The organism is Pseudomonas sp. SB113 (genome assembly GCF_040754745.1).
GTDB lineage: Bacteria > Pseudomonadota > Gammaproteobacteria > Pseudomonadales > Pseudomonadaceae > Aquipseudomonas > Aquipseudomonas grimontii.
Genome location: NZ_JBFMHW010000022.1, coordinates 57672 through 114278 on the forward strand (window position 1 = coordinate 57672; position 56607 = coordinate 114278).

General features: G+C 58.2%; 56 protein-coding genes and 1 tRNA gene (2 of these 57 running past the window's edge). 30 read left to right on the top strand and 27 right to left on the bottom strand.

Translation table 11 applies throughout. The features are described from left to right. The 11 genes from AB1462_RS24270 to AB1462_RS24320 all read left to right on the top strand — a co-directional run. Positions 1–1354, top strand: partial view of a ShlB/FhaC/HecB family hemolysin secretion/activation protein gene (locus AB1462_RS24270; RefSeq protein WP_367248071.1) — the 3' portion only. Its footprint begins 368 nt before the window's first position; 1354 of the gene's 1722 nt are visible here — the last part of the coding sequence; the start codon falls outside the window, past its left edge; its stop codon occupies positions 1352–1354. A gap of 31 nt (positions 1355–1385) precedes the next feature. Further along, positions 1386–9743 carry a hemagglutinin repeat-containing protein gene (locus AB1462_RS24275; RefSeq protein ID WP_367248072.1) on the top strand — a complete coding sequence of 2786 codons (8358 nt, stop codon included), beginning with the start codon at positions 1386–1388 and terminating at the stop codon, positions 9741–9743. Beyond that, on the top strand, positions 9740–10102 hold the full coding sequence (locus tag AB1462_RS24280; RefSeq protein WP_259194385.1) for a hypothetical protein: 363 nt from the start codon (positions 9740–9742) through the stop codon (positions 10100–10102). Before AB1462_RS24275 ends, AB1462_RS24280 begins: the two co-directional genes overlap by 4 nt. Then, positions 10060–10635, top strand: coding sequence for a hypothetical protein (locus AB1462_RS24285; protein WP_159440115.1), 576 nt, complete (start codon positions 10060–10062; stop codon positions 10633–10635). Before AB1462_RS24280 ends, AB1462_RS24285 begins: the two co-directional genes overlap by 43 nt. An 11-nt stretch (positions 10636–10646) precedes the next feature. Further along, positions 10647–11051: a hypothetical protein gene (locus AB1462_RS24290; protein WP_074848310.1), complete on the top strand. Its 405-nt coding sequence runs from the start codon at positions 10647–10649 to the stop codon at positions 11049–11051. Positions 11052–11302: 251 nt separating this feature from the next. Further along, complete coding sequence (locus AB1462_RS24295; protein ID WP_090401192.1) at positions 11303–11782, top strand: hypothetical protein; 480 nt, start codon at positions 11303–11305, stop codon at positions 11780–11782. Positions 11783–11834: 52 nt separating this feature from the next. Next, the gene (locus AB1462_RS24300) at positions 11835–12296 is read left to right on the top strand and encodes an Imm6 family immunity protein (protein WP_259194382.1); all 462 of its coding nucleotides are present in this window, start codon (positions 11835–11837) and stop codon (positions 12294–12296) included. Positions 12297–12318: 22 nt separating this feature from the next. Next, on the top strand, positions 12319–12768 hold the full coding sequence (locus tag AB1462_RS24305; RefSeq protein WP_090401190.1) for an SMI1/KNR4 family protein: 450 nt from the start codon (positions 12319–12321) through the stop codon (positions 12766–12768). Between the two features lie 36 nt (positions 12769–12804). Beyond that, positions 12805–13590 (top strand): signal peptidase I, encoded by a 786-nt coding sequence (gene lepB, locus AB1462_RS24310; RefSeq protein ID WP_367248073.1) that lies wholly within the window; start codon positions 12805–12807, stop codon positions 13588–13590. Further along, positions 13587–14003 carry a hypothetical protein gene (locus tag AB1462_RS24315; RefSeq protein ID WP_367248074.1) on the top strand — a complete coding sequence of 139 codons (417 nt, stop codon included), beginning with the start codon at positions 13587–13589 and terminating at the stop codon, positions 14001–14003. Before lepB ends, AB1462_RS24315 begins: the two co-directional genes overlap by 4 nt. Positions 14004–14093: 90 nt before the next feature. After that, positions 14094–14528 carry an RDD family protein gene (locus AB1462_RS24320; protein WP_367248075.1) on the top strand — a complete coding sequence of 145 codons (435 nt, stop codon included), beginning with the start codon at positions 14094–14096 and terminating at the stop codon, positions 14526–14528. Between the two features lie 220 nt (positions 14529–14748). Here AB1462_RS24320 and AB1462_RS24325 read toward each other — a convergent pair whose 3' ends face one another. Beyond that, positions 14749–15336, bottom strand: a complete 588-nt coding sequence (locus AB1462_RS24325; protein WP_090401186.1) for a hypothetical protein — start codon at positions 15334–15336, stop codon at positions 14749–14751. Positions 15337–15352: 16 nt separating this feature from the next. Beyond that, entirely contained in the window at positions 15353–15964 is a 612-nt protein-coding gene (locus AB1462_RS24330; protein WP_090401185.1) for a hypothetical protein, read from the bottom strand. Positions 15965–16137: 173 nt separating this feature from the next. Here AB1462_RS24330 and AB1462_RS24335 point away from each other — a divergent pair, with 173 nt between their 5' ends. The 7 genes from AB1462_RS24335 (at position 16138) to AB1462_RS24365 (ending at position 21611) form a co-directional block, all read left to right on the top strand. Continuing rightward, positions 16138–16719 carry a hypothetical protein gene (locus AB1462_RS24335; RefSeq protein ID WP_090401184.1) on the top strand — a complete coding sequence of 194 codons (582 nt, stop codon included), beginning with the start codon at positions 16138–16140 and terminating at the stop codon, positions 16717–16719. Between the two features lie 43 nt (positions 16720–16762). Continuing rightward, complete coding sequence (locus AB1462_RS24340; protein WP_058426355.1) at positions 16763–17443, top strand: CsgG/HfaB family protein; 681 nt, start codon at positions 16763–16765, stop codon at positions 17441–17443. A gap of 29 nt (positions 17444–17472) precedes the next feature. Beyond that, positions 17473–17835, top strand: coding sequence for a DUF4810 domain-containing protein (locus tag AB1462_RS24345; protein ID WP_090401183.1), 363 nt, complete (start codon positions 17473–17475; stop codon positions 17833–17835). Continuing rightward, positions 17832–18482: a DUF799 domain-containing protein gene (locus AB1462_RS24350; RefSeq protein ID WP_027608085.1), complete on the top strand. Its 651-nt coding sequence runs from the start codon at positions 17832–17834 to the stop codon at positions 18480–18482. Before AB1462_RS24345 ends, AB1462_RS24350 begins: the two co-directional genes overlap by 4 nt. Before the next feature lie 200 nt (positions 18483–18682). Beyond that, positions 18683–20305 (top strand): VWA domain-containing protein, encoded by a 1623-nt coding sequence (locus AB1462_RS24355; RefSeq protein ID WP_315338607.1) that lies wholly within the window; start codon positions 18683–18685, stop codon positions 20303–20305. A gap of 131 nt (positions 20306–20436) precedes the next feature. Beyond that, on the top strand, positions 20437–21009 hold the full coding sequence (locus tag AB1462_RS24360; protein WP_090401181.1) for an RNA polymerase sigma factor: 573 nt from the start codon (positions 20437–20439) through the stop codon (positions 21007–21009). Continuing rightward, the gene (locus AB1462_RS24365; RefSeq protein ID WP_367248076.1) at positions 21006–21611 is read left to right on the top strand and encodes a hypothetical protein; all 606 of its coding nucleotides are present in this window, start codon (positions 21006–21008) and stop codon (positions 21609–21611) included. Before AB1462_RS24360 ends, AB1462_RS24365 begins: the two co-directional genes overlap by 4 nt. 175 nt (positions 21612–21786) lie before the next feature. Here AB1462_RS24365 and AB1462_RS24370 read toward each other — a convergent pair whose 3' ends face one another. Then, positions 21787–22422: a LysE family translocator gene (locus AB1462_RS24370; protein ID WP_367248077.1), complete on the bottom strand. Its 636-nt coding sequence runs from the start codon at positions 22420–22422 to the stop codon at positions 21787–21789. Positions 22423–22983: 561 nt separating this feature from the next. On the opposite strand from AB1462_RS24370, the gene AB1462_RS24375 reads away from it, so the two are divergent. Next, a complete protein-coding gene (locus AB1462_RS24375) occupies positions 22984–24048 on the top strand; it encodes a 2,3-butanediol dehydrogenase (protein ID WP_244176463.1) in 1065 nt (354 codons plus the stop codon). A 106-nt stretch (positions 24049–24154) separates the two neighbouring features. On the opposite strand, the gene AB1462_RS24380 is transcribed toward AB1462_RS24375, so the two are convergent. The 20 genes from AB1462_RS24380 to AB1462_RS24475 form a co-directional block, all read right to left on the bottom strand. Beyond that, the gene (locus AB1462_RS24380) at positions 24155–25060 is read right to left on the bottom strand and encodes a DMT family transporter (RefSeq protein ID WP_367248078.1); all 906 of its coding nucleotides are present in this window, start codon (positions 25058–25060) and stop codon (positions 24155–24157) included. 103 nt (positions 25061–25163) lie between these two features. Further along, positions 25164–25940 carry a helix-turn-helix domain-containing protein gene (locus AB1462_RS24385; protein WP_367248079.1) on the bottom strand — a complete coding sequence of 259 codons (777 nt, stop codon included), beginning with the start codon at positions 25938–25940 and terminating at the stop codon, positions 25164–25166. Positions 25941–26326: 386 nt separating this feature from the next. Continuing rightward, positions 26327–26635 carry a hypothetical protein gene (locus AB1462_RS24390; RefSeq protein WP_301279130.1) on the bottom strand — a complete coding sequence of 103 codons (309 nt, stop codon included), beginning with the start codon at positions 26633–26635 and terminating at the stop codon, positions 26327–26329. Further along, positions 26635–26895: a hypothetical protein gene (locus tag AB1462_RS24395; RefSeq protein ID WP_301279131.1), complete on the bottom strand. Its 261-nt coding sequence runs from the start codon at positions 26893–26895 to the stop codon at positions 26635–26637. Before AB1462_RS24395 ends, AB1462_RS24390 begins: the two co-directional genes overlap by 1 nt. Before the next feature lie 12 nt (positions 26896–26907). Next, positions 26908–29133 carry a S8 family peptidase gene (locus AB1462_RS24400; protein ID WP_367248080.1) on the bottom strand — a complete coding sequence of 742 codons (2226 nt, stop codon included), beginning with the start codon at positions 29131–29133 and terminating at the stop codon, positions 26908–26910. Continuing rightward, positions 29133–30263 (bottom strand): AAA family ATPase, encoded by a 1131-nt coding sequence (locus AB1462_RS24405; protein ID WP_301279133.1) that lies wholly within the window; start codon positions 30261–30263, stop codon positions 29133–29135. Before AB1462_RS24405 ends, AB1462_RS24400 begins: the two co-directional genes overlap by 1 nt. A 638-nt stretch (positions 30264–30901) precedes the next feature. Then, positions 30902–31678: a hypothetical protein gene (locus tag AB1462_RS24410; RefSeq protein ID WP_338502641.1), complete on the bottom strand. Its 777-nt coding sequence runs from the start codon at positions 31676–31678 to the stop codon at positions 30902–30904. A 432-nt stretch (positions 31679–32110) separates the two neighbouring features. Further along, complete coding sequence (locus tag AB1462_RS24415) at positions 32111–33901, bottom strand: DUF927 domain-containing protein (RefSeq protein ID WP_367248081.1); 1791 nt, start codon at positions 33899–33901, stop codon at positions 32111–32113. Then, positions 33898–34914, bottom strand: a complete 1017-nt coding sequence (locus AB1462_RS24420; RefSeq protein WP_367248082.1) for a toprim domain-containing protein — start codon at positions 34912–34914, stop codon at positions 33898–33900. Before AB1462_RS24420 ends, AB1462_RS24415 begins: the two co-directional genes overlap by 4 nt. Beyond that, positions 34907–35389, bottom strand: a complete 483-nt coding sequence (locus tag AB1462_RS24425; protein WP_219272924.1) for a LasR-specific antiactivator QslA — start codon at positions 35387–35389, stop codon at positions 34907–34909. The genes AB1462_RS24420 and AB1462_RS24425 overlap by 8 nt, the downstream gene beginning before the upstream one ends. Continuing rightward, a complete protein-coding gene (locus AB1462_RS24430) occupies positions 35382–35660 on the bottom strand; it encodes a hypothetical protein (protein ID WP_169863860.1) in 279 nt (92 codons plus the stop codon). Before AB1462_RS24430 ends, AB1462_RS24425 begins: the two co-directional genes overlap by 8 nt. Next, a complete protein-coding gene (locus tag AB1462_RS24435; protein WP_367248083.1) occupies positions 35653–35922 on the bottom strand; it encodes a DUF3077 domain-containing protein in 270 nt (89 codons plus the stop codon). The genes AB1462_RS24430 and AB1462_RS24435 overlap by 8 nt, the downstream gene beginning before the upstream one ends. Next, the gene (locus tag AB1462_RS24440; protein WP_065876657.1) at positions 35915–36097 is read right to left on the bottom strand and encodes a hypothetical protein; all 183 of its coding nucleotides are present in this window, start codon (positions 36095–36097) and stop codon (positions 35915–35917) included. The genes AB1462_RS24435 and AB1462_RS24440 overlap by 8 nt, the downstream gene beginning before the upstream one ends. 463 nt (positions 36098–36560) lie before the next feature. Next, positions 36561–36818, bottom strand: coding sequence for a hypothetical protein (locus AB1462_RS24445; RefSeq protein ID WP_169863858.1), 258 nt, complete (start codon positions 36816–36818; stop codon positions 36561–36563). Next, the gene (locus tag AB1462_RS24450; RefSeq protein WP_367248084.1) at positions 36815–37114 is read right to left on the bottom strand and encodes a helix-turn-helix transcriptional regulator; all 300 of its coding nucleotides are present in this window, start codon (positions 37112–37114) and stop codon (positions 36815–36817) included. The genes AB1462_RS24445 and AB1462_RS24450 overlap by 4 nt, the downstream gene beginning before the upstream one ends. Continuing rightward, positions 37111–37302: an AlpA family transcriptional regulator gene (locus AB1462_RS24455; protein WP_065933459.1), complete on the bottom strand. Its 192-nt coding sequence runs from the start codon at positions 37300–37302 to the stop codon at positions 37111–37113. The genes AB1462_RS24450 and AB1462_RS24455 overlap by 4 nt, the downstream gene beginning before the upstream one ends. A 47-nt stretch (positions 37303–37349) precedes the next feature. Beyond that, the gene (locus AB1462_RS24460; protein WP_367248085.1) at positions 37350–37826 is read right to left on the bottom strand and encodes an ogr/Delta-like zinc finger family protein; all 477 of its coding nucleotides are present in this window, start codon (positions 37824–37826) and stop codon (positions 37350–37352) included. Further along, positions 37826–38044 carry a helix-turn-helix domain-containing protein gene (locus AB1462_RS24465; RefSeq protein ID WP_367248086.1) on the bottom strand — a complete coding sequence of 73 codons (219 nt, stop codon included), beginning with the start codon at positions 38042–38044 and terminating at the stop codon, positions 37826–37828. Before AB1462_RS24465 ends, AB1462_RS24460 begins: the two co-directional genes overlap by 1 nt. Before the next feature lie 993 nt (positions 38045–39037). Beyond that, positions 39038–40273 (bottom strand): tyrosine-type recombinase/integrase, encoded by a 1236-nt coding sequence (locus tag AB1462_RS24470; RefSeq protein WP_169863850.1) that lies wholly within the window; start codon positions 40271–40273, stop codon positions 39038–39040. Positions 40274–40441: 168 nt separating this feature from the next. Continuing rightward, a tRNA-Arg gene (locus AB1462_RS24475) sits at positions 40442–40518 on the bottom strand. A 359-nt stretch (positions 40519–40877) separates the two neighbouring features. Between AB1462_RS24475 and gabD the strand changes: the two genes are divergently transcribed. Next, entirely contained in the window at positions 40878–42320 is a 1443-nt protein-coding gene (gene gabD / locus AB1462_RS24480) for an NADP-dependent succinate-semialdehyde dehydrogenase (RefSeq protein WP_065948543.1), read from the top strand. Positions 42321–42502: 182 nt separating this feature from the next. After that, complete coding sequence (gabT, locus tag AB1462_RS24485; RefSeq protein WP_090401153.1) at positions 42503–43780, top strand: 4-aminobutyrate--2-oxoglutarate transaminase; 1278 nt, start codon at positions 42503–42505, stop codon at positions 43778–43780. A gap of 119 nt (positions 43781–43899) precedes the next feature. On the opposite strand, the gene AB1462_RS24490 is transcribed toward gabT, so the two are convergent. Then, entirely contained in the window at positions 43900–44901 is a 1002-nt protein-coding gene (locus AB1462_RS24490; protein WP_090401152.1) for a sensor domain-containing diguanylate cyclase, read from the bottom strand. 188 nt (positions 44902–45089) lie between these two features. After that, positions 45090–46274 (bottom strand): delta-9 fatty acid desaturase DesA, encoded by a 1185-nt coding sequence (gene desA / locus AB1462_RS24495; RefSeq protein ID WP_090401151.1) that lies wholly within the window; start codon positions 46272–46274, stop codon positions 45090–45092. 167 nt (positions 46275–46441) lie between these two features. Here desA and dibA point away from each other — a divergent pair, with 167 nt between their 5' ends. From dibA to AB1462_RS24525, 6 genes are all read left to right on the top strand, one after another. Beyond that, positions 46442–48355: a phosphodiesterase DibA gene (gene dibA, locus AB1462_RS24500; protein WP_367248087.1), complete on the top strand. Its 1914-nt coding sequence runs from the start codon at positions 46442–46444 to the stop codon at positions 48353–48355. Positions 48356–48911: 556 nt separating this feature from the next. After that, positions 48912–49094: a sulfur starvation response protein OscA gene (oscA, locus tag AB1462_RS24505; RefSeq protein WP_003170956.1), complete on the top strand. Its 183-nt coding sequence runs from the start codon at positions 48912–48914 to the stop codon at positions 49092–49094. Between the two features lie 65 nt (positions 49095–49159). Next, positions 49160–50170, top strand: a complete 1011-nt coding sequence (locus AB1462_RS24510; RefSeq protein WP_090401149.1) for a sulfate ABC transporter substrate-binding protein — start codon at positions 49160–49162, stop codon at positions 50168–50170. Positions 50171–50246: 76 nt separating this feature from the next. Continuing rightward, positions 50247–51065 (top strand): sulfate ABC transporter permease subunit CysT, encoded by an 819-nt coding sequence (gene cysT, locus AB1462_RS24515; RefSeq protein ID WP_259194368.1) that lies wholly within the window; start codon positions 50247–50249, stop codon positions 51063–51065. Positions 51066–51078: 13 nt separating this feature from the next. Continuing rightward, on the top strand, positions 51079–51951 hold the full coding sequence (cysW, locus tag AB1462_RS24520) for a sulfate ABC transporter permease subunit CysW (protein WP_090401148.1): 873 nt from the start codon (positions 51079–51081) through the stop codon (positions 51949–51951). 3 nt (positions 51952–51954) lie between these two features. Then, positions 51955–52935 carry a sulfate/molybdate ABC transporter ATP-binding protein gene (locus tag AB1462_RS24525; protein WP_090401147.1) on the top strand — a complete coding sequence of 327 codons (981 nt, stop codon included), beginning with the start codon at positions 51955–51957 and terminating at the stop codon, positions 52933–52935. 126 nt (positions 52936–53061) lie between these two features. Here AB1462_RS24525 and AB1462_RS24530 read toward each other — a convergent pair whose 3' ends face one another. Beyond that, positions 53062–53589, bottom strand: a complete 528-nt coding sequence (locus AB1462_RS24530) for a DUF962 domain-containing protein (RefSeq protein WP_367248088.1) — start codon at positions 53587–53589, stop codon at positions 53062–53064. 83 nt (positions 53590–53672) lie between these two features. Here AB1462_RS24530 and AB1462_RS24535 point away from each other — a divergent pair, with 83 nt between their 5' ends. Then, on the top strand, positions 53673–54359 hold the full coding sequence (locus AB1462_RS24535; protein WP_090401145.1) for a Crp/Fnr family transcriptional regulator: 687 nt from the start codon (positions 53673–53675) through the stop codon (positions 54357–54359). Positions 54360–54397: 38 nt separating this feature from the next. Next, complete coding sequence (locus tag AB1462_RS24540) at positions 54398–54763, top strand: response regulator (protein WP_090401144.1); 366 nt, start codon at positions 54398–54400, stop codon at positions 54761–54763. Between the two features lie 127 nt (positions 54764–54890). Here AB1462_RS24540 and AB1462_RS24545 read toward each other — a convergent pair whose 3' ends face one another. Then, complete coding sequence (locus tag AB1462_RS24545) at positions 54891–55895, bottom strand: AraC family transcriptional regulator (RefSeq protein ID WP_367248089.1); 1005 nt, start codon at positions 55893–55895, stop codon at positions 54891–54893. A gap of 101 nt (positions 55896–55996) precedes the next feature. Here AB1462_RS24545 and AB1462_RS24550 point away from each other — a divergent pair, with 101 nt between their 5' ends. Then, a protein-coding gene (locus AB1462_RS24550) for a fatty acid desaturase (protein WP_367248090.1) crosses the window boundary here: on the top strand, positions 55997–56607 show its 5' portion. 466 nt of this gene lie beyond the right edge of the window; the window shows 611 of its 1077 coding nt (coding positions 1–611); the start codon lies at positions 55997–55999; the stop codon falls past the right edge of the window.

Sequence of the window (56607 nt, forward strand, 5' to 3'; positions counted from 1 at the left end):
CATCGCCAAGGGGCGCGTCACCAGCCGCGCCTACTTGCCACAACAGGACCTTTCCAGCGGTCATCTGCAAGTGCTGGTGGTCGAAGGCAAACTCGAAGGCATAAAGGGCGCCCAGGGCAGCACGGTCACCGACCGCGAGCTGGCCATGGCGTTTCCCGGCAAGGTTGGCGAGGCACTCAACCTGCGTGAGGTCGAACAACTGGTGGATCAACTGAGCCGCTTGCCGTCCAAGCAGGCGCAAATGGAACTGACCCCCGGCACGCAGATCGGCGGCAGCGAAGTGCTGGTCAAGAACCAGCCGCAAAAGCCCTGGCGCGCCAGCCTGTCGCGTAATAACGACGGCCAGAAAAGCACCGGCGAACAGCAGTGGGGCGCGGGCCTGGAATGGGACAGCCCGCTGGGCCTGGCCGATCAACTGATCCTGCGCGGCGGCCACGATGCGATCAGCGACCACCAGAAAACCTCGAAAAACAGCATGCTCTACTACAACGTGCCGTGGGGCTGGTGGAACTTCAGTTACACCTACAGTGAGAGCGAGTACCGCGCGCCGGGCGACCTTGACGGCTACAAGTACAAGCAAACAGGCGACAGCCAGAACCACCAGCTGCGTGCCGAGCGCGTGGTGCATCGCGATGACGTGAGCAAGACCTCGGTCAACGTCGGCCTGACCCATCTGCGCACCAACAACTACTTCAACGACGAGCGCCTGGACGTCAGCAGCAACCGCCTCAGCGAGTTCCAGGTGGGCATCAACCACGGGCGCCGCATCGGCAGCGCCTTCGTCAACCTGGATGTCGGCATGCAGAACGGCACCGGTGCCTTTGACGCCCAAAAGGACGACCAGGAACGCATCCGCGGCAACCTCACCCCAACCCCGCGCTACCGCAAATACACCGCCACCGTGAGCTACCTGCAACCCTTCACGCTGTGGGGCGAATCGTTGAGTTTCTCCAGCCTGGCCACCGGACAGCGCAGTGAAGACGTGCTGTACCCGGCGCAACGCATGAGCCTTGGCGGCTCATACTCGGTGCGCGGGTTCAAGGACCAGCAACTGACCGGCGACAGCGGCGGCTACTGGCGCAACGAAGTGCGCTGGGCGCGCCCGGTGACCCTCGACTGGATGCGCCCCGCCTTTGCCGAATACGGCGCCAGCGTCGGCTATGACCAGGGCGTGATTCGCAACGATCGCTACAACGATGACCAGCACGGCAGGGTGTCGAGTAACTCCCTCGAGCTGTTCGCCCGCGGCAAAAACGTCAGCACCAGCGTGACCTTTGCCCACTCCCTGGAGCGACCTGGCGTGATGACCGAGCGCGAAGCGCCGATCTATTTCCGCCTGGATTTCTACCTGTAATTCAACGCCCGCAGCCTTTGAGATTTTGAATATGGACGTTCGCCCCGTTACTGCCCTGAAAACCCTGAGCCAACGCGGCCTGGCCTTGATCCTGGCCAACGCGCTGTTCTGGCAGCCACTGCTGGCCCAGGCCGACGGGATCGTGGTCAGTGGCCCGGGCACTACCGTCGGGCAGGCGGGCAACGGCGTGCCGGTGGTGAACATCGCCACCCCTAATGGCAGCGGCCTGTCCCACAACCAGTTCAAGGACTACAACGTCGGCCCCAACGGTGTGATCCTCAACAACGCCAACAGCATTGTGCAAAGCACGCAACTGGGCGGGATCATCGTCGGCAACCCGAACCTCAAGGGCGGCGCGGCAAATGTCATCCTCAACGAAGTCAAAGGCGGTAGCCCCAGCCAATTGCGCGGCTACACCGAAGTGGCGGGCCAATCGGCCAAGGTCATCGTCGCCAACCCCTACGGCATCAGCTGCAACGGTTGCGGATTCATCAACACCCCCAACGTCACCCTGACCACCGGCAAGCCAATGATCGATCAGGCCGGGCAACTGAAAAGCTACCAGGTCGACGGCGGTGCCGTGACCATCGACGGCCAGGGCCTGAACGCCAGCAACGTCGACCGTTTCGAGATCATCACCCGCTCGGCCAAGATCAATGCGCAAATCAACGCGAAACAACTCACGGTGATCGCCGGGCGCAATGACGTCGATGCCCAAAGCCTGAAAGCCACCGCGCGCGCCGACGACGGTAGCGCCAAGCCGGAACTGGCCATCGACTCGTCGGCCTTGGGCGGCATGTATGCCGGTGCAATCAAACTGGTGGGCACCGAAGCCGGTGTGGGCGTGAAGCTCGACGGCACACTGGCCGCCAGTGGTGGCGATATTCAGCTCGACGCCAACGGCCACCTGAGCATGGCCCAGGCCGCCGCCAGCGGTGCGGTGGACATCAAGGCCGCGAGCCTGGAGACCAAGGGCGCTGTGTATGCGGGCACCACCCTCAAGGCACAGACCAAGGGCACCCTGAAAAACAGCAAGACCCTCGCCGCCCGCGACAGCATCACCCTGGCCAGCAACGGCCAACTGACCAACAGCGGCATCATCGAAGCCGGGGTCAACGCCGACAACACGCGCAACACCGTCGGCGACGTCAAGCTCGAGGCCCAGCACATCAGCAACACCGGCACGGTGATCGCCAATCGCGAGCTCACCGCCACCGCGCAAAGCCTGGATAACCAGGGCGCTACCTTGAGCGCCAAGCAGGCGCTGAACGTCACTGCCGCCAGCGTCGACAACCGCAACCAAGGTCGCCTGCTCAGCGACGGCGCACAAACCCTCAACGTCAGCGGCCTGCTGGACAACAGCCAGGGCGGCATCATCGACAGCACCGGTGCCTTCACCCTCAACGGCAATACCCTGGATAACAGCACCGGTAGCCTGACCGCTGGCGGGGCGATCACCCTGGATTTGATTGGCGACCTGATCAACCGTAACGGCAAGCTGGCCAGCGCCGGGCCGCTGCTGATCCAGCGCGCCGCGCACATCGATAACCAGGGCGGCAAGCTCGTCAGCCAGGGTTTGCTGACGGTATTCGCCAACAGCATCGACAACCGTAACACCGGCACCCTGGCCGCCAGCGATGGCCTGACCCTGACCACCAGCGGCCTGTTGCAAAACAGCGGCAACGGCCTGATCCACAGTGAAAACTCTGGCGTGACCATCACCGCCGGTACGCTCGACAACGACGGTGGCCGCATCGCCGCCAAAGCCGGTGATGCGCAGATCGACGCCACTGACTTCAACAACGGCAGCGGCGCGCTGTTTGCTCGAGATCGCGTGCACCTGACCGGTATGAATGTGGATAACGGCGGCGAGATCGCCGGCAACCAGATCGACGTCAGCCTGAAGGGCGCACTGACCAACCGTGGCCTGATCGAAAGCGCCACGGCCCTTGATGTCGAGACCGCCAGCCTGAACAACAGCGGGCAAATGCGTGCCTTGGGCGCCAGCGGCAAAACCCGCTACGCCATCGGTGGTTTGCTCACTAACAGCGGCCGTCTGGAGACGGCCAACGACCAATTGAGCCTCGCCGCCACCACCTTCCAGAATACCGGCGGCACGGTGTTGCACGTGGGCACCGGCCTGCTCGACCTCAGTGAAATCAGCCTTGATGACGTGGGCGGCAGCCTGACCACCAACGGCGACCTGACCCTCAACAAAGCCAGCTGGACCAACAGCACCGCGATCCAGGCCGGGCGCCTGACGGTCAATGTCGGCACCCTGAACCAGACCGCCACCGGCCAATTGCTTGGCACTCGCAGCCTGGTGGGCAACGGCCAGGATTGGACGATGGGTGGCACCGTCGCCAGCCAAGGCAGCCTCGACCTGGCGGTGGGCAACCTGCTCAACGACCACGGCCTGATCTTCAGCGGCGGCGACCTGAACCTCAAGGTCGACCGCCTGAAAAACCTCGGCGCCGCGATCTACGCCATGGGCAACCTGCGCGTCGACCGCGACGGCCAGGGCGGCCTGGCCACCAGCATCATCAACAGCTCGGGCACCATTGAAAGCGAGCGCAACCTGATCCTGGCTGCCAGCACTATCAACAACATCCGCACCGTGCTCACCACCGAGTCGGGCATCTACAGCGCGTCCATCACCCCTACAGCGTGTATCGACGGCGTGACCGGTGGCGACTGCGAAGGCGGCAAGCAGAACCGGCCGTTCCAGATCACCCAGCGCGATCACCTCATCGTCACCAACGCTACGGCCGGCTCCAGCATCACCTCCGGCGCCAACATGCTGCTCACCGGCGGCACCTTGCTCAACAGCAGCAGTAGCATCGCTGCCGGTGGCGCCATGACCGTACGCGTCGACCAACTGAGCAACGTCGGCCTGGTGACCCACGACACCCAATACGACCGCATCTTCACTTCCGAGCGCGAGCGCAAGCCGGGGGGCTGGAACCGCGAGGCGGCGGCCTTCACCCAGCGCTATTCGGCGGGCAACAACATGGACGGTGTTGAAGCCGCCATGGCCGCGTTCATTGGCAAAATGGAGAGCGAAAAGACCGACCTGCGCAAAACCACCCAACTGATGGTGCCCGACCAGAGCTACGCCGCCGTCATCCAGGCCGGTGGCAGCGTGGACGTGAAGGCCCAGGCCGGCATCGACAACCGTGTCGTGCGAGGTGGCTACACCTACGTCGGCAGCGGCGCCAACACCAAGGCGCCGGGCTACTCGACCCTGGTCAGCCTCAACTCGCAACTGCCGCCGGACGTGGCCCAGCAACAGGTCAACCCGCTGGGCCTGCCTGGCTTCGACCTGCCCACCGGCCAGAACGGCCTGTTCCACCTCAACGACAGCGATGGCGCCAAAGGCCTGCCCACCAGCCAGTTCGCGGCCAACCCGCATAAGTACCTGATCGAAACCAACCCGCTGTTCACGGATATGCGTCAGTTCCTGGGCTCGGACTACATGCTGACCAAGCTCGGCTATGACCCCGACACCGCGCAAAAGCGCCTGGGCGATGGTTTCTACGAACAGCGCCTGATCCAGCAAGCCGTACTCGCCCGTACCGGCCAGCGTTTCATCGACGGCCAGACCAGCGACGCCGACTTGTTCAAGCACCTGATGGACAACGCCATCGGCAGCAAAACCGCGCTTAACCTGTCGGTGGGCGTAAGCCTCACCGCCGAACAAGTCGCCGCCCTGACCCACGACATCGTGTGGCTGGAAAACGCCACCGTCGCCGGCCAACAAGTGCTGGTGCCGGTGCTGTACCTCGCCCAGGCCAGCAACCGCCTGGCACCCAACGGCGCGTTGATTTCCGGCACTGACGTCAACCTGATCACCGGCAGCAACCTCAACAACGCCGGCACCTTGCGCGCTACCGGCAGCTTGCTGGCGAACGTCGGCGGTAACCTCACCAACAGTGGGTTGATGGAAGCCGGTGGGCGCCTCGACCTGCTCAGCGGCAACAACCTGACCAACCGCGCAGGCGGTGTGATCAGCGCGGGCAACGTCAACCTCGCCGCCGGCGCCGACCTGCTCAACGAACGCAGCGTCACCACCCACGAAAGCGCCAGCAGCTACCGCACCGAACGCAGCGACTTCGTCGACAGCGCCGCGCGCATCGAATCGGCCAGCGATTTGGCCATGCAGGCTGGCGGCAACGTCAACAACGTCGGCGGCGTGCTCAAGAGCGGTGCCGATGCCACGGTCAAGGCGGCGGGCGACGTCAACATCACCGCTTCGAAAACCCTCGACAGCGGCGCCATCGGCAACCGTTCCAGCTTCACTACCATCGCCCAACAGGGCTCGGTGGTCGACGCTGGCCGCGACTTGCATGTGATCGCCGGGCGCGATATCAGCGCCATCGCCAGCCAGGTCGAAGCCAAGCGCGACGTCAACCTGATTGCCACCCGCGACCTCAACGCCATCGCGGCAGCCAACGAGCAACACTCCACGGGCAACACGAAAAAGGTCAAGAGCATCGAAGACCACGTGCAGCAAGTGTCCAGCGTGATCAAGGCCGGCGGCGACGCCACCCTGAGTGCCGGGCAGAACCTGCAACTGGTCGCCAGCCAGGTCAATGCCGGCAACGAGGCGTACCTGGTATCCGGCAAAAACCTCGAGCTCAAAGCCGCCGAAAATCAGGACTACAGCTTCTACAGCAAGACCAAGAAAACCTCCCAGGGCAAAAAATTCCGCCTGGATGAAACCGACGTCGTGAACAACGTTGGCAGCCTGGTCAGTGCGGGGACGAACAGCACAGTCGTCGCCGGTGCAGACCTGCTGCTGGCCGGCAGTGCCGTCACTGCTGAAAAAGGCGCCACGCAACTGGTGGCCGGCCAGGACGTGAGCATCCTCGCCGCTACTAACTCAGACAGCGCCCGTCACGAACGCAAGGAAAGCAAAAGCAGCTGGGGCGGCCTGAAGTCGAGCAAAGTCCAGGACAAAGTCGACGAAAAACGCACCACCGCCCTGGGCAGCATGGTCTCCGGCGAAACCGTCACCGTCGCCGCCAAACGCGATGCCACGGTCACAGGCTCGTCCCTGGTCAGCACCGGCGACCTCGCCGTCCAGGCCGGCCGCGACCTGACCATCGACGCGGCGCAAAACACCTTCGCCCGCACCGACATGCACAAGGAAAAAAATCGCGACCTCACCGGCGTGCTGACCGGCAACAAGCTCGGTCTGGACGACATGACCGGCAACCAGAAGCTGTACATCAACAGCTCGAAGCACAACGGCACGGCCAATGAAATGACCTTGACCGGCAGCACGATTGGTTCGAGTGCGGGCAATGTGTCGTTGACAGCGGGGCGTGAGTTGAAGGTGGTGGCCAGTGATCTGGTGAGCACCAAGAACATGGAGTTGAGTGGGGCTGATGTCACCGTTACTTCGGGGATGGAGACGGCCAGTCAGACCAGTAAGGACAGTTCCAAGAGTTTGGCGGTTGGGCGCGTGATCGCGGGCACCGTGGTCGACACCGCCAACAGCATCCGCGACGCAGCCGAGGCGGCGCGCAGCTCCGACGACCCGCGCCTCAAGGCCGTGAAGATCGCCCAGGCGGCGCTGTCGATGTACAACCTGAATAACCAGGCGGGTGATCTCGCTAAACAAAGTACTGGCTTCAAGGACAAGACCGGTGGCTCTGCTGGCAACGGGTCGCTGATCAAGATCGGTACCGAACTGGCCAACACCCGTACCAAAAGCAGCAGCGAATACACGGCGCAGACCGCTCACCAGAGCAACCTCAACGCCGGGGGCAAACTGTCGATCATCGCCGCGGGCGATGCGCCGGGCACTGTGGGTGACTTGACGATTACCGGCAGTACGTTGAAAGCCGACAGCACGTTGCTGTCCGCGAAAAACAACATCCTGATGCAAAGCGCACAGAACACCACCGACCGCAAAAACGACGGTTCACGCAACAGGACCGCTATCGGTGCCAGCTTCAACATAGGCGAGCAAAACGGTTTCACCATCGACCTCGGTGCACAAACTGCCAAGAACCTCGGTTCGGGTGGCTCGGTTACCCAGGTCAACACCACGTTGGACACCGGCTCGCTGGTGCTGCGCAGCGGCCAGGACACCAGCCTGATCGGCGCGCAGGTACGCGCTGACCGCATCGATGCCAACATCGGCGGCAACCTCAACATCCTGTCGCGCCAAGACACCGAAACGTCCAAGAGCAAGCAGAACAGCGCGGGCTTCGGTGCGAGCATCTGCATTCCGCCGATCTGTTATGGCTCCCCAGTAACCGCGTCCGCGAACCTGGCGGCGTCGAAGATGAACAGCGACTACCAGGCCGTCACCGACCAGAGCGGCTTCTTTGCCGGCAAGGGTGGCTACACCATCGATGTGGCCAAAAACACCACCCTGCAAGGTGCGGTGATTGCTAGTGAAGCCACGGCCGACAAAAACCTGCTGCTCACCGATCGGCTGCTGGTCAGCGACATCAAGAATAAGAGCGAGATCAAGAGCCAATCGGCCGGCGTCAGCGTCTCCGGTTCCTACAGTAGCGGCGCGAGTACCCTCACGCCGGGTGCCTTGTATGGCATGTCGCTGAACGATTCGGACCACAGCTATACGCGCAGTGCTGTCAGCGAAGGCACGATCGTGGTGCGCAACCCTGAAGGCGCGGGTGACCTGGTCGGCCTGAACCGCGACACCGCCAACGCCAACCAGCGTCTCGACAAGCCTGATGAAAAGGCCATGCAGGAACGCATGGACCTGATCAAAAGCTCGATGGAGCTGACCAAGGGCATTGGCGACGCGATTGCTGCGGCCAGGATCAGGGCCGCTGACGACCCTAACAGTGACGTCAACAAAGCCACGCGCCTGAAGTTGATTGATGAGGGTATCGCCAATCCGACACAGGCTCAGATCAGCCAGCGTGCCCAGCAGGATTATGGCGTTGGCAGCAGCTTCCAGAAGGCCAGCCAGGCGGTGACTGCCGTGGTGCAAGCGGCGATGGGTGGCAGCGTAGGTGGGGCGTTGGCGGGGGCGGCAGCGCCGTATCTGGCGCAAACGGTCAAAAAGATGACCGAGGATGACCCCAAGGCCAACCTGATGGCCCATGCGGTATTGGGTGCGGTGTTGGCGCGGGCGGGTGGTAACTCGGCGTTGGCAGGAGCCGCCGGGGCCGTGGTGGCGGAGAAAACCGCACAGCTGATCAAAGAGAAGCTGTATGGCGATGTCAGTAACGAAAATTTGACCCAAGAGCAAAAGCAGACGATCTCCAGCCTATCGACGTTGGCGGCTGGACTCTCCGGATCGTTGGTTGGCAAGGACGCGCTGAATGCGGTGGCAGCCGCGCAGGTTGGGAAGAATGCGGTTGAAAATAACTTGTTGGCGAACAAGTACGGTGTAAAAAAGCTGGATAAAGCCAGCCTTGAACTCTATGAGAAGCTCAAGGAAGCGGACATAGGCAGCATTGATGATCTGCAAAAACGCTACAAGGGTTGCGCTGGTGATGGTGCTTGTGAGCGCGACATTCGTAATGAATACCGCAATCAAGAAAATGAAGCAGGGAAAAAACTCCTGGGCCTTTATCAGAGTGGGAAGCTGACACGGGATGAGTACAACGTTTTTGTGGTCGACTATGCCATCGCCATGTTGGAAGGAGTGAAAGAAGGGCAGCGTAATGGAGAGGGCGCAGGCTTTCTTGATATATATTCGCTTTCAGGCGCGGATTGGGCGCCGGCGGGAGTGATCGGCAATCCTTACGTCGATGCGATTAGGACTAGTGAGAAGATCGCCGAGTGGAAGCGTCAAGGACTAAGCAACGAGAAGATTGTCACGCTTGCTCAGCAGGATGGATTAATCGGTTCAAACTTGGCTCCCGTAGATGTGCCGGGGGTAATCAACCTTGTAGATAATGGCGCCAGCAGGGAGGATGTTCTAAAATTCGCCGCAGCCATTGCTTTGGGCAAAGCGATAGGTGGTACAAAAGGGACAGCAGGTTCTGTAAAAGTTCAAGCGACGCCTAGTTTTCCAAATCAATTCCCGGATCACCCAACAGGTGTTCCAACTCTTATCTCAGATACAAAATTGGCCCAAGGTGCAGGAAAATATAACTATGTTGTTCTTGAGGATGGCCAGTTAGTAATCGGGCGAAAATTTAACGATGTGGGTGGTGGCCATATTGACCTTGCAAATGGCAAACCCGTTATTGCGGCGGGAGAGGTGAAGGTTTTGAGCGGGAAAGTTAAATATATTGACAATACCTCTGGACACTATGAGCCTTCTGGTCACGCTGCTCAGGCCGCAGCAGAAAATGCATTCTCTCAAAAAGGGTTTGATGTGGCAGGTAAATACATAGAAAAAGTCTGGGTTCCAAACCCGAGCAATCCGAGAACAGGTGCGTGGGTGCCGAAATGAGTGAAGTAATTAAGCAATTTGACATGCTTTGCGATGTGGCTATGGCTGCTTTTGGTGAAGAGTTAGAGATTTCCTATGAAATGTCTTTGTTGAATATTTTAGAGTTCGTGAAAAATAATCCAGAATATAAAGATGATTTTGTAGGTGGATTTAAAATGATATTAATGTCTAATAATTCACCATTCGAGGCTGTGGCATTTTGCATGCGAGAGCTTCAATGGCCCGAAATTAAAGAATTTGTGATTTCAAAGATGAACCCTTCACAAGATCCTCGTAGTGAGGCTCTGCGAAGCGTATTGACTGCATATGACGAATTTTGGCCCGATGCGGACATTTATCAGTACTACAGCATGAGTTAGTTGGTACAAAAGGGACGGGCACAGGAAAGGCGCCATATACCTCGACTGTCTCGCCGGATGCCCACCCGGTAAAGGAGGCTGGGCCAAAAGCGACTGATGGTCCAAACGAGGTAGCAGATACAGCTACAACTGAGGGGACGAAAGTTGGCTTAGAGACCAATCTAACTCCCGAAATAAAACAGCATTCAGATGGAAGCTATCGAACCCCTGATGGAAAATTTGCAAGCCCGACTGGTGTATCTCCTCCGGGAACAGCCAAGGCAGATGAGTTTGCTAAACATTTGGAATCAAATGGAATGGAAGTTGTGGGGACTGAGATGGTTGTTAAAGGTCCTCTCGGTGATCGTAGGTATGACATTGTAGTACGTGACGCAAATGGTAAATTGCGCGGTCTTGAGGTAAAAAGCGGGTCGGCTAGTAAGACCAGCTATCAAGAATTTACCGATTACTTTGTTAATGAGTTTGGGGCGCAAGGGAAAGGACGGCTAAATGGACAAGTCATCGAAAGCGCTACAACAGTCTATGTGCCATAAAGGTGGGAAATATGAAGCTCGAAGCCGAAAATAGTCCTGTAGTAGTAGGTGTAAATCAAGCGCAGATTATAAAGACGCTAAAAAAATTAAAAAGCTACGGCCCTAGCTCATTCGCATGTATAACTGATGATGAGGGTAACTATGTGCAAGTGGCTGGAGGCAGATTCACTTGTTTTATTGAAAGATATGACGCTAAAAGTAAAAAACTGTTTAGAGGTTATCATTCAAATTCTAGTACAAACTTTGAAGATGGAAGCTTGCTGTCGTTTGGTGCGGGCCGTGTACCATTAAAAAAGGATGAGTGGTTTAATATTGATGATGTAATCGAGGTTTTTTCCTTGTTTAATCAGAATCAGTCTCTACCAGCGACTGTCTACTGGCGTGAGATAAATATTTTGAGTCAAAGCGACGGCTGAATAAGTGAAAAAAAGGGGGCAGACCCTGAGGAGTCCCCACAAGTCTACTCTAGCTTCTGAGCTTGCCGGTGTACTTCATCGCGCACCAATAGCTCCATATCCGCCAATCTCGAACGGGACAATACGGTGGGGATTCCTCAGGGTCAGGCCCCTCTTTCCTCTGAGTGTCGGAGGATACTAAGCGGTATGACAAATCGTCGCATGTAGGTTCCCATCGAGATAATTGGAAATCGCAACAGGAGTGTTTTGTGATGACTGAATGGGCACTTTTACGCGAGCTTAAAAAGGGTGATGCGCTTGCTGTGCCCGAAGCAGGACTTTTACTCATCGATGAGGGAGTGTACAAGATTTCGGTCACTCAGTACTGCTTGGCAGATGCGATTAAAGAGGATGGGCAGGATAAGCTGAAAGTATTGTCATTTTACTGGGCGGCCAGTGACGCAGCATTTCAGCGAGCCTATTACAGAGACGTCGAAAGTGATGATGGGGCTGTTTGCCCTCCGCCCTTTGAGTTGATGCCAGAGGAGGCAGGGGCGACCTATATTGAAATAAAGCGAGCGTTGGAGACTGCCGGTAATATTCGAGAGTATGCCTCTTATCGTGTGATGTCTGATGGCGCTTTTGTTCATAAGAGTTTGGAGGGTCCGTCAGCGGTCTATTATTTTCGCTCATTGGGGTTATTGAATGATGAGGTGCCTTACGCAATTTTGTGGAAGTGTCAGGGAGTTTGATAGAAGTGAGCTTAATTGTTTTCTGTGTTTGAGCTAAAAAGGATCGGGTTCTATGAGTTACTCGGAAAGTCTGTCTGTTTTAGAGGGGCAAATGTGGGTTAAAAGAGCGGCTATTTTTCTTTTGATTCTCGATCAAGCTTTAGATAATCTATCGTCAGCTCCCGCTACCTATACTAAATGTAGTGAGGCTATTGAGTTGTGCTGGTCATGGTTAACTGATAGAAGTTTAAGCCCTGAGCAGTTGGCCTACTATTTAGACTCGGATGAAATGCAAAATGGTCCTTTGGGAGAGCATCATTTCATTACGGAAAGCTTAGAGCAAGACAGCTTGATTCTGATACTTCTGGTCATTGGCTTTTTTGCACATCAGGCTTATAAGGTTTCAGGTCGGCAAGAAAGAATGTCCGCCTCAGTCAACGAGGCAGGTGAGCAGGCTGTTGAATACATAGTCGAATATATCTATAAGGTCGGAGCGGGTGGCGTGTTAGACGTTTATCTATCTAAAAATGGCTAATGTTCAGATGCAAGGAGTGGCGATGAAAGGCGCGTCGGAAGTTGGCGTTCTTATAAGAGAAATAGTGTCCAGTGCGTTGTATGAAGGTGATTATGGAAGCTGCATAAGTAACCGTGAATTAGTCTTGAGAGGTGTTGAGGTTCTCGACCGCGTAGGTGTGCCACTCGACTATCTTGAATTCCTTGAACAGTTTGGATTTGGTGAGCTGGATAGCGCACTTTACATCGAGGATGGTCCAACAAAATATTCAGTTGTCGCCGGATGTGATGTGGTTGCTTATCGTAATATGTATGTATTTGCCAGTACCGGGAGCGGTGTCCTTTATGCATTCGATGCTGCGAATGATTGGTCAATTGTCGAAATTGACCCTGAATTGAATGATGCGGAAGTCTTATATGAGGATTTTTCCAGCTTCATCCTTAGCCAGTTAACAGCGATTAAAGGTTATGTAGATTGGCGAGCCCAGCAGTAATATGCGCGGCGCCAGCATTTGCATTAAGGACGATCAATGAAACCCGCAAAATTCTCCCTCCAGGCCTTCCTGATGGCCTGCCTCATACCCGGCTGGGGCCTGGTGTATGTAGGCCGTACGCAGTGGGGTATCCGGGTCGCAGCGTTGTTGCTCGGCGGGGTCGCGCTGATGGGCGCCTTGGGGTTGGTCACTACGCCCCTTGGGCTGTATGCATTCTTCGCTTTCGTCATCACGGTCAAACTGACCTCTGCCATCGTGTCCGCCGTGTTGGCCCGTCGCTATAGCGGTCCGCCCAATGTGCCGCGTAAACGTTTCCATGCTCTTTACGTCGGTGTGGTGGTGATCTTGGTGCTGACGCTCGACGTCTTTCGGGTGCCGTTGTTGGGTTTCAAAAACTATTACATTCCATCGGGGTCGATGGTTCCGACGTTGTCGATTGGCGACTACATCATGTCGGACCTGCGGGCTGGCGTGCCCAAAGTGGGGGATATCGTGGTGTATCGCTGGAATGGCACCGAGGCGGTCAAACGGGTTGCGGGAATCGGTGGTGACACTCTGGCCATCGTCAATGGCGAGGTGATCCGCAACGGTGAGAACCTGGGTTTGTTTCACGCACCGGCTGAGCGCGTCAAAAAGGACTACTCCCTTGAGTTGGCGCCACTTCAGGTAGCGCCGGGGCATGTGTACCTCTTGGGCGACAACCGTGATGGCAGCAACGACAGCCGCTTCATGGGGCAGGTCGCGGTTGAGGATGTGGTGGGCAAGGTCACCGGGATCTGGTTCTCGAGTGAGCGAGCGCGTATCGGGACGACGTTTCCATGAGCCTTTCGAGTATCGGCTGTCGGATCGCCCAGTGGCTGTGCCTGCTGCTGATGTGTGTCAGCGCCATCGCGTTCATCCTGGCCTGGGCCTACCTCTATCGTGATTCGTCGTGGTTGGGTACGGCCGCGGCGGGTTTCGTCTGGGGTGGCATCGGGTTGTCGTTCGCGTATGTGTTTGAACGATCTCGAACCGCCGCCGCCACGTTGCGATTTATGCTAACTCGCACATCGGCATTGCTGGTGCTTGCGGCGGGGGTGGCCTATCTGGTTGGCCTGCTGTGGGTCGAGCCGGAGCAGGACTTTATGGACGCTCAGTTAAAAGGCGCGTCGTGCGGTAAGTACACGGGCACGATTGAGAAAGGGTGGGAGCAAATCTGCGCCCGTTCACATCCAGAACAGCCACAAACGCCATGAGGTTAAAGCCAGCGCGTATGGACGCGAGCGGGCATGTACAACGTGTGCCGGCCTCAATGACATCTCTTCGACTTCTGGATAAATGACGGTATGAGCGAATCAGTATCGGCCGCAGGCACCTGGAACCTCGCCAGCCCAGGCAGGCGCCTGCTCGGCTATTTCATCGATATGGCGGTGGTGCTTTTCCTGCTGTTTTTGAACCGAAACCTGGACTATGCCTATTTCTATCTGGGCTCTGCAGGAGGCCCGGCATTGTTTGATGGTCTCCACTATGTGCTGTGGTTTTCAGCCTTCGGGTACTACTTGTTTTGCGATGCCTTGCCCAATGGCCAGAGCCTGGGCAAGCGGGTGTGCCGCACGGCTGTGGTGGGTTACCCGTACCCCACGAACTGCACGCTGTTCCAGTCGTTCCTGCGCAATGTTCCGAAGATGCTGTTCAGTGTGTTGGACGGTCTTTTTGTTCTGTTCGGCCTGCGTCGTCGCTTGGGCGATATGTTGGCCAAGACGATCGTCATCAATACCTGAGCAGGGCGGCCTGGTCCCAATGCCGGTCAGTTAAGAGATAGAGCGGGCGAAAAGTAACCTGTGGCGAGCGGGCTTGTCCCGCGTTGGGGGGCGAAGCGCCCCTGATGAAGACGAATGCGGTGTATCAGGCACACCTCTGCGCCTGGTCTTGGGGCTGCTGCGCAGCCCAACGCGGGACAAGCCCGCTCGCCACAATAGAGCCTTTCACATAGACGCGGGGTTACAGCAATTTGCGTTGCACCGCTTCATCCAGCGTACTGCGCGTCAGCGCCTCGACCACTTCCCGTGTATCGCTCTGGAACGGGATGCCCACGATCAGTACCAGATGCACCCACGTGCGCACCGATTCGCTCTTTTTAACGCGGCCCAGTTCCTTGCCATCCTTGTCCTTGAACACTGTCTCCAGGGTAAAGATGTTCTTTGCTGTGGTCGGGATGACGAAGAACGTGAAGCCGGTGAGGAACGCCGAAACCGGGCTGTACTCTTCGTTGTTGTGCAGCGTCGCGTCGACGTAGATGTCCGAGTCGACCTTATCGGTGCTCACCCGCGAAAAACGCTGGGAGTCGCGATAAGAATCGGCCACGGCCTTTTCCCACAGCACCACCGGCGCGCCGACTGCCGCGTTGCCCGGGCCGCCGTTGACGTGGTTCTGCGCCGTGGTGCGCACGTACGCCGTAGGCTTTTGCGCCGGGGCGTTGGCGGTCGGTGGCCAGGTCTGTACGGCGGGCAATTCGTGCTGCGAGTAAGACACGCAGCCAGTCAGCAGGACAGCGGCGAGTACCAGGCTGTGTTTAATCAATCCTTTCATGCATCACTCCTTGAAATTACGGTTTAGCCAGGTTGGCGGTGGCGGTGTCGAGCAGTTGCCCGACCAGTTTGGTCAGCTGTTGGCCGCCCATCGACGGTGCCCAGTATTGGCCGCTGTAAAGCCCGACGTTGTGTTCGAATTTGATCGAATCCTTGGCCTTGGCCAGCTCCTTGCCGTTGCGGTCGACGATCACCAGGTCGCCGGCCACCTCGAAGCTGTCTACGTAGATCGGGCCGTTGACCCAGATCCAGAGGGTCAGCGTCAGCAGCGCGCCAGGCACGTACGCCGGGTGCGGCGCGCGATGGCCCTTGAGGGCGGTCATGTTGAATTTGAGCGTGACGTCCTGCTCGCCCAGGCGCACCGGATACTCGGTGACCTGCTTGAAGTAACCCCCGGTGCGCACGTACTGGGTGATCTGGGCAGTCAAGGAGCTGCTGATGGCGGCCTTGTTGGCTTCGTTGACATCGGCGGCGCTCACCGTCACATCGGCGATTTGTGCACTGCGCGGGCTGCTGACAGCGACCGGGTGGAGCGGGGCGGCGATGGGGCCGGTGACGGTGTAGGAAACGCAGCCGGTCATCGACAGCGCGGCGACCAGGGCTGTCGCCCGAAGCAGAGTGTTAAGCACGCAATATCCCTATAAGTGAGCAAGCCAGGTTACTGTTTCGACCCGTATCCGCATAACTTGAGGGAATGTGCGCCACCGCACGGCATCCGACGAAACACCTTGAGAAGCGCTCTCAACCCCGTAAAATGCCGCGATTGTTTAAAGCACGATACTTTTCAGGGATGAATTCAGACATGCGCGCGTTTGCCGTCTTCCTCTGCATCTGCCTACTGGCGGGCTGCACCTCCAAGCCGGAGTACTACATCTCGCCGGCGCCGGTCACGATTCCCAAGAACGCCACTTACTGGCTCGACACGTTTGATGTTGAGGTGGTGGGCAAGAACGAGCGTTTCTTGCCGGATGACAAGGTTCGCCAGCAACTCGGTGTCGATCTGGTCGACCGCCTGCTCAGCGCCAAGCGTTATGCGACCAGCAAGGAAAAGGCCGATTACCTGCTGGATGTCAGCATCGTCTATACGCGCCATATCCCCGACTCCAAAGGCGGCCTCTCGACGTTGATCGTGGATGACAACACCATTCTGGCCGCTGTCGATTTCAGCTATCGGGTCAAGGTCAAGAAGGGGGCTGGCGAGGTCCTGCATTTTGCCAAGACGCGAAACAACCTTGTGCCTTCCGGCGTGATGGGTGAAGCGCAAAAATGGAAAACCATGGGCGGGATCATCACCAACTCCGGTAACTCCAGCGTCGAGCGTTTTTATACCGGCGTTTTGAGTCGCGATATCGTCGATGACCTGCGCGCCATTCCTTCTCGTTAACCCTACTCACTCCAACTGCCGATTTATCACCCAGGAGCACCCTGTGAACACACTGTCCAAAATTCTGCTGTCGGGCCTCACCGCCGCAGCGCTGCTGACCGTGGCCGGTTGCGCCACGGAGAGCAACCGCGCCATGCCGGTGGAACAAGTCGCCAGCGCCAACGTCGCCTATTCCGGCGTGCGTGTGCCAATCGCCGTGGGCAAGTTCGACAACCGCTCCAGCTACATGCGCGGCATCTTCTCCGACGGCGTCGACCGCCTCGGTGGCCAGGCCAAGACCATCTTGATCACCCACCTGCAGCAGACCAACCGCTTCAGTGTGCTGGACCGCGACAACATGGGCGAAATCTCCCAGGAAGCCGCGATCAAAGGCACCGTGCAGAAGCTCAAGGGCGCTGACTACGTGGTGACCGGCGATGTGACCGAGTTCGGCCGCAAAGAGACCGGCGACCGCCAGCTGTTCGGCATCCTCGGCCGTGGCAAGACCCAAGTGGCCTACGCCAAAGTCGCACTGAACATCGTCAACATCAGCACTTCCGAAGTGGTGTATTCCACCCAGGGCGCCGGTGAATACGCGCTGTCCAACCGTGAAGTGGTCGGCTTCGGCGGCACTGCCAGCTACGACTCCACCCTCAACGGCAAGGTCCTGGACCTGGCCATGCGCGAAGCGATCAACCGCTTGGTCGACGGCATCAACGCCGGCGCCTGGAACCCGCGCAACTGATCAACAGCACTTCAAGGAGCAGTACACGGATGAGCAAGGCAGTGAAGTTGGCGCTGATGCTGACAGCAATCGCGACGGTCGCCGGGTGCCAGACGGCGCCCCAGCCCCTGTATCAATGGGAAAGCTACCAGCCGCAGGTTTACGAATACTTCAAGGGCGAGCCCAAGGAGGCGCAGGTCGAGGCACTGGAGCGCGACCTGCAAAAGATCAACGCCAGTGGCCGCAAAGCGCCGCCGGGTTACCACGCGCACCTGGGCATGCTGTACCTGAGCATGGGCAAGGATGACCAGATGGTGCAGGAGTTCCGCACCGAGAAGGCGCTGTTCCCCGAGTCTGCCTCGTACATGGACTTCCTGTTGAAAAACGCCAAGACCGGAGTGGCCACTAAATGAGCCTGTTAAAACTCACCGGCGCCTTGCTGGCCCTGGCCTTGCTCGGCGGTTGCGCAGCCCCCAAGACCATTGACTACACGGCGTACAAGCAGGCGCGGCCCAAGTCGATCCTGGTACTGCCGCCGATCAATGAGTCGCCGGAAGTGCAGGCCTCGTACAGCCTGGTCTCGCAAGTGACCTACCCGCTGGCCGAAGCCGGCTACTACGTGTTGCCGATTGCGCTGGTGGACGAAACCTTCCGCCAGAACGGCCTGACCACCGCCAACGATATCCAGGGCGTGCCACCGGCCAAGCTGCATGACATCTTCGGCGCGGACGCGGCGCTGTATATCACCGTCAGCGAGTACGGCACCAAGTACATGCTGATCTCCAGCGACACCGCCGTGACGGCCTCGGCCAAGCTGGTGGACCTGCGCACCGGCACCACCCTGTGGACCGGCTCGGCACGGGCGTCCAGCGAGGAAGGCAACAACAACAGCGGCGGCCTGGTGGGCATGCTGATCACCGCGGCGGTCAAGCAGGTGATCAACAGCTCCACCGATGCGGCGCACCCGATTGCCGGCATCACCAGCGCACGCCTGCTGTCGCCGGGCCAACGCGCGGGGATCCTGTACGGCCCGCGTAACCCGAAGTACGGCACGGACTGATATCCGGATTCTGAGAACACCACGGTCCAAATGTGGGAGGGGGCTTGCCCCCGATAGCGGTGGTTCAGTCAAACATGTACTGACTGATCTACCACCATCGGGGGCAAGCCCCCTCCCACATTTGAATCAGAGTTAACCCGAACCACCCGCACCGTGCGTCTGACCTTGTGAACGGATCATTCATTCACGAGGCTCAGCCCATGTCCCGCCCTTTGCTCTTCCTGCGTCCTGCCGCCCAAGGCTTTGCCCTCACCATGGTGGTGGCGCTGGCCGGTTGTGGGCTGTCTTCATCCCCTGAGCTGGCCAAACCGGCCGAGCCCGTCGCCGAGCTGCAAAGCGCCTCGCCCCAGGGTGCGCTGGTCAAACGCATGGCAATGCCCGCGCCAATGCGCATGCAGGAATCAGCGGCGATGGACTACCGCAGCGAACCCCGCGAGCAATACGCCAACCTTCCGGACAACCCGGTGCATCGCGTGGCCGAAACGCCGGTTTCTACCTTCAGTGTGGATGTCGACACGGGCAGCTACGCCAACGTCAGACGCTTCCTCAACCAAGGCAGCCTGCCGCCCGACGGCGCTGTGCGACTGGAGGAAATGGTCAATTACTTCCCCTACCACTACGCCTTGCCCACCGACGGTTCACCGTTTGGCGTGACCACCGAAGTCGCTGCTACACCGTGGAACCCGCACACCCAACTGCTGCGCATCGGCATCAAGGCATCCGACCGTGCGGTGGCGGACCTGGCGCCGGCCAATCTGGTGTTCCTGGTGGACGTGTCCGGCTCCATGGACCGCCGCGAAGGCTTGCCGCTGGTGCAAAGCACCCTGAAATTGCTGGTGGACCAGTTGCGTGATCAGGACCGGGTTTCATTGGTGGTGTATGCCGGTGAGTCCCGCGTGGTGCTCAAGCCCACGTCGGGTCGCGACAAGGCCAAGATCCGCAATGCCATTGATCAACTCACCGCCGGTGGTTCCACGGCAGGCGCATCCGGCATCGAACTGGCCTACCAGATGGCCCGTGAAGGCTTTATTGACAAGGGCATCAACCGCATCCTGCTGGCCACCGACGGTGACTTCAATGTGGGCGTCAGCGACTTCGACAGCCTCAAGCAAATGGCCGCCCGGCAGCGTAAAAGCGGCGTGTCCCTGACCACCCTCGGCTTCGGTGTGGATAACTACAACGAACACCTGATGGAACAACTGGCCGATGCCGGCGATGGCAATTACGCCTATATCGACAACCTGCGCGAAGCCCGCAAGGTGCTGGTGGATCAGCTCAGTTCAACCCTGGCGGTGGTCGCGCGGGATGTGAAAGTGCAGGTGGAATTCAATCCGGCACAGGTCAGCGAGTATCGACTGCTGGGCTATGAAAATCGCGCCCTCAAGCGTGAAGATTTCAACAACGACAACGTCGATGCCGGCGAAATTGGCGCTGGGCATACCGTGACCGCGCTGTATGAAATTGTGCCGAAGGGCCAGAAGGGCTGGTTGGAGCCATTGCGCTACGCCACTGCGCCTGCGGCCGAAGGTAAATCCGATGAACTGGCGATGCTGCGGGTGCGCTACAAGCTTGCCACGGGCGGTGATAGTCGCTTGATCGAACGGCCCATCCGCCACGAAACCACCCAGGCCAGCGACGACCTGCGCTTCTCGGCGGCGGTGGCCGCCTTCGCCCAACAGCTCAAGGGTGATGGCCGCTACACTGGCAGCATGAGTTTGAAGGACACCGCCGCACTGGCCCGCTCGGCGCGGGGCGATGACCCCTTTGGCCTGCGCAACGAGTTCGTGCAACTGGTGGAATTGGCCCAAAGCCTGAAACCCTGAATGTGGGAGGGGGCTTGCCCCCGATAGCAGTGGGACAGTCAACACATCTGTTACTGATACACCGCCATCGGGAGCAAGCTCCCTCCCACCTTTGAACAGCGTTAACTTTAAAAAAGGAGTTCGCCCCCAACATGGCTGTTCCAGATGATCCATCCAGCGACGAATCGCTGCTGGCCCGTTACCGAACCGGTGACGCCGCCGCGTTCGAAGCCTTGTACGCGCGGCACCGCCAAGGCCTCTACCGCTTCCTCGTGTCCCTGAGCAACAAGGCCGAACTGGCCGAGGAAATCTACCAGGAGACCTGGCTCAGCTTGATCCGCAGCAGCACCCAGCCGCAAGGCCGGGCGAGTTTTCGCACATGGCTGTTCCAGATCGCCCGCAACCGCCTGATCGACCATTGGCGCAAGCACGGCATCCACAACCCGCTGCACGACAGCTACGATGAGCAACTGCACGCCCAGGCCGACGACAGCGCCGGCCCTGAGCAACAGCTGAGCCTGAGCCGCGACCAGGCGCGCCTCGACGCTGCCCTGCAAGACTTGCCCGAAGACCAGCGCGAAGTCTTCCTGCTGCGCCTGCACGGCGACCTCGAAGTGCCGCAAATCGCCGCCCTCACCAAAGCCCCGCTGGAAACCGTAAAAAGCCGCCTGCGTTACGCCCAGCAGAAACTGCGCCGCCTGCTGGCCGAGGAGATACTCGCATGACCGACTCCCGACACACTCCCGACACCGACGACGTGCTGATCCAGCATTACCGTCAACACAGCAACGGCGAGCCGCCCGCGTCCCTCGACGCCTTCATCCTCAACGCCGCCCGCCGCGAAGCCCCGGCGCCGCCACCGAGTCTGTGGCAACGCTGGCTGCAAGCCTGCCAACGTCCGCGCTGGCAAATGGCATTCGCCACCGTGGCCGGTTTGGCGCTGATGATCGGTGTGGTCACGCGCTCGCCAGTGCCGCAACCCGAAATCTCCACCGCGACCTTCTCCGCCATGCACGAGGAAGCCGCCCGCCCAGCGCCGCAAGCGTTGTCCGCGCCCGCGCCGATGGCGCGCATCGCCGCCGCGCCCAAGACTGAAAGTGCACCGGTGCAGGCTGAAATCGCAGGTGCGTTGGCAGATGAATCGAGCGCCAGACTCAGCAAGCGCGCGCCGTCAGCGTTGCCGTCGCTGGAGCAAGAGTTACAGACAATCGTGCGTTTGCGTGAAGCGGGTGAAAGCAAAACGGCGGATGAAAAACTGCTGGCCTTGCACACGCGTTTCCCCGACGAAGACCTGCCCGCACGGCTAGAGGCGCTGCGTAAGCATTGACCACAACAGAAAGAACGAGCCACCGGTAACCTGTGGCGAGCGGGCTTGCCCCGCGTTGGGGTGCGCAGCACCCCCAATGAAGGACAAATGCGGTATACCCGATTTCGCACAACGTCTGGTTTTGGGGCTGCTGCGCAGCCCAACGCTCGGCAAGCCCGCTCGCCACCGTGACCATTCAGCGCCGCCCTTCAATCACCATGCGCACCGCCAACCCCGCCAGCACCGTCCCCATCAACCAGCGCTGCACCAACTGCCATACCGGCTTGGCCGCCAGAAACGTCGCGATGGAACCGGCCATGATGGCGATCACCGCATTGACGCTCACACTGATCATGATCTGGGTAAAACCCAGCACGATGGATTGCGTCAGCACGCTGCCGTGGCCGGTGGGGGTGATGAATTGGGGCAGCAATGACAGATACATCACCGCGACTTTCGGGTTCAACAGGTTGGTCACAAACCCCATCATGAACAGCTTGTGGGGACCGTCCCTGGGCAAGTCACGCACATGAAACGCCGAGCGCCCGCCGGGCTTGACCGCTTGCCAGGCCAGGTACAACAGGTAGAGCGCACCACCAAGCCTGAGCGCGTCATACGCATACGGCACCGCCATCAGCAACGCGGTAATACCCAGCGCCGCGCACAGCATATACACGACGAAACCCAGCGCCACACCGCCGAGTGAAATCAACCCGGCCAGCGGCCCTTGGCAGATCGACCGCGAAATCAGGTAGATCATGTTCGGGCCGGGCGTCAGCACCATCCCCAGCGAAATCAGACCATACGCCAGCAGGCTCGACAGTTCGGGCATGGGTTAACTCCTGTAGGTTGAGCGCGTCGTTGCGCAGGTTGGATGCGCTTGATGGTAGGGCGGGAGAAGGGCGCGCGTTAGATACAGATCGGCTGACAAAACGTCATACAGGGGGCTTGCGCTCATACCAACCTGTGGCGAGCGGGCTTGCCCCGCGTTGGGTTGCGCAGCAGCCCCAAGACCAGGCGCAGAGGAGTGCCTGATACACCGCATTCGTCGTCATCAGGGGCGCTTCGCACCCCAACGCGGGGCAAGCCCGCTCGCCACAGGTTACTTTTTACCCTTTCTATTTCTTGACTGACTGGCATTAGGGCTTGCGCTGAGACGCAACGTCTCACGGTCTCATCGCACTGCGCACGTTCTGGCATGGCGCGTCTCGTTTGACCTCGATACCGCCCATCCTTGCGGTTCCATCCGGCGGCTCTAAGAAAGGCATGTCCAGACGTTTTTGCACAGCTGGCACCGGCCTTGCTCTGGCCCCTGGCAACCTACCCGGCGCGCCAGTGCCCACCGTTTCAAGGAGACTTCGCTATGAGCCTTTCGAGCAACTCGCAACGCAGCATGCGTGCCGCTGTCTGGCATGGTCGTAACGACATCCGCGTCGAAGATGTGCCGCTGCCCGTTTCACCACCTGCCGGTTGGGTGCAGATCCGCGTGCAATGGTGCGGCATTTGCGGGTCCGATCTGCATGAGTACGTGGCCGGACCGGTGTTCATACCGGTTGACGCCCCGCACCCGCTGACCGGGATAAAGGGCCAGTGCATTCTCGGTCATGAGTTTTGTGGCGAGATCGTCGAACTCGGTGCCGGCGTGCAGGGTTTCAGCGTCGGCGAGCCAGTGGCGGCCGACGCCTGCCAACACTGCGGCACGTGCTACTACTGCACCCACGGGCTGTACAACATTTGCGAGAACCTGGCCTTCACAGGCCTGATGAACAACGGCGCCTTCGCCGAACTGGTCAACGTGCCCGCCAACCTGCTGTACAAATTGCCGGCGAACTTCCCTGCTGAAGCCGGCGCACTGATCGAGCCTTTGGCCGTCGGCATGCACGCGGTGAAAAAAGCCGGAAGCCTGCTCGGGAAAAACGTCGTGGTGGTCGGTGCCGGCACCATCGGCCTGTGCACCATCATGTGCGCCAAGGCGGCGGGCGCGGCGCAGGTGATCGCGCTGGAAATGTCCGGCGCGCGCAAGGCCAAGGCCCGTGAAGTAGGGGCGACCCATGTGCTCGATCCGAATGAGTGCGACGCCCTGGCCGAAGTACGCCGCCTCACCGGCGGGCTCGGCGCGGATGTCAGTTTCGAATGCATCGGCAACAAACACACGGCCAAACTCGCCATCGACCTGATCCGCAAGGCCGGCAAGTGCGTACTGGTGGGCATCTTCGAAGAACCCAGCGAGTTCAACTTTTTCGAGTTGGTGGCCACGGAAAAACAGGTACTCGGCGCACTGGCCTATAACGGGGAATTCGCCGACGTGATCGCTTTTATCGCGGATGGGCGGCTGGACATCTCGCCACTGGTGACGGGGCGCATTCAGCTGGAGGAGATCGTGGGGCAGGGCTTTGAGGAACTGGTTAAAAACAAGGAACACAATGTGAAGATCATTGTGTCGCCTGCTCGCGTCTGACGCGCCCGGCTGACTGCGGCAGTCTTTGCCCCACGCCTGATTCCCCACGCAAGCCAGAGGAGGGGGAGTCAGGAGTGGGCACGAGCGAAAACTCGGCCCGTCGAGATCACCGTGAGGTCGTGCGTGAGCCTGAAGTGGCGATGACCGCCCCCGTAATGATCAACACGGCGGGGATTATCAGGATCGGCTTGGCATCGCTTTGCCCCACGGCAATCAGCAGCAGCGTGGAGAACAGCGGCGCCAGGTAAGACAGGGCGCCCAGCATCGATAGATTTCCGTGCTTGGTCGCGTGGTCCCAGGCAAAAAAAGCCAGGCCTACCGGGCCCAGCCCCAGGGCAATGATCGCCGCCCACTGGCCTGGCTCAGGCCGCACCGTGGTTTCGAAAGCCAGGTGGCAGAGTCCCCCGGCCACTGCCACCAGCCCGCAGATACCCCCGATGATGCTGCTCGGAACATGGCTGAACCGCCGGTTGAACACCGAATAAATCGCCCAGACCCAGGCGCAGGCAAAGGCTGCGGCGTAACCGATAACCGGCATCGACGCACTGTCACTCCGGGCCCGCAGCTGCATGATGAAGGCCGTCCCCGCCAGGCCGAGCAACGCGCCCAGCAACTGGCGCTTGCGCAGCGACTCGCCGGTGGCAACGCTCGACAGCAGCACGATCAGCAGCGGCCACAGGTAGGCAATCAGGCTGGCTTCAGCCGCAGGCGCGGCCTTCAGGGCAAAGAAATACAACGCGTGATAGACGAAGATCCCGGCAAACCCCGTTGCCCACACAGACCAGGGCTGGCGCCAACTGCTGAACCCTGCAACGCCGCGCAGCCCCAGCACGCCCAGGCTGGCCACGAACGCGACCGCGAAGCTCGACGCCAGCAACTGAAAGGCCGGGATCCCGGCGGTCAAGGTGGTCAGAAGCGCCAGGCACGCCCACAAAAACACGGCAATCACGCCGATCAGCGTCGCACTGGCGGTGCCCTTGGCCAGGGTGATGGAGGGATTGGAAGTGCTCATGCAAGCCCCGTCTGCAGATAATCCTCAAGCGGGAACACTAGAACGGTCGAGAGCGCGAGTATTGATCAGGCCCGCCCAAGAATTGTTCGGGACTGCTGTTTTTTCAGTGGTCTCGCCCTTGTTTACGCACAACGGCCGGCGTCAGCTGGCGGGCTTTCTTCAGGGCATGGGTTAACGCACTCTGGTCGGCGTATCCGGCGCGATGCGCAATATCAATGATCGACAAAGACGTTTCGCGCAACAGGTCAATGGCCAGATTCAGGCGCAAGTTCGCGATATGCGAGAACGGCGTTGTGTTCAGGTGCTGCCCAAATAGTCCATACAAACGCCGCTCACTGGTGCCCGCATAACGCGCAATATCATGCGCCGTCAGGGCGCTGCCCAGGTGCTGCTCGATGTAGGCCAGCGCACGAGCAAGAATGAACTGGCCGGGGTCGCTGCGCGCCACCTCGGGCTGCAATAACGAACACAACAGCAACCGGCTCCAGGACTCGGCCATCGCGAGCGAGCCGACCAACCGTGGGCCGTTGCTGCTGGCGTAATCGAGCAAATGCCGTATATCGGGCCTGACCGCGAAAAAGCGCTTGTCGTTGAGTGGGTCAAATGACGCAACCGTACCCTTCTGCGCCTCGCCACGCTCGGTCGAGACGTCCAGCACCAGGAAACGGTTATGGGTGTTGGCCAGGAAGGTATGCCGGGCCCCAGCAGAAATCACCACCCCCTGGCTTGCATCGACCTTGCCGCCTCGTCCGTCGACCTCAATCTCCATCGACCCGGATTGGGGAAGCACGATTTGATGAAAGTCATGCTGGTGAAGCTCGACCTGACCTGAGTAAGAGCGCAATGAGAGGGAGAGCGATTGGGGGGTGGTGGTGCTCATCCGTGAGTCTCCGGGGGTGAGGGGGTTAGCGTACGTTACTGTTGTGTTTGGATGCCAGATTGTATTTGGGGGGATTTTGGCTGGGGGGTGTTGTTATTGTTGGGTTTGGGGTTGTGTTTATGAGGACGCTAAGGCGCTTGATTAAAAGGCGCGACAGGGGGGATTCACGGATCGTCAGAAACAAGAAAGCCCGTACGGGGCGGGCTTCTTGGGGGGGGCGTAGACTGTCTGAGACAGCCCGAGACTGCTTTATGGTCCCGGCGGGATTCGAATTGGAGTGTAAACCCCAGCAAAATATAGCTGTTTTTAATGTATTTCTATAAAGGGATACACGGAGGGATACAGCGCGTGAGCTGAAGCCCCCGTATAACCCTTTATCTACTTCCTTAAGCTCCTTCTCCAGGATCAATAACCTTGCTTGATAAGCGCTCAATTGCCGATCTCAACACCAGAGGGGCGGTCAATCCAATATTCATTGCGAGAAAAGGGCTTATTTTTTGCCCTGACTGTAGATGAATGAATGTCAAAAAACCTCCCGCTGCTGGTAGCACGAGATAAGGAACCCAGTACCAGATCTCAGCCACATTCGGACGTTGAAGTTTAGGCAGTTTATATATTTCCGTTAGCTCGAGCATTTTTACACAAAGCGCACTTGCCGACGCCCAAAGAATTGGGGCCCATACGAACTCATCCATTAGCCCGCCCTATTTCTTATTGCTAATCCAATACGAGACCAAGCACTGGTCTCTTTTTGATGTTTTTCCCTGCTAGTGAAGAGAGCTTCTCCTTCAGGGCTTAATGCTGATGACTGGATTATAAGGTCAGTGTTGCTGATTATGATGTCCATGATTTTATCAGCAGGTAAGCCGGTTTCTTTGGATATGCCGGAAACTGTACGCCACTTATATTTGGTTTCACTAAGTGCAGATATTACTGCTTTAGTTTCATCGTTCATTTTCGACCTCCGTCAGACGCTTACTGCGATAGGTATCTGAATTTTAGGTTGTATCGCAACTAGTTCTTTGTATCTTTCTTGAACTTTTTCGTAAAGGTCAGGAATTTTCTTTGCTTGTATGGTGACTACAAGTGCATAATTTAGTTTTGGCGCTCGGCGAGGCGAATCACTATTCCCAGGTTCTCTGGCAATATAATGAATGTCAAATACAGGCTCTAAAAGTGAAGTGCCTCGTTTCTTTTTGGAGGCGCTTCTTACCGTGTCCCACTTGTGAGCATCCGTTCTAAGTTCCTGTTCATTGCTTTTGGTATGCCTGCCAAAAAATGAATCTGTAGCCGGAAACCTAGGGTCCTTCTTCTTTTGAAGTTTATTAAATTTTGCCTTGTGAGGTCTGAATTTTACATCGAGACCCGCGCGAGTATACTCTCCTGGAGTATGGGGGTCTGTTGTGCAGGTGTAGCAAAAAGTTGCCTTAATAGTTATATCTCCGGCTAGCTTTCCTTCAGGCAACGGTATAGGAGCGCGCAATACTTTGCCAGGCTCTAATTTTCCGGTAAAAAGCACTTTGACTTCGCCATCACCACACGCAGTGATTTTGCGAATATCGTTATTGACTATTCCCCAGCCAACCTCTTCAACAGGGTGTCCTGCGCTATTTGCAGAGTGCACTAGGAGTGATCTTATTGCTGGAGTGGTTAATGCTGCCCCAAAATATGCGCGCAACCCCGCCGCTAGGCGTACCACAGAAGGAGTTGCGAAGCTCGTTCCAGAGTCTTCAGCGATTGTTGGGCCAGGGAAGATAAATTTAAAGCTTTCCTTAGGGGACCCACCAAATGCCACCAGATCAGGTTTCACTAGCCCTGGACTACGACCGGGGCCAATAGAGCTGTAAGGTGCGCGCGCCCATCCTTTCTGACTGCCGTCGGTTGCTCCTACTGCTAGAGCGTTCACAGAGTCACTAGGTACTTGAATTCGGTTCAGAGGCCAGGTACTAGTACCATCATTCCCTACCGCGACCGCAGCTAATATGTCTCCATCACCAAGATGGTCGTCTAACATAGAAGTCCAAGCGGTGACTTCGTCATCACCTGCTACTTGGTCAGGGCCGATACTAAAGGAAATCAACGGATAACTAGTTTGGGATAGGATGTTGTCAACATAGAGCATCACCTCATATAAGCTGCTATCAGTGATTTTATCGCCTAAAACTCTGTAGTGATCAACTTCTGCGTAAGGGCGATCTAATGAACCCTCCTTTACACTTCCAAAAAGCAGTGCAGATGTTACTGCTTGTCCATGATCTAAAAAATAAGGAAGCGGATCTCCAATTTTGAAGGAGCCACTCGGTTCTATATTTCTTGCCCATAGCCCAAACGGATGGTTTCCGGGCAGTCCGCCGTCGAATACGGCTACCCGAAATGACTCATCTAGAGCTTTTTCGACTGGAATAGATATCCGGCTCATGCCTGTACTTCTCAGCATTTGAGGGCGGCTTACTGTCCTCAATACGGGCATTTTTCTTATCGCGCGCACAAAGGAAAACTTTGCCAGTTCTTTTACTGATTCTTCGCTACCCTCAGCGCTTAAAAATAAAAGCCCTCGACTTTGATATGAGCGTGTCATATCTAACTTAACTTTGCTTTTTTTGGCATACCTTTGAAAGTCGTCTTCCCACCCTACGTCAATAGCACTGTCAAAATGAACGATTACTTCGAGTGTATTCGATTTTTTATCAAGATTACCAAGAATACGGTCTGCCGGCTTCACTGATTCCAACTGTTCTATTTTTATTATGTCGTCGCTTAAATTTGTGCCGTCAACAATTTTTGGAAGCGCGCGTTGGAATTTTTTAAAGTCTTCATTTGCGCCTGCTACATATAGTACAGTTGACGCAATTCCCTCTTCGTTGTCACTTCCGCGGCCAGCTTTGGGGCGATTTTTAAGAGGCTTACTACCAATCAGCCTTAGTGAAAATTCAGATAATAAATCATCTGGAAAACCTGACCGGGCTACATACTGCGGATGCAATATTAATGCTGCAACAGCTTTGCCATCCGCCAATGCATCCTTTGGTGTTTCATTTATATCTTCGATTAGCTTTTCAAGCATTTCACCAACACGCTCTACTTGCTCTTCAAGGTTGTATGGAGGTTCTCCCTCTCCAAAGCTACCTTTATAGGGCACGTTGTCAGTGAGTTTTTCACCACGTCCAAACAAAAAACGTTCTTTTTCAGCCATTATTGAGCTCCTGCTGCCAATGCCGATCTAAGAGTGTCTCTGGATACACCTGTTATTTTACTTGCTGCTCTTTGCGATGATTTTCCGTTTTTAACTAGTAGTAGCGCGAGATTTTTTCGTTGCAGGCGATCTTCGGATGGGCATAGACGCTCCATAAGAAACTTTAAGTGCTCTAGAGCTCCTGCCTCACCCTCAAGGAAAAAAACTTTTCTCAGGTTATTTATTTCTCTCTGGAAGTCGCTGTAAGAAGTTTTTTCCATAAGCGATGCAACAAAATAAACCCATGCTTTAGGTAGCCCGTCTGCTGATACTAAAGCATTGCCTACTTGTACGAGTTCTTCTATCTTTGGTCTTTTAAAATCGACTATTTGATCAAATCGGCGTTGTACGGCGGCATCCAACAAATGATAGTGATTTGTTGCTGCTATCAATAAGTTGTTGCCTTGCCATTGATCGAGCTCTTGAAGCATGACAGTGACCAGTCGTTTTGTTTCTCCAACGTCTGAGGAGTCATCACGTTTTTTTGCAATCGCATCTAATTCGTCTAGAAGTAATACGCAGGGGCGTGACTTGGCGTAGTCGAGAGCTTTTTTTATGTTGTTGCCTGTTCTTCCCAGATAGCTGCTAACTACAGTTGCTAGGTCCAAAGTTAGTAGCGGTACCTTGAGCTTTTGGGCCAGGTACTTGGCGCAAACTGTTTTTCCTACACCAGGAGGGCCAGTGAATAAAACTTTGCTAGTAGGTATTATACCTGCGTCTAATAGTTTCTTAGTGCTTTTGCGCTCGGAAATTATAAGATTCAAAGGGCCTTTTATTTCCTCGGAACTTATAAAGCCATTTGGAAGATAAACAGGATCTTCAACCGATAAGAGTTCGCTATGAGTCTCGTGGTCTACAGGCACCGGTGAATTAAGTCCAGAGTCTTTAACTCTCCTAATTGCACTTGATGTGCTCTGATCGAAGTTCTGCGAGAAAACCTCATTCTGAATATGATCGGCCAGCGGATTACTCGTCTGGCGAAGTGCTCTCACCAAGCGCAATGCTTGTATACGTACCTTCTCACCGTCACCCAGAGCACCGATTTTCGTGATCTGGACTAGTTTTTCGATCACGTCACGAGAATCGTCCATTTTGTACATAAACCCCTGATTTATAAAGAAAATATTGTGGACTAGTTTGCTATTATCCCACTTGACCAAACCGCGCACAAGCTGCTAGGCGACGAACGTAAGCTTTTTTTTGTATGGATATACAGGGGTTTTATGCTCGTTATCTCGATCAGAGATATACGGAGGCCTTTAAATGATCGCTTTGGTTCTATCAGTTTTTAAATCGTGTCATAGACGTCCTAAGCCTTGTGAGGCTGGCGGAGGAGTCGTTTTTTTTGCATTTTGCGGCTAGTGCCCCTTCCGCTGGGGGCTCAAGCCAAAAGCATGAAAAAAAATCGTCCTCGATGCAGGGAATTGCAGGGAAGATTCATATCAAAATTGTTGGGCTCACGCAGAGTCTAGGCGGATCTCGAATGGTTGCGGGGGTGCGGAAAAAAAGAGCTATTTAGCCCGCAGGTGTGGTGGGGGGACAACAGCGCGCGCCGGGGTGGAGGCTCGCCATCCAGCGCCGGGAGCTCGACCAGTGGGACCAGCCAGAAATTGGCTCTCAGCAGCTCACCTGGCGCCATGGCCAGCACTTCCATTGAGCTAGTGGGGAATCTCATCGAAAACGAAAAAGCCGCCCTAAGGCGGCTTGCATGCTGTGTGTGGGATCGAATTCAGGACGTTTGCGTTTGAGTGTGTTGCTCAATCATTGCATTCAACTCCGAACGGCGGCGCGCTCGATAGATCGGGCTCTTCAACTCTTTCTCGCCGGTGGTGAAATCGTCACGCGGAACGATAGAAAGCGCCTGCCACACGGCATTGTCATCGCCGGATAACGCAGCACTGGCTCTATCAATAAAACCGAACAAGGCTTCTCCTAGGCGTCGTGCTTCCTCGCTGCTGACCGCCTTTTTTTCGTCGCTAAACGTCGCCTCTTGATAGAACGCGTCCTTCTCTATGTCCCGTTGGATGATGAGCTTTTTGCGCTGTAATGCTTTAAGAAACGCTTCTGCTTCGGGCAGTGCGAAAAGAGCGGTCGCAGAGGTGGTGAGGCAATGATCGCCATAGAGCGCAAACGCCGTCTCGCGACTACTCAGATAGCGCTCACGGGCTTCATAGGTATCTATCTGGCATAACTCCATTGCCGGTTGCAGTTCGCCGGCCAGGCAGGCGTACTCCAATGCCAATTCGCGGCTGTCCAGTTCCTGGCGCTTGAAGTTGCGAATATCTTTGGTCAGCACGCCATCGCTTTCCCGGAAAAGCTTCCGCCAGGTAGCTCCATCTAGCATCGCTTGCTGTTCGGCCGCGCCGGCCGTTTTGCGGTGTTTTTCTTCTCGCGCTCTCAAGCCTTCAAAGCGCTCGCGTATAGACAGGTAGGTTTGTTTGTATTCGTCGTGGATTTTGAGTGCCGTCTGAATTTCATCGGGCAGAGACAGGTGATGCTCGTTCATAGGTTTCTCCGGTGGTGATTGCAGGCCGACGCCGGCCAGGGTTGATGGTGCGAGTCGGCAATCAGTGAGAGTTGATTGCTCGTAGGGATAGGGCGGGGAGAAGAGCTCGGGACGAGTGCTTCGAGTTCTGTCAACAAAAACAGCACATACCCCCCTTGTTCACACGACTGAATTCAAAATCGGTGGGAACGCGGGAACGTGGGTACAAAGGCTCTAAAACGGGCCTTTCAGAGTGGGAACTTGTTCCCGGCGTTTTTTGAGCGGGAACAAGGTAGAGGGGGAGGCTCTCTATTAAACAGAGTTGTGTTCCCTTGTTCCCACTCTCATGTCTTATAAGGGAACGCTGAAAGCCACGGCTTTGCTGGGCCGTTCCCGCTGTTCCCGTGTTCCCGCTGAAAAACGTCGAATGTCGATAGCTGCACAGGTTGAGCGTCATTGACTTTCTCCCTCACTTTCGAGCAAGTCGGGGTCAATTACGTAAAAACGGGAACTACCACCGCCTGGCGTGCGGTACTTTTTCGCCCGCCGGCTGCCCTTGGTTTCTTCGTCAACCTTGGCTAGCGCTCCGGCGCCTACCAGCGTCCGTACGATACGTTCTTTACCGAAACCTGAAGCCGCCTCAAGCAATGCCGGTGTGTTGAACAGGTACAGGCGTTTATCGTCATTCACCTCATAAAAACCTGCTCGCTCGCGGACAGTGAGGTTGGCGTGTTCGGCGCGCACATCAGAAAAACGGCTGTCACCGTGTAATGCGATGAAGTCAGCGATACCGCGCAGTATCTGGCGGTCTTCTGCGTTGCCATCTCCCATACGGGCTAACCATTCGTTGAAGAGCAGCAGACAAGCTTGAGTGGCTGAGCCCGAGGGCCAGCCAAGAAGATTATGTTCAATAGCCAATTCTCCGGCTAACGCCATAATGGCGAACCGATCAGCTACACGGCCGGCTTGTGAGCTCTTGGTTTCGAAGGCATCACGGACTTGTGAAAAGGCGCTATACAGCTCCTTTGGCTGCTCAATCAGTGTTTCCACGAACGCGGGGCCAAGGTGCCCATAGTGTTGCGTGACAGCATCGTTAAGAACGCGGTGAAACTCTTGCCCTGTCATGCCATGCACATCATCAAAAGCGCGATGAGTTCGGGTGCCGGCATTCACATCGACCATGCGCAACTCGGCACCGGCATGCGCACCGTTGCCTCCAATGGCGGCGTGCTCGGATAACGACCTTTCGCCGCTGGAAAGGGCCAGCACGCGCCAGGTCAATTTGGCCCGCCCTTCACGTTCGCGAGTCATGGTGCTTTTGCCCATGCCGTTGGCGATTGCGTAGGCCATTTCCTGAACGCGCTTGGGGTCGGCACGCTTGATTTCATCAAGGATCAGTACGGTATCGTTACGAGACGCCGCCTCAATCTCTACGCCACCTTTTGACACGTCCCAAGAGGCCGCGAAGGTGCCAGGATTGCCCCAGATCGATGCGGCCAACAGTTGCGCGAGTGACTTGCCGCTTGATGAGTCGCCGACCAGGTGAATACCGCCACCATTGACGCCTACCTTGGCGAGCAGAGGCCCTGCCAATGCACAGCACACCGACAAAATCAGTACTGGATTGCCGAGGCAGCGTGCGGCTATCTCGGTCTGCCAGCTGCTGAGAGAGCCTTTGCAGGTGAAAATGTTCGCTGCCCGACCTGAGTCCTGAAAACGAACGTTGTCGCCGCCAATGACCCGTGAGGGCAGCACAAAGGCCCCTGATTCATGCCAGCCCGGTTTCGTGGTGGTGGCAATCACCAGGTCAGGGGCGTGATGGCTCGCCAGGTACGGCGCGATATGACGACGCTGGTGGTACTCGATGGCCAGCCCTTGGCGCATGAGCGCCTTCATCACCTCATCTGCTTTACCTGCAAGGGATTCCATGGGCATGACCCATTCGATACGCCTGCCCCTGTAGTGAAAGGACAGCAGCCGGCCAATGCTGCCGTCTTCTGAGTTGATCGTTTCGGCTTCAACGTTTAGTGGCGCACAGATCCAGTGATCGACCGGAATGGCTTTTTCTTCCGGCCCGCTTTGCTTCACGCTGTGATACCAGGTGCCGGCCTTGTAGACCTTTCCTTCAACCGTGCAGGCATGTTCATAGACAGCGAAACGGGGCCGGTCGAGTTTGTCGGGCTCCGGCGCCTTTGGGTCTCCTACAAGACTCAAATCAGCGTGTTTTTCCTTGAGCTTGCTCACGGCTTTGCCTCCCATAGCTGGTTGCGCCAAAGGTGCAAGTCGTTGAAGTCGGATAGCTCAGGCGGTGCATGTTGGGGCCACTCTGGAAATACCACGAGAGCGCCGGCATCGAATGCTGCGCGGTTGGCGGAAGTGCGCCCGGGATTGCCCCGCGTTTGGCGATCATCGTCACCAGCGATCACCAGCTCGACGCTCTGACCATGAAGCGCTCGCATGGCTAGTGCCACGGCGCGCAAGTTGCCGGCGTTCATGGCGCACACCACCGGTTGGCCGGTATGGATATGCAGCGTTGCTCCCGTCGCCCAACCTTCACAGACGTACAGGCGGCTGCCCTCGATGACCCGCCCCAATGGCGAGTAACAGCCCAGGACACGGCCACCACTGAGGAAACGTTTTGCGCCGGCACAGTCGATGACTTGCAAGTTTACCAAGCGACCATCAAGGCATAGAGGGACCAGTAATTTCCCCTGAGACATTTGACGCAGTTTGAGTGGGCTCACGCCCTTGGCCACCAGATACGGATGCAGTCGATCAGCAGGCTTTGAGCGCTGCCACAACTGCACTGCCTGCCGAGTCGCTGCTTGCTGCTTTTCCTGCTGTACCGCATCGGACCGGCGTCGGTTTTCTTCCGCCTTGGTGCGGGCAGCTTTGAGCGCTTCTGCTTTCTGGGCGCTCGGTGCGCTCGGGGCTCCAGATGACTCAAACAAACCGAGTGCCAGGCGTTGATCGATTTCCCGCGCAGCTTCGACCTGGCGGCATTGGCGCAGGTACGCCAGAAGTGAAACCAGATCGCCACCGTGCGCTTGATCGTCGGCAAAGTCATTCCACCGGCCAGAGTCGAGGGACACACCAAACGATCCGGCTTGGCGGTCTCCCCGGACATCGTTTCGAGCAACCCATTCACGTCCGTTTGGGCGCCCCTCCGGCAGCCATTCTTTAAGCAGAGTAGGGGCAGCAGGAAGGGCACGAAGTGCCACCAAACGAATCAGGTCTACAGTGTCGTTATCAGTCATGGAACAGGCCCTCTGACGATACGAATGAAGCGTCAGGCATGCTAATAGCCGCGGCCAGATCCGCCGTTTTCACGAGGTGCTGCGCCGCTTCTTCGGTGCAGGGTCGGAGCTCCCCTTTGTTGGCAAGTTGCAACGTGCTTTCCAGACTCAAACGCATCATTGCGGTGGCACGATTGCCCAGGGCGAGGGCTCCAGTGAACTGCTCAACATTTTTGCATGGTGTTGGGTTTTGGCTGCGTAGCCGTTGTTCCAGGCGGTGCAAGAACCCGAGTTCAAACGCGTCAACGATCCGGCCAGGTAGGCGCTGTTTGTGACTGATTAGGCACCTGGCCAACGGTTCATTTTGCTCGGCCAACCATCGTTCGAAGGCATCAACGCCACCGTCGATTACTTCTTGGTATTTGGCGGGCCACTGCGTTTCGATTGCGGGTTGGCCGTCGGCAGATGGCAGCACGGCGTTGAGTAATTCAGGCATTTTGTACCCCCTCACGTTCCGCTGCTTTTCGGGCTGCGTTGAAGAGGTCGCTGGCGTCCTCCAGGAGCAAGTAGGCGGCATCCGCAATGCCGTTCACATCTTTTGCGTCGGCCCGGTTGATGCCCATGCAGGACAGGCTGAAAAGCAGTGCCTTAGCCGCACAAAGTCGCTGCTCTGCGTATTCCTGAATGTCGGCGTACGCGGCGCTCGTATCAATCAGCAGCACGGGGGTTTGGCTGGGATTTGTTGTGAGCGGAATGAGCTTATTCATGACCCACCTCCACAGAGGTCATGATGCCCTCTGAGCACGCGTCAACAGTCGCTTTCGCCATGTCGATCAGGTAGACGATCACATGACAAAGCTGTTGGCTGTTTTCAGTGAGAGCCGCTTGCTCGGCCATCTCCTGGGCAAGATCAAGCAGGCAGTAGGTTCGATCGAGGGCATCGGTTACAGGCACATCAGGCTGAACAGCGAAGAGCGGTAACCGTGAGAGAGGAATGTGGCTGAAGGTTTTGACGGTGGTCTTAAGCATGGCGCACCTCCATAACCATCGCTTGCTCTGAGGCGGCAAGGTGGGCGAGGTGCATATGGTGGTTGTAGCGTTTGAGGCGAGTGGAAAGACTGGAGTTTGCGCGAAGGGCTGCGAAGGCCATGGCCTTGTGCGCGGCGGCGCGGGTAGAACGTGCGGACGGATTGAGGGCGTGCATGGGTAGAGCTCCTTTTGCTGAGGAGCTGCCACGTTCGTTACCAAGCGAATGGGTGGCAGCTGTACGCAGGTTGGTAAACCGGGGCAAAAGGAACCCGGCAGACCCGAAGGTCTCCCACGCACAGCCGCCATAACACGTAACTGCGGGCACAAAAAAAGCGCCTGCAATTATAATGGGGGCGCTGTTGCGCCTTTTGCTGATCGGGTTACCAAGCCCGGTCGCTGAATTGGCAGCGACGGGCAAACTATAGGCCCGACCACATGAAGATTGCAAGTTGATCTGGCTGCCGAAAATGCTCATCCCGTTGCTCGTGGTGATAAACTTCGACCTGTGTGTGGTGTGGTATGTGGCCCTGGCAGCGTTGGCGCGCTTGCCGGGGTTTTGTCTTTTTTTAGGCATGAAAAACTCCAGACCACCCGGCGTTAAGCTAGGCAGCAGTGTGAATACGCAGTGCAGTTCGGGGTTAGCAGTCGGTTAGTTGAATCGCACCGCTACCGCTTTCATTGAAGTGATGTTGCCCGCTTGGGCTAGCTGTACTGGTCATGCCGGACTTGGCGGTATTGAGTTCGAGGATGGCTGTCATGCGTCCACTGGCGGTCGCGCAAAAGGCCTCCTGACCAGGGCGACGTGCTGCGTTCAGGAGAACCGTCTCCAGGCTGCGCAAGTCGTCTAGAGGAAAACGGATCGAATGCCCGTCGACAGACAATGTGATTGTGGTCATGAGTGAATCTCCGAAAGTAATTGAGCCGAATGCGTCCCCCGCATCGCTTTTTTCTTTCGTGTTTGGCCACGCTCCTCCAGACGGTCAGCAATCCACTGATCGATCTCAGCCTCCAGCCAGGCCACGCTGTTGATGCCAATTGGAATAGGTTCCGGGAAGGTGCCGGACCGGATATCGGCATAGATTGAGGCTCTGCTCTTGCCTGTCTTCTGCTCCACGTCGCGACGACGCAGCAGGCGGTTTCCCAGATCCAAATGTTTCACAGGTTGGAATGGCTTTGGCATCGCTTTGCTCATGCTCGTTGCCCCCGTGCCTCAATACGCCCGTTTATCCAGGCTTGAACCTCGCTCAACACAAACGCCACAGGTGCGTTTCGGGCGCCGCTGTCGTTCAGCTTCACCGGCCGAGGAAACGTAGGATCGCGGTGGATCATTTTGTAGACAGTGGGCCGCGCTAGACCAGTAAGCATCTGTAGCTCAGGCATGCGTACCAGTGCGACGACCGTGCTATCTCTCCGATCTAGTTGTTTGCTCACGGCCGTACCTCGCTTTCGTTTTGGGAGTGGCTGAGGGTCGATGATTGTGTGTCGTGTGTAAGTAGGCCCAACTCTTTGAGTACACCGCGACGAATTGCGCTCGGGGCATATGGCAGTTGTATCTCTGGATTCGGTCGACTTGGCGGGCTTAGGCGATGCGTTATTTCGTCGATGCCGGTGAAAGTGGCGCCACAAACTGCGTTTTTGCATACAAGCAGGGTTTTGGACATAAGTGCGTGCTCGCTGTTGGAGCTGCGCTTGATCAACGCCGCACCGCAGTCAGGGCAGCGGCGTTTCGCTTGGACTTGTGGACGTATTTTAGGGATGGCGCTCACGGGCAACAGGCCTCCGAATCTGGATGGCCCAAGCATCATTGATCCCGCCCAAGACTTGAATCTCTGTAGATTGTAAGAGGCGCGCTCACAATCGCTCTCGCCTATGGCAGGTTGCGGGTTAACAGTTGAAGCGGCCATCAATCCACCCCTTTCCCGCAATGAAGATTGGCCTGCAGCCAGTCGGCGATATCGCTTTCCCTGTAGCGTACGAGGCGGCCTACCTTCACATAGGGGAGGGCGTGGCGGCCTCTACTGCGCCAGGCCGCTAGCGTACGAATGGAAACACTCAGGGCATGAGCTGCATGCTCTGGTGTCATAAGGTCAGCGCTATGCGCTGTGCTGCGGTATGGATGCATCTTCGTCTCCGTAGGACTCTCTGCGACTACGGGTGAAGATTGGCATCGAGGTTTTTACGATTGGGGATTTTCCGAATTCGTAATTCGTAAATCCGTTATTCGACCTCCCGAAGTGCTGCGCTCAATAACCTCTGAAAGCCTTCTCCCGTCGTTCCGTGTCCTGTGTGTCGAAGGTCACTGGCCACTTTTGTTAGGGCTCTCGCGATAGCGGATGCGTTAGGTTTTCCGCCGCGCATGAGGTTTTTGCGATTACTGGCTATGGTCTCTTTCGAGTCTAGATGGGCACCTATTTCAGCGATGACGTGTGCGGCGAATCCAAGAGCCCGTAGCGTGGGTAAGCTCCCTTTCTCATTTGCGGAATCCACCTGCTTAATCGCATCGGGATAGCTAAACCAATCAGCCGAACTTCTACTTCTGATATGGACCCCGTTTGTTCCGACTAGCCTGCTGGTTTCTATGTACAGGTTGTGCGGCGGGCGTTGCGGTGGCAGCGGTAAGCCCTCTTTGAACTCCTGTAGGTCTGCCAAGTGAATGAGCACTTGAAAACTCCCCGTAGTAATACAGGCGGGGCGTTCGTTTTCGTCAATGCGATAGCAACCGTTCAGCTCACCGTCACCCGTAGGCGTAAAAATTCCAATCGGTCGGGGAGACTGGTGTGCTTGGTTTTCGCTGAACAATTCGTAATGTGGTAGTGGAACTGGGCCGTCAACCACGTACGACAGCGAACATCGTTCTGTATCCAAGTGGAGCGGAGATTCTGGCAGTGGTGTTAATCCAGAAGTTCGCCAGTCGCTCTTTCCAGGTCTCAAGGTCAGAGCAAAGAGGCCAATCTCTGCATTGTCGGTTGGCCAATAATGAGCAGGTAGTCGAAAGGTAATTAGCGCCCTCTGGATGCTGGTCTCGGTGTAAGTCTGTCCCGTTTGATCGGATAACCAGCAAGCAGCTTCACCCAGTGTGAGCCATTCTTTGAGTAGATAGTCAGCCATCGATTATTTAGCTCGTTGCTTGGAGTTTTATTGAGACGACATTGCCCTTTTCGAGCGTGTCCAACTGGTCCGCATACCACTGCATCATTTGCCGGCGTTGCTCAAGGTAGATCGCTTTGTTGTAAACCCCTGAGACGCCGCCCTCGACGTGCGCTAGCTGGGCTTCTACGTGCTCACGCGGGAAGTTGTTTTCGCGCAGCATGGTCGAGGCGACATGCCGAAAGCCGTGAGCCGTCTGGCGCCCCTCGTAGCCCAATCGCCGCAACGCCATATTGAATGCCATATTGCTGCGTGGCTTTTTCCGGTCACTACGTCCCGGAAAGAGCAACGGGTAACGACCATTTAGCGTGTGTAGCTCTCGCAGCGCTTTAACTGCCTGCTTTGACAGCGGTACTAGGTGGTCGCGGCGCTTTTTCATGCGAGCAGCCGGAATGCTCCAAAGTGCGTTGTCCAAGTCAAACTCTGACCAGGGCGCCTCGCGTAGCTCACTCGGACGGACGCCAGTCAGCGTTAATAGGTGCAGGCCAAGGCGCAGATCTAAAGCATGGGGGTAGGTCCGAATGGCGCGTAGCAGCTCAGGAAGCTCTTTCGCTGTGACGTGGGCGTAGTTCTCGGCTGGCTTGGATTGCAGGAAACGACTAAGGCCTTCCAGCGGGTTGTGAATGGCTCTGCCTGTCACCCTCGCCAGATCGTAGATTTCCTTGCAGGAGCGGCGAACGCGGCTCATTTGCTCAAGGATGCCCTTTCGCTCAAGCGTTTGTAGAAAATCCATCCATTGCTTTGGGGTTATCTCTGCATATGGTCTTTTGCCGAACACAGGGAAGACGTGGAGTTGTAGAGCGCCGACCGTGCGTTTTGCTGTACTGGTTTCCCAGCCTGGAGTGCGAATTTCGATCCATTCGCGAGCGAGGATCTCGAACGTGTTTGTTGCTGCTTCGAGTTCGGCAGCCTTACGGGCCTTGCGTGCAGCAATGGGGTCGCCGCCGTTTGCGATCTCCTTGCGATACTCGGCTGCTTTTTTCCTGGCCAGTGCGCCACTGACTTCGGGATAGCCGCCCAGGCCAAGCCAGCTCCATTTGGCTGCTTGGTTTTTGTATCGAAGCTGCCAGGACTTCTGGCCATCTGGCTTCACGCGTAGATACAGGCCATTACCGTCGAGCTCGCGATATTCCCCGGTCTCGGGTTCGATGCTTGCCAGCGCGGTGTCACTGAGTGGTCTGCGTTTGATTTCTGACCGTTTCACGCCCGTGTATCCCCTCGGTTCTAGAGATGCCTGAGGATACACCGTGGGATACACAGAGCTACAGTATGAGGGGAGATAAAGGTAGACAAGCAGAAACAACAGAGCCCGCACAGGGCGGGCTTTGCGGGGCGTTTCGTAGTCATCAGGAGACAACCAGAAACATCATTTTGGTGCACCCGGCGGGATTCGAACCCACGACCCCTGCCTTCGGAGGGCAGTACTCTATCCAGCTGAGCTACGGATGCTTGTGCGGGCGACATCATACCCATGTCGACCTTGGGCGTCCATGCCGGTCTTTGGCCGTTCAAACGTAGGCATTTGCCGCGCAGAGGCCCTGCGCCGGGCGCCGTTGGTCAACACGGCGGAACGCGCTGATCAGAAAAGTCCGGCAAATGCGCCGTTTTCGTTCTTTTTTTCGAACAGACTATTGCCCTGTACCCCCATTGATCCTAGGATTCGTTTGAGATTTCAAACGCTCTGTCTCTCGTGTGCTATTCATTGATCGCGCGCGCGGGGGCTGATTTCCCTGACGGCAGCCCACAAGGCGCCTTTCAACAACTCTAATTCGCTCCGCGTGCGCGCGGTGCTGTTAAGGAAAGCCGACATGCAGCTCAAAGATTCCCAGTTGTTCCGCCAGCAGGCCTTTATCGATGGCGCTTGGGTGGATGCGGACAACGGATCGACCATCAAGGTCAACAACCCGGCCACGGGCGAGATTATCGGCACGGTGCCAAAGATGGGCGCCGCGGAAACCCGCCGTGCTATCGAAGCCGCCGACAAGGCGCTGCCGGCCTGGCGTGCGCTGACCGCCAAGGAGCGCGCCAACAAGCTGCGCCGTTGGTTTGAGCTGCTGATCGAAAACCAGGACGACCTCGGTCGCCTGATGACCCTGGAACAAGGCAAGCCATTGGCCGAAGCCAAGGGCGAAATCGTCTACGCCGCGTCCTTTATCGAGTGGTTCGCCGAAGAAGCCAAGCGCATCTATGGCGACGTGATCCCCGGCCACCAGCCCGACAAGCGCCTGATCGTGATCAAGCAGCCTATCGGCGTGACCGCCGCCATCACCCCGTGGAACTTCCCGGCCGCGATGATCACCCGTAAAGCTGGCCCGGCCCTGGCCGCCGGTTGCACCATGGTGATCAAGCCGGCTTCGCAAACGCCGTTCTCGGCCTTGGCCCTGGTTGAGCTGGCGCACCGTGCCGGTATCCCGAAAGGCGTGCTGAGCGTGGTCACCGGCAGCGCTGGCGACATCGGCGGCGAGCTGACCAGTAACCCGATCGTACGTAAATTGTCCTTCACCGGTTCGACCGAAATCGGTCGCCAGTTGATGGCCGAGTGCGCCAAGGACATCAAGAAAGTCTCCTTGGAGCTGGGCGGCAACGCGCCGTTTATCGTGTTCGACGACGCAGACCTGGATAAGGCCGTCGAAGGCGCGATCATCTCCAAGTACCGCAACAACGGCCAGACCTGCGTCTGCGCCAACCGCCTGTACATCCAGGATTCGGTGTACGACGCGTTCGCCGAAAAACTGAAAGTCGCGGTGGCCAAATTGAAGATCGGCAACGGTCTGGAAGAAGGCACCACCACCGGCCCGCTGATTGACGAAAAAGCCGTGGCCAAGGTTCAGGAACACATTGCCGACGCCCTGAGCAAAGGCGCCAAGCTGCTGGCCGGTGGCAAGGTCATGGAAGGCAACTTCTTTGAACCGACCATCCTGGTCGACGTGCCGAAAAACGCCGCCGTCGCCAAGGAAGAAACCTTCGGCCCGCTGGCGCCGCTGTTCCGCTTCAAAGACGAAGCCGAAGTGATCGCGATGTCCAACGACACCGAGTTTGGCCTGGCTTCCTACTTCTACGCCCGCGACCTGGGCCGTGTGTTCCGTGTGGCCGAAGCCCTGGAATACGGCATGGTCGGGGTCAATACCGGGTTGATCTCCAACGAAGTGGCGCCGTTCGGCGGTATCAAGGCCTCGGGCCTGGGCCGTGAAGGCTCCAAGTACGGGATCGAGGACTACCTGGAAATCAAATACCTCTGCCTGGGCATCTAAGCCCCGTAAGAGATTGCAGCAAACGCAAAGGGCACGAGAGCGCTGACCCTTTGCGTGTTTCACATCGTTATTCGTAGTGGCCGGGAAAGCTGTGGCAGTCGATCATCGCATGCTGCCGTAGTTGCCTCCCCGCCACGTATTCCTTGAGCAACGCCACCCGATGAGTGGCGAATGAGGACTTTATGAGCAAGACCAACGCTTCCCTGATGAAACGCCGCGAAGCCGCTGTACCGCGCGGTGTTGGCCAGATTCACCCGATCTTCGCCGAATCCGCGAAGAACGCCAGCGTGACCGACGTTGAAGGTCGCGAGTTCATCGATTTCGCCGGCGGTATCGCGGTGCTGAACACTGGCCACGTGCACCCGAAAATCATCGCCGCCGTGACCGAGCAGCTGAACAAGCTGACCCACACCTGCTTCCAGGTACTGGCCTACGAGCCGTACGTAGAAGTCTGCGAAAAAGTAAACGCCAAGGTTCCGGGCGATTTCGCCAAGAAAACCCTGTTGGTCACCACCGGTTCCGAAGCCGTTGAAAACGCTGTGAAAATCGCCCGTGCCGCGACTGGCCGTGCCGGCGTGATCGCCTTCACCGGCGCCTACCACGGCCGTACCATGATGACCTTGGGTCTCACCGGTAAAGTCGTGCCTTACTCGGCCGGCATGGGCCTGATGCCAGGCGGCGTGTTCCGCGCGCTGTACCCGAACGAACTGCACGGTGTCAGCGACGACGACTCCATCGCCAGCATCGAACGCATCTTCAAGAACGATGCCGAGCCGCGTGATATTGCCGCCATCATCATCGAGCCGGTACAAGGCGAGGGCGGTTTCTACGTCGCGCCGAAGTCTTTCATGAAGCGCCTGCGTGAGCTGTGCGACAAGCACGGCATCCTGCTGATCGCCGACGAAGTGCAAACCGGTGCCGGCCGTACCGGTACCTTCTTCGCCATGGAACAGATGGGCGTTGCCGCCGACCTGACCACCTTCGCCAAATCCATCGCTGGCGGTTTCCCGCTGGCCGGTGTGTGCGGCAAGGCCGAATACATGGACGCCATTGCTCCCGGTGGCCTGGGCGGCACCTACGCCGGTAGCCCGATCGCTTGCGCCGCTGCGCTGGCGGTGATGGAAGTGTTCGAAGAAGAGCACCTGTTGGACCGCTGCAAGGCTGTGGGCGAGCGCCTGGTGACCGGCCTCAAGGCGATCCAGGCCAAGTACCCGGTGATCGGCGACGTGCGTGCCCTGGGCGCGATGATCGCGGTCGAGCTGTTCGACGATGGCGATACCCACAAGCCAAACGCTGCGGCCGTTGCCTCTGTGGTGGCCAAGGCGCGTGACAAGGGCCTGATCCTGCTGTCCTGCGGCACCTACGGCAACGTATTGCGCGTACTGGTCCCGCTGACCGCACCGGACGAACAGTTGGACAAAGGCTTGGCGATCATCGAAGAGTGCTTCTCCGAGCTGTAAGCGGAAGCTGACATGATCGACAGAAAAACCCGCTCCGGCGGGTTTTTTTGTGCCCTTGCAGCACCTTCAGACCTCGTCGCAGTGGATGCCAGTACGCAAAACCTCCGTGGGAGGGGCATTCAGCCAGCGATGACGCGGTTCTTGCCCTGGCGCTTGGCCTCATACATTGCGGCATCGGCGCGGGCGAACAGGCTGTCCAGGGTTGAGTCTTCCTCGGTCAGGCTGGCCAGGCCCTGGCTGATGGTGACGCTGAACGCCTGGCCTTCGAAGCTGAAACTCAGCGCCTGGATCTCCTTGCCCAGGCGCTCGGCCACCTGCAACGCCATCTCAGGCGCGCAACCCGGCAGTACGGCGGCGAACTCTTCGCCGCCAATGCGCCCGAACAGGTCGCCTCGGCGCAGTACCCCGCGACCGCTCTCGGCGATACGCCGCAGCACCTGGTCGCCCTCCAGGTGGCCGTAGGTGTCGTTGACGTCCTTGAAGTCATCGATGTCCAGCAGCAGGAAGGCCAGCGGCGCGCCTTGGGCGCAGGCGCTGTCGAAGGCCTGGTTGGCGCATTCGAAGAAGTGTCGGCGGTTGCTGCTCTGGGTCAGCACGTCGGTGGTGGCGAGACGGTGCAGCTCCAGTTCCATCTGTTTTTTTTCAGTGATGTCCTCGGCCATGCCGACGACGATCACCGGCTCGCCGGGTTCGACCTGCTGGTTGATGTAGCATTTGTCGCTCAGCCAGCGGATCTGCCCGTCGGCGGTGATGATGCGGTACTCGCGGTCCTCCACGGCACCTTGCTCCAGCACGCGCGCCAGGCTGTGTTCGGCGTAGTCGAGGTCTTCGGGGTGGATGCTGTTGCGCCATTCGCGGTGGTCGGCCAGCAGCAGGCCGGCAGAGCGACCAAAAATCCGCTCGTATGCCGGGCTTACGTAAAGCACGCGGCGGGTCTGCCAATCGATGGCCCAGAGCACGGCATTCACACTGACCAGCAACGAGCTCAGTAATTGTTCGCGTTCGCTCAGCCGTTCGACTTCGCCCTGGGCATGGACCAGCGCCAGCAGGGTTGCTGCCGCAGCCGGACGCGGAGGGTCAGCGGTAGGGATGTCGCTGGTGAAGGGCTTTTCGAGAACCATCGGCACAACTCTCTCTGGGCGCGCCGCAAGATCGAGCAGCGGTCACTACAAGGGGCCACCATGATGGCGAAGTGTTCATTGAGAGAGGCGAATTGCAGTGAAGTTCCGTCAATAGGAGCGATTGACGGTGTCCGAGAAATGGCGCCAAAAAGCTGGTGGGCGGGAGGGAAGGCCCTCCCGCCATGTTGTCAGACGGATGCAGGACGCAGCGAATAGGTCTTCAATTGGTGGGCAAAATCCCGCAGGGACTGGATGCCGCTGGCCTCGGCCTCGTGTACCCACTCCTTGATGGCAGCGAGCATATCGTGGCCATTCGAGCTGGTCTTGAGCCAGATCTGCTGCAGCGCCAGGCGTTTTTCGTAGATCACTTTCAGCGCCTGGCTGTGTTCCAGCATGCTCTGGATACGCAGGTGGTGACGGTCATCCAGCAAGCTGGTTTCCCGCGACAGCAGGCGTTTGGCGCGGTGGAACTGGTGGCGCACCGAGTGATCGACTTTTTCCAGCTCCTGCTTGACCAGCGGTCCGATCACCAACTTGCGGTACTGGGCCATGATCTGGAAGCGGTTGTTGAGGATCGCCATGGCGGTGTCCATGTCCAGGTGTCCCTTGCCTTCCACGCGGTGGGCAATCGGTGCCACACGCTGGACCTTGGCCAGGCGCAGGTAACTGAACACTTTGATCCACGCCCAACCCAGGTCGAATTCCCACTTCTTCACCGACAGCTTGGCCGAGTTGGGGTAGGTGTGGTGGTTGTTGTGCAGCTCTTCGCCGCCGACGATGATGCCCCACGGCACCAGGTTGGTCGCCGCGTCACGGCATTCGAAATTGCGATAGCCCACCGCATGGCCCAGGCCGTTGATCACGCCGGCGGCCCAGAACGGGATCCACATCATCTGGATCGCCCAGATGGTGATGCCGATGGTGCCGAACAGCAGCAGGTCGATCACGCCCATGATCGCGACACCCAGCAGCGGGTAAGGGGTGTAGATCTTGCGCTCGATCCAGTCGTCCGGGCAGTTCTTGCCGTAGATGCGCAGGGTCTCGGGGTTTTCGGCCTCGGCGCGGTACAGCTCGGCGCCTTTGCGCAATACGGTGGACAGGCCCTTGATCACCGGGCTGTGCGGGTCGTCGACGGTTTCGCACTTGGCGTGGTGCTTGCGGTGGATGGCGGTCCACTCGCGGGTGTTCTGTGCCGTGGTCAGCCACAGCCAGAAGCGGAAGAAGTGTTTCAGGCCGGCATTGAGTTCCAGGGAGCGGTGGGCTGAATAGCGGTGCAGATAAACCGTGACCGCAACGATGGTCACGTGGGTCATCAACAGGGTGACTGCCACCAGTTGCCAGGCCGACAAGTCAAGAAAACCGTTGTACCACATAGGCTGTATGGCCCTCAGATAAAGAAAAGAACAGCTCACGCATTATCACTAAGCCTACAGAGAAAACCAGCGGCCCTTTCAGATAAGACTTACGAGATGTTACATATCCTATAATCCCCAGTCTTTGTAGGACGATTCTGCATTTCTAAGTAAGGATTACTGAACATATGCTGTTTTCATGCCGAGGCGCCCTGTATGCGGGGCTGGTATACCTGCTGGCTTCGAGTGCCTGGATCGGTCTCACTCATCGGGTATTGATCGAGTTTCTCGATAACCCGACCGACCTGCACCAGTGGTTACAGGTGCGCAGCTATGTGTGGATTGCGGTCAGTGCCTTGTTGATCTACCTGATCTGTGCCCGCTCTGCCCGGGTCCACCAGCAACAGCAACCCTTGAAAGAGAACCGCGAGCGCCTGCGCCAGGCTGCTGCCGTGTTCGATTGCACCCGCGAAGGGGTGTTGGTGACTGACGCCAAGGGCCTGATCGTGCATGTGAACCGGGCCTTCATGGAAATCACCGGCTACCAGCGCGAAGACGTCTTGGGCCGGCAGCCGAGCCTGTTCAAGTCCGGTCGCCATTCGTCGAATTTCTATCAACAGATGTTCCAGACCCTGGAACACAGCGGTGAATGGAGCGGTGAAATCTGGAACCGGCGCAAAAGCGGTGAAATTTATCCACAGTGGCAAACCATTCGTGTGATTCACGATGACCTGGGCCATATCAGCCATTACGTTGCAGTGTTTTCCGACATCAGCGCCATCAAGGATTCCGAGCACGAGTTGGCGCACCTGGCTCACCACGACCCGCTCACCGACCTGCCTAACCGCTTGCTGTTCACCGACCGCGCCGAACAGGCGCTGGCCTCGGCGCAACTGCACAAGCGCGGCTGCGGCCTGCTGTTGCTGGACCTGGACCACTTCAAGATCATCAACGACAGCCTTGGCCATAACGTTGGCGACCAGTTGCTCAAGCTGGTGGGCGAGCGGCTCAAGGCGTTGTTCGGCCCCGGCGTCACCCTGGCGCGCCTGGGCGGGGATGAGTTCGCGGTGCTCGCGGAAAATTGCTCACAGGTGGTGCAGGCGGCGGCTTTGGCGCAGCGCATGCTGGATGTGATGAAGCAGCCGTTCATCTTTGACGGCCATCAACTGTTTATCAGCGCCAGCATCGGCATCAGCCTGTTCCCCAATGACGCCCTGAGCGCCGAGCAGTTGCTGCGCAACGCCGATTCCGCGCTCTTCAAGGCCAAAAGCGTGGGCCGCGAAGGCTACGCGCTGTATACCGAAGAACTCACCGCCCACGCGCAGAACCGTGTGGAAATCGCCAGCGAACTACGCCGCGCCCTCGAACAGCAGGAACTGCGCGTCTACTACCAGCCGGTGCATGACTTGCACACCAGCCGCCTGATCGGCGTCGAAGCGCTGGTGCGCTGGCAACACCCCGAGCGTGGCCTGGTGCCGCCGGGTGATTTCATCCCCATCGCCGAACGTACCGGCTTGATTGCCGATATCGACGGGTGGGTGATGGACCAGGCCTGCCGGCAGATGTGCCAATGGCTGGCCGACGGCGTGCCGCTGAGCTTTATCGCAATCAATGTATCCAGCCGCCTGTTTGCCCGGCGCGAACTCTACGATCAAGTCGCGCAGGTGCTGCACGATACCGGCCTGGACCCCGCTTTCCTGGAGCTGGAAGTCACCGAAAGCGCAGTGATGGATGACCCTGAAGTGGCCCTGGAACAACTGCACCGCCTGCGCGAACTGGGCTTGCGCCTGGCTATCGATGACTTCGGCACCGGCTATTCCTCACTGCTGCGCCTCAAGCGCCTGCCGGTGCAGAAACTCAAGATCGACCAGGGCTTTGTCGCCGGGCTGCCGTGGGACGAAGACGATGCCGCCATCGTGCGCGTGGTGATCGCCCTGGCGAAGAGCATGAGCATGCAGGTGCATGCCGAGGGGATCGAGCAAGTGGAGCAGGCGCGGTTTTTGTTGGAGCAAGACTGCGATATGGGGCAGGGGTATTGGTTTGGGCGGCCAATGCCGGCAGACGAGATTGATTGGAACCGCGCCCCCACTCTCCAGCCTTGAAATGCATTCAAAATGTGGGAGGGGGCTTGCCCCCGATAGCCATAGGTATCTACACAACGTTGGCCCCACGCTGAACACCCAGCAGATAGGGCACCTGTGGCGAGCGGGCTTGTCCCGCGTTGGGCCGCGTAGCAGCCCCTGTAAGGAAGAATGCGGTGTATCAGACACTCTGTAGAGGCTGGTTTTGGGGCTGCTTCGCAGCCCAACGCGGGCGGTGCGACGATTCGACAAGCCCGCTCGCCACAGGGAGATTTGTCAGGGTCTGAAAAGTTGTGTAGATACCTATGCCCCGATAGCGGTGTATCAGGCAGAACATTGGTACCTGACAGACCGCCATCGGGGTAAGCCCCCTCCCACAGTTGGAACTTCGCAAGGCTTAATTTCAGCGCCCGAACACAAAACTCCCTCGCAACCCCGCGTCCTGCCAGAAAATTCTTTTTGGTTATATAAACATTCTTAAATAGTATTTTTAAGAATATCCGCGCTTATCTACTATCGCCCTACGCCGCAAGCAGTGCCGCCACTGCGAGGCACTATTCATTTCAGGAGCGAGACCATGAGCGCATCTCTACGTAGCGTCGACGGCCAGGACGAAGCAGCCATTTTGCGTGAGATCCAGAGCGCCTTGCGCGATCTGCGGTTTGGCGCGGTGGAAATCACTGTGCACAACGCTCAAGTGGTACAGATCGAACGCAAGGAAAAATTCCGTCTGCAGAACCCGGGTAACAAACCGAGCTGAGCAAGAACGGCGATAGACCCGCAACTATAAGAAAAAGCCAACACCCCAGAATTTCAGGAGCTTCTATGTCGTCGATTCGCCGTTATGCCCTGGCCGCCCTGGCCAGCGCCGTGTTTGCCGGTTCCGCCGTTGCCAAGGACTACGAGTTGCTCAACGTCTCGTACGACCCTACCCGTGAGCTGTACCAGGACTACAACGCTGAATTCACCCACTTCTGGAAACAGTCCCACCCCGGCGACAACGTCAAGATCCAGCAATCCCACGGTGGTTCGGGCAAGCAAGGCCGGGCGGTGATCGACGGCCTGCGTGCCGACGTGGTGACCCTGGCCCTGGCCGGTGACATCGACGAAATCGCCAAGCTGGGCAAGACCCTGCCGGAGAACTGGCAGACCCGCCTGCCGGACGCCAGCACCCCGTACACCTCCACCATCGTGTTCCTGGTGCGCAAGGGCAACCCTAAAGGCATCAAGGATTGGGGCGACCTGATCAAGAAAGACGTGTCGGTGATCACACCTAACCCGAAAACCTCCGGCGGTGCGCGCTGGAACTTCCTTGCCGCCTGGGCCTACGGCCTGAAATCCGGTGGCAGCGAAGCCAAGGCCCAGGAATACGTGAAAGAGCTGTTCAAGCACGTGCCGATCCTCGACACCGGCGCGCGCGGCTCGACCATCACCTTCGTCAACAATGGTCAGGGCGACGTGTTGCTGGCCTGGGAAAACGAAGCCTTCCTGGCCCTGAAAGAAGACGGCGGCGCCGACAAGTTCGACATCGTCGTGCCGTCCCTGTCGATCCTTGCGGAGCCGCCAGTGGCCGTGGTCGACAAGAACGCCGAGAAAAAGGGCAACACCGAGATCGCCACTGAATACCTCAAGCACCTGTACAGCCCGGCTGGCCAGGAGATTGCGGCGAAGAATTTCTACCGCCCACGCGATGCAAAAGTGGCCGAAAAATACGCCCAGCAGTTCCCGAAACTGGACCTGGTGACTATCGACAAAGACTTCGGCGGCTGGAAGACTGCCCAACCGAAATTCTTTAACGACGGCGGCGTGTTCGACCAGATCTACACGGCGCAGTAAGCCGAGAAATACACACCCACGGAGCCCGCATTCACCTGCGGGTTTTGTGTGTCAGTTCCGCTAACCAAGGACTCTTATGTCGCGTCGTATTTCCCCCGTCATACCCGGCTTCGGGCTGACGCTGGGCTACACCGTGGTGTACCTCAGCCTGATCGTACTCATCCCCCTCGCGGCGATGTTTGTACACGCCGCTCAACTCACCTGGGATCAGTTCTGGAACATCATCTCCGCACCCCGTGTGCTGGCGGCGTTGAAACTGAGCTTCAGCACCGCGCTGTACGCCGCCCTGATCAATGGCGTGATCGGCACGCTGCTGGCCTGGGTGCTGGTGCGCTACACCTTCCCTGGCCGCAAGATCATCGATGCGATGATCGACCTGCCGTTCGCGCTGCCCACCGCCGTGGCCGGTATTGCCCTGACTGCGCTGTACACGCCGAGCGGCCTGGTGGGCCAGTTCGCCGCCGACCTGGGCTTCAAGATCGCCTACAGCCCGTTGGGCATCACCCTGGCGCTGACCTTCGTGACCCTGCCGTTCGTGGTGCGCACGGTGCAGCCGGTACTCGCCGATATCCCCCGGGAAATCGAAGAAGCCGCCGCTTGCCTGGGCGCCAAGCCGTTGCAGGTGTTCCGCTACATCCTCGTCCCCGCGCTGCTGCCCGCCTGGCTGACCGGTTTCGCCCTGGCGTTTGCCCGTGGCGTCGGTGAGTACGGCTCGGTGATTTTCATCGCTGGCAACATGCCGATGAAAACCGAGATCCTGCCGCTGCTTATCATGGTCAAGCTCGACCAATACGACTACCGCGGCGCCACCTCCATTGGCGTGCTGATGTTGGTGGTTTCCTTTGTTTTGCTGCTGCTGATCAACTTGTTGCAGCGGCGCATCGAACGTCCATAAGGAGGCGCGGAACATGTCCCAATCGTCTATTTCCGCTGCATCCTCGGCCAACGCCGCCCGCCGTGGCAGCGCTGTTTCCCGGCGCATCCTGATCAGCCTGGGTTGGCTGGTGTTCTTCCTGTTCCTGTTGCTGCCGCTGTTTATCGTGGTGTCCCAGGGCTTGAAGAACGGCCTCGGTGCGTTTTTCACCGCGATCCTTGAACCGGACGCGTTGTCCGCGCTGAAACTCACGGTGATCGCCGTGCTGATCTCGGTGCCGCTCAACCTGGTGTTCGGCGTCAGCGCCGCCTGGTGCGTGAGCAAGTACTCGTTCCGTGGCAAGAGCATCCTGGTCACGCTGATCGACCTGCCGTTCTCGGTCTCCCCGGTCATCGCAGGCTTGGTCTACGTGCTGATGTTCGGTGCCCAGGGCCTGTTTGGCCCGTGGTTACAGGAGCATGACATCCAGATCGTGTTCGCCTTGCCCGGCATCGTGCTGGCGACCATCTTCGTCACCGTGCCGTTCGTCGCCCGTGAACTGATCCCGCTGATGCAGGAGCAGGGCACCCAGGAAGAAGAAGCCGCGCGCCTGCTGGGCGCCAATGGCTGGCAGATGTTCTGGCATGTCACCGTGCCGAACATCAAGTGGGGCCTGATCTACGGCGTGGTGCTGTGTACCGCGCGGGCCATGGGTGAGTTCGGCGCGGTGTCGGTGGTGTCCGGCCATATTCGCGGCGTGACCAACACTTTGCCGCTGCACGTCGAGATTCTCTACAACGAATACAACCACGTTGCCGCCTTTGCGGTGGCGAGTCTGCTGCTGATCCTGGCGCTCTTCATCCTGCTGCTCAAGCAGTGGAGCGAGAACCGTATTAATCGCCTGCGCGCCGCTGCGGCTGAGGAATAAGTCATGTCGATCGAAGTCCGTAATGTCAGCAAGAACTTCAACGCCTTCAAGGCCCTGAACAGCATCAATCTGGACATCCAGAGTGGCGAGCTGGTGGCGTTGCTTGGGCCCTCCGGCTGCGGCAAGACCACCTTGCTGCGCATCATCGCCGGCCTGGAAACCCCGGATGACGGCAGTATCGTGTTCCACGGTGAAGACGTCTCCGGCCACGACGTGCGCGATCGCAACGTCGGTTTTGTGTTCCAGCACTACGCGCTGTTTCGCCACATGACCGTGTTCGACAACGTCGCCTTCGGCCTGCGCATGAAGCCGAAAAAACAGCGCCCGAACGAAAGCCAGATTGCGGCCAAGGTCCACGAACTGCTGAACATGGTGCAGCTGGACTGGCTGGCCGACCGTTACCCGGAGCAACTCTCCGGTGGCCAGCGCCAGCGTATCGCCCTGGCCCGCGCCCTGGCGGTCGAACCGAAAGTGCTGCTGCTGGATGAACCCTTCGGTGCCCTCGACGCCAAGGTGCGTAAAGAGCTGCGCCGCTGGCTGGCACGCCTGCACGAAGACATCAACCTGACGTCGGTGTTCGTGACCCACGACCAGGAAGAGGCCATGGAAGTCGCCGACCGCATCGTGGTGATGAACAAGGGCGTGATCGAGCAGATCGGCTCACCGGGCGACGTCTACGAAAACCCGGCCAGCGATTTCGTCTATCACTTCCTCGGCGACTCCAACCGCCTGCACCTGGGTGAAGACCAGCACGTGCTGTTCCGCCCCCACGAAGTGTCGCTGTCGCGTCATGAACTCGAAGACCACCACGCGGCTGAAGTGCGTGATATTCGCCCGTTGGGCGCGACCACCCGGGTGACCTTGAAGGTCGAAGGCCAGACGGACCTGATCGAAGCCGAAGTGGTGAAAGACCACGACAGCCTGACCGGTTTGGCGCGGGGCGAGACCTTGTTCTTCAAGCCCAAGGTCTGGCAAAAAGCCTGAGCCCCAAACAAAAATCCCGATGTGAAACAGGTTCAATGTGGGAGGGGGCTTGCTCCCGATTGCAGTGGGTCAGCAGCAGATAAGCTGGCTGAAACACCGCTATCGGGAGCAAGCCCCCTCCCACATTCAGACCTGTCTCGGCTTCAGATCGCGGCGAACCACCGGTCCCGAGCGCTCCTCAATCTGTTGCTTGAGGCCCTGCCGCAACCCCAGCAAAAACGCCACCTCCGCCACCACAAACAACGGCCCCACAATCAACCCCGACACGTCATCCACAAATGCGGGCTTCTTGCCTTCGTAGTAATGCCCGACAAACTGAATCACCCAGCCCACCACAAACAGGCCGACGCCGCTGCTGAGCCACACCATCGTGCTCTGCGCCGCCAGCTCATGCCCGGCCCATACCGACAAGCCCATCAACACCATCATCAGCGCGCCCAGGGCCAATTCCAGGCGCAGGTAAAACCACGCCGAAAACAGCGCGACAATCACGGCGGGTGAAATCCACAGCCCGCCCACGGCCCATTCGGGGCGTGACAGCAGCACGGCCACGGCGACCACAATCAGCGGGATGCCGATGAAGTGGCTGGCGATATTGCGTGGGTCGCGGTGGTAGGCGGCGTATTGACTGAGATGGTCGACGAGGCTTTTCATTGTTGTTCCTCCTGTAGGATGTTTGATCATGCCCTGTCAGCCTGCGACTAACTGTCAGTTGGGCGACAATCTTCGGAGTTCTCATGGATGCGACGCAATGGCACTCCCGGTTGGCCGTCGGTCACTGGTTCAGTCACCTGCCCGTACCGTTCCAGCATAGTCTGCTGGCCCATGCGCGGCTGCGGCAGCTGACGGCGGGACAATACCTGTTCAAGCGCGGCGATCCGCCCTGTGGCTTGTATGCGGTACTCGACGGTACGTTGCGTGTCAGTGCGGTGAATGAGCACGGCAAGGAAGCGCTGTTGAGCCTGGTGGGGGCGCCCTATTGGTTCGGCGAGATCTGCCTGTTCGACGGCTTGCCGCGCACCCATGACGCCTGCGCCACGGGGCCGTGCACGCTGGTGCAGGTGCCGCAGCAGGCGCTGCTGAAGATCCTCGAGGAATCCCCTCGGTACTGGCGCGACCTGGCGTTGCTGATGAGCCAGAAGCTGCGCCTGAGTTTTATCGGCCTCGAGCAGCTCAGCCTGATGCCCGCTTCGGTTCGCCTGGCCCACCGGCTGTTGATGATCGTTGAGGGTTACGGCGACATGGAACTGTCAAAGCGCGTGCTGCAACTGCCCCAGGAAGACCTGGCGGCGATGTTGAGCCTGTCGCGCCAGACCACCAATGCCTTGCTCAAGGACCTGCAAGCCCAGGGCATCGTGCGCCTTGGCTACGGCGAGATCGAAATCCTCGACGCACAGCGGCTACGAGAGGCGGCGCACACCTGAGGGTGTTAGCCTGCAAACCTGATCAATCGAGGTGTGTTATGCGCGTGCTGTTAGTGGAACATGAATCCGAAGAGGCGCAGCGGATGGCCCAGGGCTTGAGCGAGGCCGGTTACACCGTGGAAGTCGCGGCCAACGGCATGGCGGCGCAGCGCTTTGTCGAAAGCGCCGAGTACGACCTGGTGGTGTTGGACGTGATGCTGCCGGGGCTGAATGCCTGGAAGCTGCAGCAGGCCATCCGGCAGAAGGGTGAGACGCCGGTGTTGTTCCTGACCACGCCGGGCGGGATTGAAGATCGCCTGCGTGGCTTGGAGCTGCATGAAGATGATTACCTGCTCAAGCCGTTTGAGGCCAAGGTGTTGGTGATGCGGGTGAAGAAACTGTTGCGGCGGGATCGGGGCCGCTGATTGATCCCGTAACTGTAGTGCCTGAAAGATTGCCATCGGGGGCAAGCCCCCTCCCACATTTGCAATGCGCTCCCCTGTGGGAGGGGGCTTGCCCCCGATGAGGCCTTCAGCCTCCCCACGCATCCACCTACCGCAACCCATCCCGAAACTGCCCCGGCGTCATCCCTGTCCAGCGCTTGAATGCGCGATTAAAGCTGCTGGTATCAGCAAACCCGAGCAGATGACTGATCTCCGCCAATGAGCACTGCGGATCCCGCAGGTGCAACAACGCCAGATTCTCCCGGCATTCATTGAGCAACGCATCAAACCGACACCCCTCATCCGCCAGATGCCGTTGCAAACTGCGCAAACTCAAGTGCAGCGCCTGGGCAATCCGCTCGGCACTCGGCTCGCCATCGGGCAGTTGCGCCTCGATGGCCGCGCGCACCTTGCGCTCCCAGGTCAGCGGTTGCAGTTGGGCGAGGGTGCGTTTGAGCACGGTTTCGTTGTGTTCGGCCAGTTCCGGGTTGGCGTCGTCCAGGTGGCTGTCGAAATCGCTGGCGGCGAATTCGAGGCGGTCTTCCTCGGCGCCAAAAAACACCGGTGCGCGGAACACCGTGTGCCACGGCTTGGGGTCGACGGGTTCCGGGCGCCGCAGGTAGACCGCCAACGGCGCATAGTCGCGGCCCAGGCGGTTGCGGCACGTGCGCACATAGATCGCGGCAAACGCATCGATGGCTTCCAGCGCCGGTGCCGGGCTGCCTGGCGGTTGCAGCAGGCGAAAGCGGTAGTGCTCGCCATCGCCGCTAAGCTCCAGTGTCAGGGCATCGCTGACCACCTGGTGATAACGCACGATGCGCTCGAATACCTCGCGCAGGCTGCCGCTCGCCACCAACGCATAACCCAGCGCATGAAAGGTGGTCGGGCTGACAAACCGCGACACCCGCAACCCAATCGCCGGATCGCCGCTGGCCTGCACCGCCAGTGCCCACAAGCGCGTGGTGGCCGACAGCGGGTAGCGCGCGTTGGGGTCGTCCATCTGCTGCGGGTCGAGCCCGGCCTGCGCGCACAGCGCGGCGCTGTCGAGGCCCAGGGCATCGAGCTGCTTGCGCAGGGCGCGGGTCCAGCTGGCGAGGGAAGTCGGTTCGGTCATGGCGATTGGCGCTTGCGGTCAACAGGTTGGCGTGTGGGGCTAGCGTCCTGCGGGAAGCCCTGGTGCAGGATGTAACCATCAATGAATAAGAGGATGGGAGCATGGACGGTACTTCTGCAAGTCCCCAGCAGATGAACGCGCAACAGCGTTCGGCGCATATCCGTGAGGTGGTGCTCGCCGAAGGCGTGCGCTTGCGTCGGCAGCACCCGTGGTTGCTGCATCAGGATGCCCTGGGCGCGGGCATCCTGGCCTTTGCCTTGCTGGGCATGATGGGCTCGGCGGCGCTCTATATCACCGGTCATATGGCTTGGTGGGCCTGCCTGCTGCTCAATGCGTTCCTGGCTTCACTGACCCACGAGCTGGAACACGACCTGATCCACAGCATGTACTTTCGCAAGCAGCGCGTGCCCCACAACCTGATGATGGGCCTGGTCTGGCTGGCGCGGCCGAGCACCATCAACCCATGGATCCGTCGGCATCTGCACCTCAATCACCACAAGGTCTCCGGCACCGAGACCGATATGGAAGAACGTGCGATCACCAACGGCGAGCCCTGGGGCTTGGCGCGGTTGCTGATGGTGGGCGATAACGTGATGTCGGCGTTTATCCGCATGCTGCGCGCCAAGACCTGGGGCCACAAACTCAAGATCCTCAAGCGCTCGCTGCTGGTCTACGCGCCCCTGGCGCTGCTGCATTGGGGCGCGTGGTACAT

Bases quoted from the DNA above. Each gene is read 5' to 3' on its own strand.
- AB1462_RS24320 (WP_367248075.1), top strand. From the start codon at position 14,094: ATGAGCGAATCAGTATCGGCCGCAGGCACCTGGAACCTCGCCAGCCCA.
- AB1462_RS24300 (WP_259194382.1), top strand. From the start codon at position 11,835: ATGAGTTACTCGGAAAGTCTGTCTGTTTTAGAGGGGCAAATGTGGGTT.
- AB1462_RS24400 (WP_367248080.1), bottom strand. From the start codon at position 29,133: ATGGCTGAAAAAGAACGTTTTTTGTTTGGACGTGGTGAAAAACTCACT.
- AB1462_RS24465 (WP_367248086.1), bottom strand. From the start codon at position 38,044: ATGCATCCATACCGCAGCACAGCGCATAGCGCTGACCTTATGACACCA.
- oscA (WP_003170956.1), top strand. From the start codon at position 48,912: ATGAGCGCATCTCTACGTAGCGTCGACGGCCAGGACGAAGCAGCCATT.
- AB1462_RS24545 (WP_367248089.1), bottom strand. From the start codon at position 55,895: ATGACCGAACCGACTTCCCTCGCCAGCTGGACCCGCGCCCTGCGCAAG.
- cysT (WP_259194368.1), top strand. From the start codon at position 50,247: ATGTCGCGTCGTATTTCCCCCGTCATACCCGGCTTCGGGCTGACGCTG.
- AB1462_RS24460 (WP_367248085.1), bottom strand. From the start codon at position 37,826: ATGGCCGCTTCAACTGTTAACCCGCAACCTGCCATAGGCGAGAGCGAT.
- AB1462_RS24490 (WP_090401152.1), bottom strand. From the start codon at position 44,901: ATGGTTCTCGAAAAGCCCTTCACCAGCGACATCCCTACCGCTGACCCT.
- AB1462_RS24420 (WP_367248082.1), bottom strand. From the start codon at position 34,914: ATGACTGATAACGACACTGTAGACCTGATTCGTTTGGTGGCACTTCGT.
- gabT (WP_090401153.1), top strand. From the start codon at position 42,503: ATGAGCAAGACCAACGCTTCCCTGATGAAACGCCGCGAAGCCGCTGTA.
- AB1462_RS24430 (WP_169863860.1), bottom strand. From the start codon at position 35,660: ATGAATAAGCTCATTCCGCTCACAACAAATCCCAGCCAAACCCCCGTG.
- AB1462_RS24455 (WP_065933459.1), bottom strand. From the start codon at position 37,302: ATGCCTGAGCTACAGATGCTTACTGGTCTAGCGCGGCCCACTGTCTAC.
- gabD (WP_065948543.1), top strand. From the start codon at position 40,878: ATGCAGCTCAAAGATTCCCAGTTGTTCCGCCAGCAGGCCTTTATCGAT.
- AB1462_RS24315 (WP_367248074.1), top strand. From the start codon at position 13,587: ATGAGCCTTTCGAGTATCGGCTGTCGGATCGCCCAGTGGCTGTGCCTG.
- AB1462_RS24390 (WP_301279130.1), bottom strand. From the start codon at position 26,635: ATGGATGAGTTCGTATGGGCCCCAATTCTTTGGGCGTCGGCAAGTGCG.
- AB1462_RS24435 (WP_367248083.1), bottom strand. From the start codon at position 35,922: ATGCTTAAGACCACCGTCAAAACCTTCAGCCACATTCCTCTCTCACGG.
- desA (WP_090401151.1), bottom strand. From the start codon at position 46,274: ATGTGGTACAACGGTTTTCTTGACTTGTCGGCCTGGCAACTGGTGGCA.
- AB1462_RS24530 (WP_367248088.1), bottom strand. From the start codon at position 53,589: ATGAAAAGCCTCGTCGACCATCTCAGTCAATACGCCGCCTACCACCGC.
- AB1462_RS24510 (WP_090401149.1), top strand. From the start codon at position 49,160: ATGTCGTCGATTCGCCGTTATGCCCTGGCCGCCCTGGCCAGCGCCGTG.
- lepB (WP_367248073.1), top strand. From the start codon at position 12,805: ATGAAACCCGCAAAATTCTCCCTCCAGGCCTTCCTGATGGCCTGCCTC.
- AB1462_RS24325 (WP_090401186.1), bottom strand. From the start codon at position 15,336: ATGAAAGGATTGATTAAACACAGCCTGGTACTCGCCGCTGTCCTGCTG.
- cysW (WP_090401148.1), top strand. From the start codon at position 51,079: ATGTCCCAATCGTCTATTTCCGCTGCATCCTCGGCCAACGCCGCCCGC.
- AB1462_RS24295 (WP_090401192.1), top strand. From the start codon at position 11,303: ATGACTGAATGGGCACTTTTACGCGAGCTTAAAAAGGGTGATGCGCTT.
- AB1462_RS24375 (WP_244176463.1), top strand. From the start codon at position 22,984: ATGCGTGCCGCTGTCTGGCATGGTCGTAACGACATCCGCGTCGAAGAT.
- AB1462_RS24445 (WP_169863858.1), bottom strand. From the start codon at position 36,818: ATGACCACAATCACATTGTCTGTCGACGGGCATTCGATCCGTTTTCCT.
- AB1462_RS24370 (WP_367248077.1), bottom strand. From the start codon at position 22,422: ATGCCCGAACTGTCGAGCCTGCTGGCGTATGGTCTGATTTCGCTGGGG.
- AB1462_RS24540 (WP_090401144.1), top strand. From the start codon at position 54,398: ATGCGCGTGCTGTTAGTGGAACATGAATCCGAAGAGGCGCAGCGGATG.
- AB1462_RS24525 (WP_090401147.1), top strand. From the start codon at position 51,955: ATGTCGATCGAAGTCCGTAATGTCAGCAAGAACTTCAACGCCTTCAAG.
- AB1462_RS24275 (WP_367248072.1), top strand. From the start codon at position 1,386: ATGGACGTTCGCCCCGTTACTGCCCTGAAAACCCTGAGCCAACGCGGC.
- AB1462_RS24440 (WP_065876657.1), bottom strand. From the start codon at position 36,097: ATGCACGCCCTCAATCCGTCCGCACGTTCTACCCGCGCCGCCGCGCAC.
- AB1462_RS24335 (WP_090401184.1), top strand. From the start codon at position 16,138: ATGCGCGCGTTTGCCGTCTTCCTCTGCATCTGCCTACTGGCGGGCTGC.
- AB1462_RS24410 (WP_338502641.1), bottom strand. From the start codon at position 31,678: ATGAACGAGCATCACCTGTCTCTGCCCGATGAAATTCAGACGGCACTC.
- AB1462_RS24405 (WP_301279133.1), bottom strand. From the start codon at position 30,263: ATGGACGATTCTCGTGACGTGATCGAAAAACTAGTCCAGATCACGAAA.
- AB1462_RS24535 (WP_090401145.1), top strand. From the start codon at position 53,673: ATGGATGCGACGCAATGGCACTCCCGGTTGGCCGTCGGTCACTGGTTC.
- AB1462_RS24365 (WP_367248076.1), top strand. From the start codon at position 21,006: ATGACCGACTCCCGACACACTCCCGACACCGACGACGTGCTGATCCAG.
- AB1462_RS24345 (WP_090401183.1), top strand. From the start codon at position 17,473: ATGAGCAAGGCAGTGAAGTTGGCGCTGATGCTGACAGCAATCGCGACG.
- AB1462_RS24350 (WP_027608085.1), top strand. From the start codon at position 17,832: ATGAGCCTGTTAAAACTCACCGGCGCCTTGCTGGCCCTGGCCTTGCTC.
- AB1462_RS24395 (WP_301279131.1), bottom strand. From the start codon at position 26,895: ATGAACGATGAAACTAAAGCAGTAATATCTGCACTTAGTGAAACCAAA.
- AB1462_RS24385 (WP_367248079.1), bottom strand. From the start codon at position 25,940: ATGAGCACCACCACCCCCCAATCGCTCTCCCTCTCATTGCGCTCTTAC.
- AB1462_RS24450 (WP_367248084.1), bottom strand. From the start codon at position 37,114: ATGAGCAAAGCGATGCCAAAGCCATTCCAACCTGTGAAACATTTGGAT.
- AB1462_RS24360 (WP_090401181.1), top strand. From the start codon at position 20,437: ATGGCTGTTCCAGATGATCCATCCAGCGACGAATCGCTGCTGGCCCGT.
- dibA (WP_367248087.1), top strand. From the start codon at position 46,442: ATGCTGTTTTCATGCCGAGGCGCCCTGTATGCGGGGCTGGTATACCTG.
- AB1462_RS24380 (WP_367248078.1), bottom strand. From the start codon at position 25,060: ATGAGCACTTCCAATCCCTCCATCACCCTGGCCAAGGGCACCGCCAGT.
- AB1462_RS24305 (WP_090401190.1), top strand. From the start codon at position 12,319: ATGAAAGGCGCGTCGGAAGTTGGCGTTCTTATAAGAGAAATAGTGTCC.
- AB1462_RS24355 (WP_315338607.1), top strand. From the start codon at position 18,683: ATGTCCCGCCCTTTGCTCTTCCTGCGTCCTGCCGCCCAAGGCTTTGCC.
- AB1462_RS24280 (WP_259194385.1), top strand. From the start codon at position 9,740: ATGAGTGAAGTAATTAAGCAATTTGACATGCTTTGCGATGTGGCTATG.
- AB1462_RS24425 (WP_219272924.1), bottom strand. From the start codon at position 35,389: ATGCCTGAATTACTCAACGCCGTGCTGCCATCTGCCGACGGCCAACCC.
- AB1462_RS24290 (WP_074848310.1), top strand. From the start codon at position 10,647: ATGAAGCTCGAAGCCGAAAATAGTCCTGTAGTAGTAGGTGTAAATCAA.